This is a genomic window from Streptomyces sp. NPDC055013 (assembly GCF_053608645.1).
This window is the reverse complement of sequence record NZ_JBSGVW010000014.1, coordinates 57,126-114,796: the sequence shown is the minus strand read 5'-3', so window position 1 is coordinate 114,796 and position 57,671 is coordinate 57,126. Positions and strand designations below refer to the sequence as shown.

Genomic DNA, 57,671 nt, shown 5'->3' with positions numbered 1-57,671 from the left:
CCCGCCGAACCACAGCGGCGGCGGCGTCTCCGCGAGCCGCCGGTCCGTGCGCGAGGCCGCGATCGCCGTCCACACCAGCGGGGCCAGCGAGACGAGCGCGAAGACGGCCAGGACGACGTAGGTGAGCGGGCCGGCGTGCAGCTGCTTGCCCGCGCCCATCACGCGGGGGCGCCGGGGTGGCCGTACCTTCTGGGCCGGGACCTGAGGAGTGGTCAGTTCACTTGTTGTCATTGGGACTTCCTCAGCCGTCGGGTCACCAGCAGTTGGATCACGGCGACGATCAGCAGGATCAGGAACATCGACCAGGCGATCGCGGACGCCTTGCCGAGATTGCCGATGATCCAGCCCTGGTCGTACATGTACAGACCGAGCGTCTGGTACTGGTGCTCGGAGCCGCCCTTCGAACCGCTCACCCCGCCGAACAGCAGGGGCTCACCGAAGAGCTGGGTCGCGCCGATCGTGGAGACGACGACCGTGAACAGGATCGTCGGCCGCAGCTGCGGGATCGTCACATGGATGAACTGCTGCCAGCGGTTGGCGCCGTCGATGGCCGCCGACTCGTACAGGTCGGCCGGGATCGCCTGCATGGCGGCGAGATAGATCAGTGCGTTGTAGCCGGTCCAGCGCCAGATCACGATCGAGGAGACCGCGAACTGCGAACCCCAGTCGGACTCACGCCAGTTGACCGGATCGATGCCGACGAACTCCAGCAGCCAGTTGATCATGCCGCCGTCCCAGGAGTACAGCAGCACGAACACCAGCGTCGCCGCCGCCACCGAGGTGGCGTACGGAGTGAGCATCACGACCCGCCACACGGTCGAGCCGCGCAGTTTGTAGTTGAGCAGGTGCGCCAGGCCGATCGCCATCAGCAGCTGCGGGACCGTGGAGATCACGCCGATGGTGAAGGTGTTCCACAGGGCGTTCCAGAAGAAGTCCGAGGACAGCAGGTTCTGGTAGTTGTCCAGGCCCGCCCAGGACTGGCCGTCCAGGTTCGCCAGCTGCACGTTGTGGAGCGAGTACCAGGCCGTGTAGAGGAGCGGGATCAGCGAGAACGCCCCGAAGACGATGAAGAAGGGGGCGATGAACGCGTACGGCGACGCCTTCATGTCCCAGCGGTACAGCCGGCTCCGCCAGGAACTGCTCCCCGGCGGCGGCGTACCGCGACCGTGCGCGCGGCCGGCCGCGCCCGGCTGGTCACCGGGCGCGGCGTCGGCGCTCGACGCGGGATGCGCGAGGGCCTCTTTGGAGCTGGTCACTGGCCGAGCACGTCCTTGATCTCCGCGGTGGCGGCGTCCCAGCCCTCGTCGGCGGACTTGCCCTTCTGCTCGACCTGGAGGATGCCGATGTCGGTGATCGCGGTGCCGATCGGCTGGTCCTTGGCGCCCAGGTACTGGGTCGGGATGGTCTCGGCGGAGGCGGAGAAGATCTCGGTGATCGGGGCGTCCGAGAAGTACGCCTGCGTCGCGGTCGCCGGCTTCAGACCGGAGTACGCCGACGGGGTCGACGGGAAGCTGGCCTGCTTGGCGAAGACCTTCGCCTGCTGCTCGGGCGCGGTCAGCCACTTCGCCAGCTTGACGGCCTCCTTCTGGTTCTTGCTCGCCGTCGGCACGCCGACGAACGAACCGCCCCAGTTGGCCGCGGTCGGCGCCGCCGCCACGTCCCACTTGCCCTTGCCCGAGTCTCCGGACTTCTCCTGGATGTAACCGATCATCCAGGCCGGGCAGGCCACCGTGGCGAAGGTGCCGTTGGCGTAGCCCTGGTCCCACGGCTTGTCGAACTGCTTCAGCTTCGCCGACATGTCGCTGGTCGCCACCTCCATGGCGACGTTCCAGGCCTTCTTCACACCCGCGGACTTGTCCCAGACGACATTGCCGTCCTTGTCGTAGTACCGCTCGACCTCGCCGCCGAGGGCAGCGTTGTACACGGAGGAGGCGGAGTCCACGAACTTGGTGCCGCTGGGCGCCTTCTTCATGTACTCCTTGCCGAGGTCGACGTACTTGCCCCAGTCGCCCTTCCACTGCTCGGCGAGCTTGGCGCGGTCGGTCTCCAGACCGGCCTTCTCGAAGAGGTCCTTGCGGTAGCAGATCGCCATGGGCCCGATGTCCGTCCCGAGCCCGATCAGCTTGCCGTCCTTGGTGGTGGCCTGGGCGTTCTTCCAGTCCAGCCACTGGGACTTGTCGGCCTCCTTGCCGAGGTCGACGAACTTGTCGGCCTGCGTCTGCACGGCCTCGGTGATGTTGCCGACTTCGATCGCCTGGATGTCGTCGGTGCCGGAACCGGCCTGGAGGCGCGTCAGGGTCTTGGGCCAGTAGACGTCGGTACGGGTGGTGACGTTCTCCTTGATCGTGATGTCGGGGTTGAGCTTCATGTACTCGTCGTAGAGACCGGCCTGCTTGTAGCCGAAGACACCGAAGGTGCCGATGGTGAGCGTGGTCTTGCCACCTCCGCCGTTGCCTCCCCCTTCGCCCGAAGAGCCGTCGTCCGAGTCCTCGGCGCAGCCGGCGAGCAGCCCTGTCGTCAGCGCGGCTGCGACCGCGAGGGCCATCACCCGGCGGGACCCGCGGGTACTCGTGCGCATTGCGTCCTCCTGTTGCCTGACGTGCCGACCCCCCGGCCAACTGCACTGTTGGGCCCGTTCTTTGTTCTCGCTGCGGCTCGGGCGGGGAACGTGCGGGATGTGTATGAGTCAGGTACTGTGGGAGCGCTCCCACAAGTGATGTGTTGAAGGGTCGTCGGTCCGGGCGGGGGTGTCAAGGGAGTGGACGCGGAGTTCTGCGTTCAGTTATCGGGCCGTTAACTGGACCAAGTTGAGCCCGTCCGGGACCGGGGCCGCCGGCCCCCGGCAACGGTCACTCTCCCTGGCAGGACTGTTAAATTCCAGGCCGGCGCAAAGACAACGGCGGGAAGGCGGAGCCCATGGCAACCCACGGAGCGCGGGGCCGGAGCGGCGGTCGGCCCACCCTCGAAGAGGTGGCGGCACGCGCGGGGGTGGGCCGGGGCACCGTCTCCCGCGTGATCAACGGCTCCCCCCGGGTCAGCGACGCGACCCGCGCGGCGGTGGAAGCGGCGGTGGCGGAGCTCGGCTACGTCCCCAACACCGCGGCCCGCGCCCTGGCCGCGAACCGTACGGACGCGATCGCCCTGGTCGTGCCCGAACCGGAGACCCGCTTCTTCGCGGAACCGTACTTCTCGGACATGCTGAAGGGCGTCGGCGCCGAACTCGCCGACACCGAGATGCAGTTGCTGCTGATCTTCGCGGGCAGTGACAAGGAGCGGCGCCGCCTGGCCCAGTACCTGGCGGCGCACCGCGTCGACGGCGTCCTGCTGGTCTCGGTGCACGCGGACGACCCCCTGCCGGACCTGCTGGCCCAGCTGGAGATCCCGGCCGTGATCAGCGGCCCGCGCTCGGCCGCCGAGACGCTGACGTCGGTGGACTCGGACAACTACGGCGGCGCCCGCTCGGCCGTCGAGCACCTCATGGCCCACGGCCGTAGCCGAATCGCCCACATCACCGGCCGCCTCGACGTCTACGGCGCCCAGCGCCGCGTCGACGGCTACCGCGACGCCCTGCGTGACGCGGGGGTCGGTGTGGACGAGCAGCTGATCGAGCCGGGTGACTTCACGGAGGAGGGCGGCCGGCGCGCGATGGAGGCTCTCCTCGCGCGCTGCCCCGATCTGGACGCGGTCTTCGCGGGGTCGGACGTGACGGCGGCGGGCGCCCGCCAGGCCCTGCGCGAGGTGGGCCGCCGCATCCCCGACGATGTCGCCCTCGTCGGCTACGACGACTCCGCCATCGCCCGCCACATGGACCCGCCCCTCACCAGCGTCCGCCAGCCCATCGAGGAGATGGGCCGCCGCATGATCGACCTCCTCCTCACCGAGATCGCGGACCGCCGTCCGGCGGTGTCACGGGGGTTGGAGAGGAGACAGGTGGTGCTGGCCACGGAACTGGTGGAGCGGGCGTCGTCGTAGCGGGCGCCGCGGGGTGTGCGGTGATGTCACGGGCGTGGTGACGTCCGTGGCGTGGTGACCTCAGGACCTCGGGGGCGCAGCACCCGTCGCCATCTGATCTCGCCGTCCTGCTCCTCGTCCGTCGGGAGCAGCCCCGCGGCCCTGGCCACGGCGGCGGAGGCGAGGTGGTCGGGGTGGATGTGGGCCACGACCGTGCGGACGGGAGGGGCGCCGGCATGTGCGGGCCGCTGCCGCAGCCACGCCACCAGCCCTTGCGCCGCCTCGCGGGCGTACCCGCGCCCCTGCCACCGGGTGCCCACCACCCAGGCGATCTCCGCGGTCGTATCGCTGATCGTGGCCTGGACCGTGCCGATGAGGCGGGAGTCCGTGCGCAGCTGCAGGACCCAGTTGCACCAGGTGACGGACGGGTCCGGGGAGCCGGCGACCAGGCGTTCGTACCGGGTGCGCAGGGCTTCGGGTGACAGGGGCGAGCCGCCGGTGAAGGTGTGCAGGGCCGGGTCGGACAGGGCCGGGGCCAGTTCCGCCGCATGGTCGGCCCGGAGGGGGAGGAGTTCCATCCGGGGCGTGCGGATCGGTTCGGTCAGCACGGGGGTCCTCTCAACTCGCCTCAGCGTGCCGGGTCCTGTCGGTGCCGCAGAACGCGATCAGCCGGTGACCTCTGTGTCGAGGTCACCGGCTGACTGCTCAGGGTGAGTGACGGGACTCGAACCCGCGGCATCCTGGACCACAACCAGGTGCTCTACCAGCTGAGCTACACCCACCATGACCGGTGATGTCTTCCGTGGAATCCCCGACCGGCCGAGAAAAAGTGTACAGGGTCCGAAGGGGTGCTCGCGCACAGCTTTTCGCGGCGGCCCCGAGCGGCCCCCTCGCACCCCTTCCGGAGCCCTACTGAGCAGGCAATACGTGCTTCGCGGCGATCGACTTCGCGGTGTCCGAGTCGGGGCCGGGCTGCGGTACGAAGACGGCCTCGCGGTAATAACGGAGTTCGGCGATGGACTCGCGGATGTCGGCGAGGGCGCGGTGGTTGCCGTTCTTCTCGGGGCTGTTGAAGTAGGCACGCGGGTACCAGCGCCGGGCCAGCTCCTTGACCGACGAGACGTCGACGATCCGGTAGTGGAGGTAATCCTCCAGCGTCGGCATGTCGCGCAGCAGGAAGCCGCGGTCCGTGCCGACGGAGTTGCCGCACAGCGGGGCCTTTCCGGGCTCCTTCACGTGCTCGCGTACATACGTCAGGACCTGCTCCTCGGCGTCCGCCAGCGTCGTGCCGCCGGCGAGTTCGTCGAGCAGTCCGGACGCGGTGTGCATCTGACGCACCACCTCCGGCATCGTCTCCAGCGCCGTGTCCGGCGGGCGGATGACGATGTCCACGCCCTCGCCGAGGACGTTCAGCTCGGAGTCGGTGACGAGGGCGGCAACCTCGATGAGCGCGTCGTCGGACAGCGAGAGGCCGGTCATCTCGCAGTCGATCCACACCATGCGATCGTTCATGCGACCACCCTAAGGCTGACGTCCCTCTTTGGGTGCCCCGCGTCGCAGTGGGCGTGCATGAAGCCGGACGGGCCGAGATGCCCGTCCGGCTTCATGAGGTCACGCTCCGCTGCGCTGCCCCGGCAGGGCCGCCCGGCCTCCGATGTACAGCTCGCGCCCGTTCTCGGAGTGAGCGGGCGGGCCTACGGGGGCCGGGGTGCGGCGGGTCTGGGGCGGGACCGGGCCGCCCTCCGCGTACGGGCTGGGCGGGGGGCCCGAGGGCGCCGAGCCCGGGCCGACCGTGGGCTCCGCGTCCGTCGGCCGCTCACTCTGCGGGCGGCGCGCACGGTACGCCGCCCGGTACGCGGCCGGCGACGAGCCGAGCTGGCGGCGGAAGTGACCGCGCAGTGCCACCGGGGAGCGGAAGCCGCAGCGGCCCGCCACCTCGTCCACCGAGTAGTCCGATGTCTCCAGCAGCCGCTGCGCCTGCAGCACCCGCTGGGTGATCAGCCACTGCAGCGGCGCGCTCCCGGTCAGGGAGCGGAAGCGGCGGTCGAAGGTGCGGCGGCTCATGTACGCGCGTGCCGCCAGCGTCTCGACGTCGAACTGCTCGTGCAGGTGCTCCAGCGCCCAGGCGACGACCTCGGCCAGCGGGTCGGCGCCGATCTCCTCTGGTAAAGATCGATCGAGGTAGCGCTCCTGACCGCCGGTCCGGCGCGGCGGGACCACCAGGCGGCGGGCCAGAGCTCCGGCCGCCTCGTTGCCGTGGTCCGTCCGCACGATGTGGAGACAGAGGTCGATGCCGGCCGCCGTGCCCGCCGACGTCAGTACGTCGCCGTCGTCCACGAAGAGTTCTCGCGGATCCACGTGCACCGACGGATAGCGCTTGGCCAGCGTCGGTGCGTACATCCAGTGTGTCGTCGCGGGGCGGCCGTCCAGCAGACCGGCCGCTGCGAGGACGAAGGCGCCGGTGCACAGCCCGACTATGCGGGCGCCTTCCTCGTGCGCTCGGCGCAGGGCGTCGAGCGCATCCTCGGGCGGTGGCGAAGTGATCGAGCGCCAGGCCGGTACTACGACCGTGCCCGCCCTCGAGATCGCCTCCAGGCCATGTGGCGCGGTGAGTTCCAGGCCCCCTGTGGTCCGCAGTGGGCCTTCCTCGCCGCCGCACACAAGCAAGCGGTAGCGCGGCACGCCGGCGTCCTGGCGGTCTATCCCGAACACCGACAGCGGTATGGAACTCTCGAAGATGGGGCCGCCGCTGAACAGCAGCACCGCGACGATCTCCTTGCGGCGTCGCCCGGAAAGCTTCCGGGCCGCGGCTTCCGGCGCGGCAGTGGAGTCGTGGCTCATACTGCTAAGCCCCCCTCGGTGGTCGCGGCTCCTCGGTTGTGTCGCTCCTGCACGTTTCCCCTTGGTCCTGCACGAGTCCCCCGCCGTAGACAGTCAAGATCGAATCTACTGTGTCGCGTCACGCCTGAGTGGCCGGTTCGGCACTCGGTAGATTGTCGACTTGGCAACTTGGCGTGAAGCATTCGATCACGAAGCGTTGCACTCACGGGCCGTGCAGGGAAGTGCGCCTTGTCGCAGTGGCCAATCCACGTAGGGTGCGCAGGGCCCCTTGGGCCCTTTCCGTGCAGGTGGAACGGGGGTTGGGGGGTGTTCTGGGCGGGGGATGCATGCGCGCCAGAAGTTGGCTGAAAAGCAGCGTGCCTGTGCGCGGAAACCGGTCAACCGACCGGTGTATTTCCCCCGGTGTGACGTCCGCCTCTATGTGCCCCTGTTCCGGTCCGGTGGTGACGTCCGCGGCGCCGGGGCGTCGGGCCGAACTGTTCCCCGGCCTTCAGGCGTGCCGCGCCGCGTTCCGACTGGCGCAGCAGCAGGCGGCACACGGCCGTGACGGCGGCCAGGCCGAAGGCGGTGCCGGCGGCGCCGGCGAGCGAGGTGCCGTACCAGAGGAGCACCACGGGGACGAGGACGCAGCTGAAGGCCGCCCAGCGGACCACGTCGGTGACGCTGTCCTCGGTGGGTGTGCGGGGTACGGGCATGGGGTGCGTGCTCCCTGGGCTCCCTGGGCGGTGGCTCGTGGTGATCAACGCATGCCCGGGCGGTCGGTCACTGGTACGCGGCCGTCATGACCACCGACGCAGGTGAACCCTGTGCAAACCGCCTGTACACCGCAGCAACCATTGCGTTACGGGCGCACCCTCGTGCATGCTCCCTGGAACCCGCACCGACCGAGAGCGGGGATCTGGGCTAAGGAGGCGTGCCGCCGTACCCTTGGGGTATGGGGTTGGGAAGACCATTCCCGGACACAGCTCCGCCACACTGCTGCATCCGTCAACGAGCTCCGCTCGCGGGCCCACCCATAAAGGATCAATACGCCGAGACAGCCATGGCCGGTCACGAATTCTTCGAACCCGCGGACCGCAAGCGGCCCGTCGCCGACCCCACGGCGGCCGAGCCCCTGGCGGCGGAACAGCCACGCCATTCCTGCGACCCCGCTTTCAAGCACGGCGTCGTCGTCGGCTTCGACGGCTCCACGTCCAGTGAGCGCGCCCTCGCGTACGCCATCGGTATGGCTCATCGCTCCGGGTCGGCCCTGATCATCGTCCACGTCGCCAACCGGCTGCCCACCACGGTGTGGGCGGGCTGCGAGCCGCCGGTCTTCGTCGACGTGCCGGACCACCGCACCGAGGTGCTCGGCCTCGAACTCGCCTGCGCGGAGTACCTCGCCGAGGTGCCCTGGATCCTCGTCGAGCGCGGCGGGGACATCTGCCACGAGCTCGAAGAGGTCGGGCGGGAGTACGAGGCGGACGCGATCGTGGTCGGTTCCACGCACGGCATCGTCGGGCGGCTCTTCGGCTCCGTGGCGGGGCGGCTCGCCAAGCGGGCCAAGCGCCCCGTCGTTGTCATTCCGTAACTCGCCGTTGTCCCAGGTGAGATGAGCCGTTCGGGACGCCGCCCCCCTTCTTGCGATGCGTGAACTTACTCGCGCGTAGAGGTGTTTGTGCCTTTGTGAAGGGCATATAACGCTCACTGCACAACTGCACATGCATGAAGGGAGCCCGCCGTGGACAACGACGTCTCTGCGGGAAGCGGAATAACCACCGTGGTCGGCCGACTCGCCCTCGGTGTCACCCTGTTGGCCTTCGGGCTGGGGTACGCCGATGTGATCGACGGCGTGTCGGCTGCTGACGCCGTATCAATCGCCCAGTACGTGGGCGGCATTGCCCTCTTCGTCGCCGGCCTGATGGCCCTGCGCGACCGTGACTCCGCTAACGGGACCGCGTTCGTGACGCTCGGCGCCCTGTGGTTCACGTGGGCCGTCTCTGCCGACAACCAGGTGTCCGCCAACGCGGCCGGGTTGTTCCTGCTGCTGTTCGCCCTCGTGGCGCTGACGCTGACCCTCGCGGGGGGAGACCAGCTCGGTCAGGCCGCGTACGGGTTGTTCTTCGTGTCCCTGCTGCTCATGGCCATCGGGGGCTTCGCGGACAACGACGGGCTCACCAAGGTGGGCGGCTGGTTCGCCGTCGCCGCGGGTGCGGTGGCCTGGTACGCCGCGACCGCGGCTCTCGCGCACTGGCCGACCGCACTTCCGCGACGCGCTGCGGGCCGGGGGGTGACGGCCACCGGTTAGCTGCGCCGGCTGGGGGTTGGGCGGCCCCCGGCGTTGAAAACGGACCCCCCGTGAGCGGTGGCATCACGTGGGGGTCCGTCGCGTTGTGTGGCCTCTGCGGGTGCGTGGGGGCTTGTCGCGCAGTTCCCCGCGCCCCTGAAGACAGGGGCTGCGCCCCTGAGAAGGGGCTGACTACTCCACCGTTACCGACTTGGCGAGGTTGCGCGGCTTGTCGATGTCCCGGCCCAGGGTCAAGGCCGTGTGGTAGGCGAGGAGTTGGAGGGGGATGCCCATCAGGATGGGGTCCAGTTCGTCCTCGTTCTTGGGGACGACGATCGTCTGGTCGGCCTTTTCCTGGGGCTGGTGGGCCACCGCGAGGATCTTGCCGCTGCGGGCCTTGATCTCTTCCATGGCGGCGCGGTTCTTCTCCAGGAGGTCGTCGTCGGGGACGATCGCGACCGTGGGGAGGGCCGGCTCGATCAGGGCCAGCGGGCCGTGCTTGAGCTCGGAGGCCGGGTAGGCCTCGGCGTGGATGTACGAGACCTCCTTGAGCTTGAGGGAGGCCTCACGGGCGACCGGGTAGCCGCGGACGCGGCCGATGAAGAGCATCGAGCGGGCCTCGGCGTAACTCTGGGCCAGCTTCTCGATCTCGCCCTCCTGCTCCATGATCTCGGCGATCTGGGCGGGCAGCTTGCGCAGGCCCTCGATGATGCGCTTGCCGTCGCGGACCGAGAGGTCGCGGGTGCGGCCCAGGTGCAACGCCAGCAGGGCGAAGGCGACCGTCGTGTTCGTGAAGCACTTCGTCGAGACCACGCAGACCTCGGGGCCGGCGTGCACGTAGATGCCGCCGTCGGCCTCGCGGGCGATCGCGGAGCCGACCACGTTCACGATGCCCAGGACCCGCGCGCCCTTGCGCTTCAGCTCCTGGACGGCGGCGAGGACGTCGTAGGTCTCGCCGGACTGGGAGACCGCGATGTAGAGGGTGTCGGGGTCCACCACGGCGTTGCGGTAGCGGAACTCCGAGGCGGGCTCGGCGTCCGCGGGGATGCGGGCCAGCTCCTCGATCATCTGGCCGCCGATCATGCCCGCGTGGTACGAGGTGCCGCAGCCGAGGATCTTCACGCGGCGGATCTTGCGGGCCTCGCGGGCGTCCAGGTTGAGGCCGCCGAGGTGCACGGTGGAGAAGCGGTCGTCGATGCGGCCGCGCAGGACGCGGTCCACGGCCTCGGCCTGCTCGTGGATCTCCTTGTGCATGTACGTGTCGTGGCCGCCCATGTCGTACGACGCGGCCTCCCACTCGACGGTCGTGGGCTCGGCCGTCGTACGGGTGCCCTCCGTCGTGTACGTGCGGAAGTCGTCGGCCTTGAGGGTGGCCATCTCGCCGTCGTCCAGCGTCACTATCTGCCGGGTGTGGGCGACCAGGGCCGCGATGTCCGAGGCTACGAACATCTCCTTCTCGCCGATGCCGAGGACGACCGGGGAGCCGTTGCGGGCGACGACGATGCGGTCCGGGAAGTCGGCGTGCAGGACCGCGATGCCGTACGTGCCCTCGATGAGGCGCAGCGTCTCGCGGACCTTGTCCTCGAGCTTCTCCGCCTGCGAGCGGGCGATGAGGTGGACGAGGACCTCGGTGTCGGTCTCGGAGAGGAACTCGACGCCGTCCGCCTCCAGCTTGCGGCGCAGGTCGGAGGCGTTGTCGATGATGCCGTTGTGGACGACGGCGACCTTGCCCTCGGCGTCCAGGTGCGGGTGGGCGTTCACGTCGGAGGGGGCGCCGTGGGTGGCCCAGCGGGTGTGGGCGATGCCGGTCGTGCCCTTGAAACGCGCCGGGACCTTGGCTTCCAGGTCGCGCACCCGGCCCTTGGCCTTGACCATCTTCAGGGCGGGCGCCTTCGGGGAGGAGACGACCACGCCGGCCGAGTCGTAGCCGCGGTACTCCAGACGCTGCAGGCCCTCCAGCAGCAGGGGCGCCACGTCACGCTTCCCGATGTATCCGACGATTCCGCACATATATATAGGTATCCCTAGCCGTAGACGATGCGGCGCAGCTGGCGGAGCGTGAGCTCCGGTGGTGCCACCGCCCGGTATTTCAGGTCCGCCTCGATCCGTTCGAAGATCTCCGCGTTCACCAGGCCCTGGGCCTGCAGCTCGCGGTGGCGGCGACGGACGACCTCCTCGGTCGTCTCGTCGAAGTAGGCGAGCACGTCCTGGATCACCCGCAGTGCCTCGCCCCGGCTGAGGGGCGTGCTGCGGGTCAGGTGATCAACAAGGTCGTCGTGCACTCGGTAGATCCTGGGGTATGGGGGAGAGCTTCGCAAGAATCTTGCCCGATTTCGGGCAGGCGCCCGGTAATCGGCTGGCAATCTCCTGTTGGAACTCCTTGGAAGAACATTGAGGGTCTCATGGGAGCCTGTTCCGGAGCCGTCCATACCGCGGTCCGCATCTCGTTGCCTGAGGGGACGAGTTTCGGACGCCATGGACATTCCTCGCATGGGAGTACCCCAGCAGCTGGCCGAGCGCATGAGCATGGCCGAGCAGCACGAGTACCTGCGCGCCAAGTTCTCGCGGCGCACGATGATCAGAGGCGGCGCCGTCACACTGGGCGCCGTCGCGGGTGGCGCGTTCGTACCCGGCGCCACCGCTCAGGCCGCCGTGCCGACGCGGACGGCCCCGCGCACCGAGACCGTCGACGGTGCCCTCGTCGCCCCCTTCGGCCGCCACCTCGCCTACGGCAACGACGCGCGCACCGAGATGACCGTCTCGTGGCAGGTCCCGGTCGCCGTGAAGAAGCCGTTCGTCCGGATCGGCGCCCACCCCTGGGACCTCTCCCGCAAGATCGAGGCCGAGGTCCGCACCCTCCACACCCCGGCCGGCGTCGGGGCGAGTGCCGACCACACGCAGTACTACGTCCACGCCAGGCTCAGCCACCTGCGCCCGGGCCGGACGTACTACTACGGCGTCGGCCACCAGGGCTTCGACCCCGCCGAGTCGCACCTGCTCGGCACCCTGGGCACCTTCACCACCGCGCCCGGCCACAAGGAGCCGTTCACCTTCACGGCCTTCGGCGACCAGGGCGTCAGCTATCACGGCCTCGCCAACGACAGCCTGCTCCTCGGCCAGAACCCCGCCTTCCACCTGCACGCCGGTGACATCGCGTACGCCGACCCGGCCGGCCAGGGCAAGTCCGCCGACACCGGCTTCGACGCGCGGGTGTGGGACCAGTTCCTGGCCCAGACCGAGTCCGTCGCCAAGTCGGTGCCGTGGATGGTGAGTTACGGCAACCACGACATGGAGGCCTGGTACTCGCCCAACGGCTACGGCGGCGAGGAGGCCCGCTTCACGCTCCCCGACAACGGGCCGGACCGGAGGAACCTGCCGGGCGTCTACTCCTTCGTCCACGGCAACACCGCGATCATCTCGCTCGACCCGAACGACGTGTCGTACGAGATCCCCGCCAACCTCGGCATCTCCGGCGGCACGCAGACCAAGTGGTTCGAGGCGCAGCTGAAGAAGTTCCGGGCGGCCCACGACATCGACTTCGTCGTCGTGTTCTTCCACCACTGCGCGTACTGCACCTCCACCGCGCACGCCTCGGAGGGGGGCGTGCGCCAGGAGTGGGTGCCGCTGTTCGAGAAGTACCAGGTGGACCTGGTCATCAACGGCCACAACCACCAGTACGAGCGCACGGACGTGATCAAGGGCGACAAGGTCGCGAAGAAGCTGGAGATCGGCGGCACGGCGTACCCCGAGACCGAGGGCGTGGTGTACGTGACCGCGGGTGCGGCGGGCCGCAGCCTGTACGCGTTCAGCGCTCCGGACTCCTACGAGGGGCACGAGAACGAGGTCGACTCCGTGGCCTCGTTCGTCAACCGCGAGGACGGCAAGCAGAACGAGACGGTCGCCTGGTCGCGGGTGCGCTACCTCGACTACTCGTTCCTGCGCGTGGACGTCCAGCCCGCCTCGCGGGGCCGTTACGCCACCCTGAAGGTCCAGGGCATCGCCGAGACCGGTGACCGGATCGACCACTTCACGGTGGCCCGCCGGGCCAAGTAGGCCCACGCGGGGCCCGGCAAGTCCGCTACATCCGCTTGAGAACCGCCTGTTTGGCCAAGGTGAACTCCTCGTCCGTCAGCACCCCCGTGCGATGGAGCTCGCCGAGTTCGCGCAGGCGGCGCAGCAGGGCGTCGTGATCGTCCTCGGCGGCCGCGACCGGAGGGGAAGGCAGCTCCGGTCGCGCGTCCGCCCCGTCCGTGCCGGTGGCCCTGGCCGGATGCGGGAGGCGGGCCTGGACCGCCGCCGCGACCAATGCCATCAGCGGGTCCTTCTTGAAGCCCCACAGCTCCACCGCGTTCGGGTCGTACTTGGGCGGGGCCTTGGTGGGCGCGTTCCTGACGGTGAAGCGGAGGTGGCCGTTCTCCAGGCCCGCCGCCGGATGCCACTCCACGGCCGAGATGTCGGTGACCGTGAGGGAGCGGCTGCCGGCGGCGGCCTTGGCGTCCTCTGTCTTCCAGTTCCACTCCAGGCGGATGTTCTCGCCGTCGAAGGTCGCGGTGCCGTCCCCGGCGGAGACCGACAGGGGCACCGAGGGGCCCGGCAGCAGATACGCGTCGACGGGGTCGGCGGGGACCTGGTCGAGCAGCAGGGCGTTGCGCACCTCGTCCACGAAGTACTCGGCGACGCCGTAGCGATCGGACTCGACGATCAGCTGATACGGGTCGTTGGGCTCGGTGAGCCGGCCACCGGTGGCGTGCAGCAGCGGGTCGGCGCCGTCGCGCAGCCGCAGTCGCAGCCGCCCGGCCTTCTTGCCCTGCTCGAAGGAGACCCCCGCCAACGCCCCCAGGGGGAGGACCAGTTCACCCAGCGTCTTGCGGAACAGGCTGACGTTCTTGTCCCGTCCGGGAGTCAGCCGCAGTGCATCGCCGTCGAAGACCCACGTGCCGTCCTTCTGGATGATTTCCGCCATGGGGTGGATTGTTCCACCAGTCTCACGAGAGAGTGGTCCAGACCTCTTGGAGTCCCGGGGCCGACGGCTCAAGGGCTCAACCGCTCATGGAAGGGACGGCTTTGTGAGACAGCGCCACAGATCGTTTCGCCTTCTCGGTTGCCTGCTGCTGGTCGCGATGGGTGTCTCCGTGACGGGAGCCGCTCCCGCACCGGCGGCAACGACCACCCCGCTCGACCGGGTGGTCCCCGCGCCCGCCTCGGTCGCCCCGAGCGGATCCCCCTACCGGATCACCCGCGGTACACACATACGCGTCGACGACTCCCGCGAGGCCCGCCGTGTCGGCGAGTACCTCGCGGCCGTCCTGCGCCCCTCCACGGGCTACCGCATCCCCGTCACCGCCCACGGTGGCGGCGGCATCCAACTGCGCCTGGCGAAGGGTCCGTACGGCGCCGAGGGCTACCGCCTCGACAGCGGCCGCAAGGGCGTCACCATCACCGCGGCCAAGCCCGCCGGGCTCTTCCACGGCGTCCAGACCCTGCGCCAGCTGCTGCCGGCGGCCGTCGAGAAGGACTCCGTCCAGCGGGGCCCCTGGCTGGTCGCGGGCGGCACGATCAAGGACACCCCCCGCTACGGCTGGCGCGGCGCCATGCTCGACGTCTCCCGGCACTTCTTCACCGTCGACCAGGTCAAGCGCTACATCGACCAGCTCGCCCTCTACAAGATCAACAAGCTGCATCTGCACCTCAGCGACGACCAGGGCTGGCGCATCGCCATCGACTCCTGGCCGCGCCTGGCGACCTACGGCGGCTCGACCCAGGTCGGCGGCGGTCCCGGCGGCCACTACACCAAGGCCGACTACAAGGAGATCGTCCGGTACGCGTCCTCCCGCTATCTGGAGGTCGTCCCCGAGATCGACATGCCCGGCCACACCAACGCCGCCCTCGCCTCGTACGCCGAGCTGAACTGCGACGGCGTGGCGCCGCCGCTCTACACCGGCACCGAGGTCGGCTTCAGCTCGCTGTGCGTCGGCAAGGACATCACGTACGACTTCGTGGACGACGTGATCCGGGAGCTCGCCGCGCTCACGCCGGGCAAGTACCTCCACATCGGCGGGGACGAGGCGCACTCGACCAGCCACGAGGACTATGTGAAGTTCATGGACCGGGCACAGCCGCTCGTCGCCAAGTACGGCAAGACGGTGGTGGGCTGGCATCAGCTGACCGGGGCGACCCCCTCGCGGGGGGCGGTGGCGCAGTACTGGGGGCTGGACGGCACGAGTGCCGAGGAGAAGGCCCAGGTCGCCGAGGCCGCGCAGAACGGGACGGGGATCGTGCTGTCTCCGGCCGACCGGATCTACCTCGACATGAAGTACACGGCGGACACTCCGCTGGGGCTGGACTGGGCCGGTCTGGTCGAGGTGAAGCGGTCGTACGACTGGGATCCCGGCAACTACCTTGCCGGGGCGCCCGCTTCGGCGATCCGGGGTGTCGAGGCGCCGCTGTGGAGCGAGACGCTCACCAAGTCCGCGGACATCGAGTACATGGCCTTCCCGAGGCTGCCGGGCGTGGCCGAGCTGGGCTGGTCGCCGGCTTCCACGCATGACTGGGACGCGTACAAGGTACGGCTTGCTGCGCAGGCTGAGCGGTGGGAGGCGTTGGGGATCGGGTTCTATCGGTCGCCGCAGGTGCCTTGGCCTTCGGCGTGAGCGCGGTTCTTCGTCTGCCGGCCCTGTGGGGGCTGGTCGCGCAGTCTGCCGCGCCCCTTGAGGGCGTTGCCGCCAAGGCCCCTTAGATGCGCCGACGGGCACCCCGGGGGACCGTACCCCGGGGTGCCCGTCTGTCTGTGTGGGGCCGTGGACTACAGCCCTGCGAGGGGGTTCTTCAGGTTGCCGACCAGCTGGAGGGCGCCGGCCGGGTCTGCGAGGTCGACCATCTGCTTGTTGTTGCGCAGCTGGAGGCGGTTGAGGCAGGACAGGGCGAACTCGGGGGCGAACATGTCGTACTGCTTGAACTTGTCGGCGAGTTCGGGCACCGAGTGCTGGTAGTCGCGGGTGACCTCGGCGACCGTGCGCCAGAAGTCGTCCTCCTCCAGGATTCCCTCGGCCGCGAGGTTCGCGGCGAGGAAGCGGAAGAAGCAGTCGAAGACGTCCGTGAAGATGGACAGGAGCTTCTTGTCCTCAGGGACGTCCACCCGCAGCCGCTCGACCGTCGGCGGCAGCACCGCGTCCGGGTCCATGACCGCGATCTCCTCGGCGATGTCCTTGTAGATCGCGCGCTCGACGACGCCGTCCCGCAGGGCCAGGATCACGTTCTCGCCGTGCGGCATGAAGACGAGGTCGTAGGCGTAGAAGCTGTGCAGCAGCGGGGTGTAGTACGCCTTCAGGTAGCGGCGCAGCCACTCCACCGGCGTCAGCCCCGACTGCGCGATCAGCGCGCCCGCGAAGGACGCGCCCTCGTCGTCGACGTGGACGAGGGCGGCCATGGTGGCCAGCGACTCGCCCTCCTTCAGGGAGGCGACCGGGCTCTCGCGCCACAGGGCCGCCAGCATCTTGCGGTACGGCGAGTAGCGGTCCGTGGCCGCCTCGTACTCCAGGTGCCGGTAGCCGACGGCGGCGCGCTCGCGGATGATCGACAGGCCGGTGTCCCGCAGCACCGGGTCGTTGTCGATGAGCTGCGCGAGCCAGTCGTTGATGGCCGGGGTCGCCTCCATGTACGCCGCCGAGAGGCCGCGCATGAAGCCCATGTTGATGACGGACAGGGCCGTCTTCACGTAGTGCTTCTCGGGGCTGGACCGGTTGAAGAAGGTCCGGATCGACTGCTGGGCCAGGTACTCGTCGTCGCCCTCGCCGACGCAGACGAGGTGCCCGCGGGCGACCTCGGCGGCAAAGGTGACGGTGAGCTTGTTCCACCACTGCCAAGGGTGGACGGGGATGAGGAGATAGTCGGCGGGGTCGAGGTCCTGGTCGCGCAGGACGCCGTTGAAGCGCTCGACGGTCTCCTCGCCCAGCTCCTGCCGTACGAAGGACTCGTACTCGATGCCGACACCGGCTGTGAAGGCCGCCCGGTCGCGGTGCGCCGCCAGCCAGACCAGCCGGACGGGGCTCGCGGTCTCGGGGGCGTACGACAGGTACTCGTGGATGCCGAAGCCGAGCCGCCCGTTGTTGGCGACGAAGCAGGGATGGCCCTCGGTCATGCCGGTCTCGATGGCCTGGAAGCCGGACTTCACGAGCTCGGCGACCGGGACCTGCGGCTTGGTGAGCTTGTAGCAGGTGCCGGAGAGGGTGGAGGAGATCTCCTCCAGGTAGACCGGCAGGACCTCCTCGCTCAGGCCCAGGGACTTCTGCAGCTCGATGAAGAAGTCCAAAGCGGCGAGCGGGAGTTCCGCGCCGTCCCGGTGACGGGTGATCGAGTCGGCGTCGACCTGCCAGTGGTCGAGGGCCCGGATCACCGCCTTGAAGGTGTACCGCGTCAGACCGTCGTCGCTGCGGACGACGTACTCGCCGGCGCCGGTGGCCTCCGGCGTGATGAGCCGCTCGTGGGCGAACTCGGCAAGACCCTTGCGGATCAGGAGGCGGTTGGCCCGCGCCCAGCGGTGGGGGGACAGATGCGCTACGGCGTCGGACAGGGTCATACAGCTACTCCTCGTGCGGCCAGGAACTGCTCGCGCGTGCAGAAGCTCAGCAGCGCGCGCTTCTCCGGCTTGTCGATCTCACGTTCGGGCACGAAGCCGACGGCCTCGTTCAGCGCGTGCACGGCCTTGTTGCCCACGTCGGGCTCCACGACGACCCGGCGGGTGCGCGGGTCGGCGAACAGCTCCTCCATCACGGCGGTGATGACGGCCCTGGTGAAGCCGCTGATCGGGCGGTCGGTGGGGGCGACCAGGAAGTGCATGCCGACGTCGCCGGGCTCGGGGTCGTACAGGCCGACCAGTTCGACGTACCGGGGGTCGTAGCTCTCCATCAGGAAGGCCGGTTCGCCGTCGTGCAGGCCCAGATACGCGTGGTGGTGCTCGTGGGCCGCGATGCGCATGTACTCGCGCTCGACGTCCTGGAGTTTGGCGTCCTGCATCATCCAGAAGGCCGCCTTGGGGTCGGTGACCCAGCCGTGCAGCAGCTCGGCGTCCTTCAGGGGATCGAGGGCGCGGACGGTGAAGGTGCCGATGCTCATACGGAGAACTCCTGGAACGCGATGCTCTTCTCGACCGGGTAGTACTCGGTGCCGAGCAGCTCGCGGATGATGTACGCGTTCCGGTACGGGCCCATGCCCAGGTCCGGGCTCGTGATGCTGTGCGTGTGGACGCCGGCGTTCTGGAGGAAGACCCCGCGGCCGGTGACGTCGATCGCGTAGTTGCGGGCGACGTCGAAGTTGCCCTGCGAGTCGTAGACCAGGCGGTCCTTCACGGGCGCGAGGAACTCCGGCTCGGCGTACTTGTAGCCGGTGGCCAGCACCAGGCCCTGCGAGTCGAGGTCGAAGTCCTTGTGCTGCTCCACCTGGCGGAAGGACAGCGTGTACGTGCCGTTCTCGTACGTCGCGCCGTGCAGCGAGGAGTTGGTGAGCAGTCGGGTGGGGACCGGGCCGCCGAGGTTCTTCTGGTAGAGCAGGTCGAAGATCTCGTTGATCAGGTCGCCGTCGATGCCCTTGAACAGGCCCTTCTGCTCGGCGGTGAGGCGGTAGCGGGTCGCCTCCGGCAGCTCGCGGAAGTAGTCGACGTACTCCGGCGACGTCATCTCCAGCGTGAGCTTGGTGTACTCCAGCGGGAAGAAGCGCGGGGAGCGGGTGACCCAGTTCAGCCGGTAGCCGTGGACGTCGATCTCGCTGAGCAGGTCGTAGTAGATCTCCGCCGCGGACTGCCCGGAGCCGACCAGCGTGATCGACTCCTTCTTCTGCAGCTCCGCCTTGTTCTGCAGATAGCGGGAGTTGTGGATGAAGTCGCCGCCCAGGCCCTGGCAGGCCTCGGGTACGAAGGGCGGGGTGCCGGTGCCGAGGACCAGGTGACGGGCGCGGTAGGTGTCACCGGCGGTCGTCGTCACGACGTACAGGTCGTCCTCGTACGTCACCTCGGCGACCGTCGTGCCGAAGCGGATGCTGCTCAGCTTGTTCGCGGCCCAGCGGCAGTAGTCGTCGTACTCGATCCGCAGCGGGTAGAAGTTCTCGCGGATGTAGAACGAGTACAGCCGGCCCTTCTCCTTCAGGTAGTTCAGGAAGGAGTACGGCGAGGTCGGGTCGGCCAGCGTGACCAGGTCCGACATGAACGGGGTCTGGAGGTGGGCGCCGTCCAGGAACATGCCCGCGTGCCACTCGAAGTCCGGCTTCGACTCCAGGAAGACGCCGTCGAGCTCGTCGATCGGCTCGGTCAGGCAGGCGAGGCCGAGGTTGAACGGGCCGAGCCCGATCCCCACGAAGTCATGGGTTTTGGTCGGGTTTTCAGGACGCGCGGTCAAGGGACTCTCCCAGGTACTGCTCGGCGTGGCCGGCGATCAGGTCGAGGACGGCGGCGATGTCTTCGGTCGTCGTCTCGGGGTTGAGCAGGGTGAACTTCAGGTAGTGGCGGCCGCCCACCTTGGTGCCCGCGACCACCGCGTCGCCGGAGGCGAACAGGGCCTTGCGGGCGTACAGGTTGGCGCGGTCGATCTCGGCGGGGTCGGTGACGGCCGGCGGGATGTAGCGGTAGACCAGGGTGGACAGGGTCGGCTCGACCACGACGTCGAAGCGCGGGTCGGCGGCCAGCAGCTTCCAGCCCTCCACCGCCAGGTCGCAGACCTCGTCGAAGAGCTGCCCGATGCCGTCGGCGCCCATGGTGCGCAGGGTCATCCACAGCTTGAGGGCGTCGAAACGACGGGTCGTCTGCAGGGACTTGTCGACCTGGTTGGGGATGCGCTCGGTGACCATACGGCGCGGGTTGAGGTACTCCGCGTGGTACGTCGCGTGGCGCAGCGTCGAGGCGTCACGGACCAGCACGGCCGAGGAACTGACCGGCTGGAAGAAGGACTTGTGGTAGTCCACGGTGACCGAGTCGGCGCGCTCGATGCCGTCGATACGGCCCCGGTACTTCACGGAGGCGAGCAGACCGCAGCCGTAGGCGGCGTCGACGTGCATCCAGGTGCCGAACTGCTCGCACAGCTCGGCGATCTCGGGCAGCGGGTCGATCGAGCCGAAGTCGGTGGTGCCGGCGGTGGCGACGACGGCCATGGGGACCAGGCCGTCCTTCTTGCAGCGCTCCAGCTCATGGGCGAGCGCGACGGTCTGCATGCGCTTGTCGTGGTCGACGGGGATGGAGACCACCGCGTCCTGGCCGAGGCCCAGCAGCTTCGCCGACTTCTTCACGCTGAAGTGGCTGACCTCGGAGGCGAAGATGCGCAGTTTGGCCAGGCTGTCGGACTTGGCCTCCTCGCGGGCCAGCAGCAGCGCCTGGAGGTTGGACTGCGTGCCGCCGGAGGTGAAGACACCGTCGGCGTTCTCGCCGAGGCCTATTCGGTCGGTCGTCCAGTCGATGAGCTTGCGCTCGATGAGGGTGCCGCCGGCCGACTGGTCCCAGGTGTCCAGGGAGGAGTTGACGGCGGAGAGGATCGCCTCGCCGAGCACGGCCGGGATGACGACCGGGCAGTTGAGGTGGGCGAGGTAGCGGGGGTGGTGGAAGTAGATCGCGTCCCGGAGGTAGACGTCCTCCAGCTCGTCGAGGACCGCGGCGGGGTCGAGCAGCGGCTTGTCGAGGTCGATCGCGTCGATGGTCGGGGCGAGGGCGTCGACGGTGACACCGGTGAACGGACGGTCGGTGGCGGCGAGTTTGGCTGCCACCCGCTCTATACCTTCGGTCACGGAGCGGCGGTACTGCTCCGCGGTCGTGTCATTGAGCAGGTGCGAGCGCATGGGGAGGTCCTCCGGTGGGGACGGGCCGTGAAGTGCGGGGGTTGCAGTGGCGTACGAGGTGGGGGGTGCAACTTAGGTTAGCCTAACCTAAGTTCCTTTGAATCATGGCAGCGTCAAGGGTGACTGCGATCACTTACGCAGTGGAAGCCGCCCGATTGCCTTGCTTTCGGGGGCGGTTATCCCTGCTCGCGCAGTTGCTCCTCGCTCAGCCCCTGCCTCCAGTACCCCACGAAGGTCACCCGGCGCCGGTCCACCCCGCGCTCGCCGACGAAGTGGCGGCGCAGCGTCTTCACGCAGCCGGACTCGCCCGCGATCCAGACGTACGGGTGTGCGGCGGCGGGGAGTTGGGCGGCGCGGATGGTGTCGAGGGCCATGGGGGACCCCTCGGGGCGCGTGCCCTCCTGGACCAGCCAGGTGATCTCGGCGTCGGCCTCGGTCATCAGGTCCTGGATGTCCCCGGCGTCGTGCACCTCCAGCCACACCCGGGCGCGGGTGCCGGCGGGCAGGGTCTCGAGGATGGCGGAGACGGCGGGCACGGCGGTGTCGTCGCCCCAGATGACGACCAGGTCGGTGTCCTGCGGCGGCCGGAACCGGATCGCGCGGTTGTCGGCGATGGCGGGACCGAGCAGCAGGACGCGGTCACCGGCGGTGGCGAGGGAGGCCCACCCGGAGGCGGGCCCGGCCGGGGTGTGCAGGACGAAGTCGATGTCGATCTCGTCGGGGTTCCGGCGCAGGGCGCGCAGCGTGTACGACCGCATCACGGCCCGTACGTCGTCCGGGAGTTCACGCCAGCCCTGCCACCAGCCGTCACCGAGCTCCAGGGGGACCTGCGGCTCGCTCTGGCCCGGGTGCGGCAGGAACAGCGAAAGGCTCTGGTCGCACCCGTCGGAGTGGAAGGCGTGCAGATCGGTCCCGGCGAAGGTGACCCGCACCAGAGACGGACCGAGCCGCCTCGTCCGTACGACCTGGAGGGAGAAGAAACGGAACGGGGCGGCTACGGCGGTCGTCACAGTGACTCCTAGCTGACCTTCTTGGCCTTCTCGATGGCCTCCGCGAGGCTCGTGAGAAGCGGCGTGCACTTGTCGTAGGACAGGATCGGCTCGGGGGAGCGGGCGATGACCTGACCGGCCTTCACCGCGGGCAGCTTCTTCCAGGTGGCCTCGGTGATGTCGGCCGGCTGGATCGTCGAGGAGCGGTCGTCCATCATGATGATGTCGGCCGGGTACTTGTCGACGTTCTCCCAGCTGAGGCTCTCGAACCAGCCGCCCTCGTCCTTGGCGCTCTCCGGCGGCTCGACGAACTTCACGCCGAGGGCCTTGAAGTACTCGAGGTCGATGGAGAGGTTGGTGCCGGAGACGTAGAAGATGTCCTGGCTCGCGGAACCGGCCATCACCTTGATCTCGGGGCGGGCCTTGGCGGCCTTGCGCAGACGCTCCGCGGCGGCCTCGAAGTCCTTCTTGGACTGGGCGATCTTGTCGGCCTTCAGGTCCGCGCCGAGGGACTCCGCCAGCTCCCACATCTTCTGCAGCGGCTGGGTGATCTGGCGGTCGAAGACGGAGATCGCGGCGCTCGGGGCGAGCTTGGCGATCTTGTCCTTGGAGGCCTCCGGGACGTACCAGAGGGTGCCCGCGCTGTCGAAGGTCGTGGAGATGAGGACCTCGGGGGCGAACGCCGCGTACTCCTCGACGTTGAACTGGTCCCAGACGTTGCCGAAGACCGTCAGCTTGCTGACGTCCATGTCGCCGGCCTGGACGTCGGCCTTGCCGTCCTGCGTCTTGGTGGGGCCGAAGACGCCCTTGACCTCGATGCCGTAGTCGTGGAGGGCGGCCGCGACGCCGACGAAGGCCGCGATCTTCGTGGGGACCTTGTCGAGCTTCACGGTGGTGCCGCGGTCGTCCTTGAACGTCCAGGGGCCGGACTTGGCAGCGTTCGTGGCCTCGTCCGAGCCACCGTTTTTCGCGTCGTCGTCCCCGCAGGCCGCGAGCACGGCCCCGAGGCCGAGGGCGCCGCCCGCGGCGAGGATGCCGCGACGGGTGAGGTGGGTGGCTCTTGCGTTGGACATGGGTACGCTGCTTTCGAACAGGGCGGATCACCGGCCGGACAATTCGAAGGTAGGTTAGCCTAACCTGAGCTCGTGTCCAGGGGTGGGGTCCTTGTGATCGAAGTTGTGTGCACCCTGTGAAGCGGCTTCATGCGACCGACAAGGCCCAACGCCCTTGCATTCAAGGGTCGTTGGGCCTCGCTCAAGCGGTCGGCGGACTCAGCCCACGAGCCCCAGCTCCCGCGCGATCAGCATCCGCTGCACCTCGCTCGTGCCCTCCCCGATCTCCAGGATCTTGGAGTCCCGCCACATCCGGGCCACCGGGTACTCGTTCATGAAGCCGTAGCCGCCGTGGACCTGCGTCGCGTCGCGGGCGTTGTCGACCGCGATCGTGGACGAGTAGAGCTTCGCGAGCGCCGCCTCCTTCTTGAAGGGCTCCCCGGACACCAGGCGGGAGGCCGCGTCGCGCCAGGCGAGGCGGGCCGTATGGGCCTTCATCTCCATGTCGGCGATCTTGAACTGGATGGCCTGGTTGGCGCCGATGGGGCGGCCGAAGGCGTGACGTTCCTTCGCGTACTTCACCGACTCGTCCACACAGCCCTGCGCCAGGCCCGTCGCCAGTGCCGCGATGGCGATGCGGCCCTCGTCCAGGATGCGCAGGAACTGGGCGTACCCGCGGCCCTCCTCGCCGAGGAGGTTGGCCGCCGGGACGCGGACGTCCGCGAAGGACAGCTCACGGGTGTCGGAGGCGTTCCAGCCGACCTTGGAGTACGGCGCCGCGACCGTGAAGCCCGGGGTGCCGGACGGGACGATGATGGACGAGATGAGCGGCTTGCCGTCCGGCTTGCGGCCCGTCACCGCCGTGACCGTGACCAGGCCGGTGACGTCCGTACCGGAGTTGGTGATGAAGCACTTGGTGCCGTTGATCACCCACTCGTTCGTCGACTCGTCCAGGCGGGCCGTGGTGCGCGTCGCGCCCGCGTCCGAGCCGCCGTCGGGCTCGGTCAGGCCGAAGGCGCCGAGCATCTCGCCGGAGCACAGGCGGGGGAGCCACTCCCGCTTCTGGGCGTCGGTGCCGAACAGGTGGATCGGCATCGCGCCGAGAGAGACGCCCGCTTCGAGCGTGATGGCCACCGAGGAGTCCACGCGGGCCAGCTCCTCCAGCGCGATGCCCAGCGCCAGATAGTCGCCGCCCATACCGCCGTACTCCTCGGGGAACGGCAGGCCGAACAGGCCCATGCGGCCCATCTCCCGCACGATCTCGTACGGGAACTCATGGCGCTCGTAGAAGTCGCCGATCTTGGGCGCCACGACATCGTGGGCGAACGCCTCCACCGTGCGGCGGAGTTCCTCCAGTTCGGGGGAGAGACGGTGGTCCATGGCTGTTCACTGCTCCTTGTGGGACAGGGCTCGTACGGTGCGGGAAGGGCTGGGTCGGCCCAGTTGCTCGGCCATCCACGCGCTCGTGGCGACTAGGCGGTCGAGGTCGACTCCGGTGTCGATGCCGAGGCCCCGCAGCATCCACACCAGGTCTTCGGTGGCGAGGTTGCCGGTGGCGGACTTGGCGTAGGGGCAGCCGCCGAGGCCGCCGGCGGAGGCGTCGACGGTGGTGACGCCGTGTTCGAGGGCGGCGTAGGTGTTGGCCAGTGCCTGGCCGTAGGTGTCGTGGAAGTGGACGCCGATCACATTCGTGGGGACGCCCTCCTCGTTGAGCATGGAGAGGAGTTCCAGCACATGACCGGGCGTGGCGACGCCGATCGTGTCGCCCAGGCTGAGTTCGTCGCAGCCCATGTCCCGCAGCGCCCTGCACACGCGGACCACCTGGTGGATCGGGACCGTGCCCTCCCAGGGGTCGCCGAAGCACATGGAGACATAGCCGCGGACATGGACGCTCTCGGCCTTGGCGCGGGCCACGACCGGCTCGAACACCGCCAGCGACTCGTCGAGCGTCCGGTTGAGGTTGGCCTTGGCGAAGGACTCCGTGGCGCTGGCGAAGACGGCGACCCGGCGGGCGCCGAGGGCCAGGGCGCGGTCCAGGCCGCGGTTGTTGGGGACCAGGACGGGGAGCGCCACCGGGAGGTCGCTGACGAGCGGGAACAGCTGCTCCGCGTCGGCCAGTTGGGGCACCCACTTGGGGTGGACGAAGCTGGTGGCCTCGATCGTCGTCAGCCCCGCCTCGGCGAGGCGGCGCACGAACTCCGCCTTGACCTCGGTCGGCACGGTCGACTTCTCGTTCTGCAGGCCGTCGCGTGCTCCGACCTCGTGGATGCGGACGCGGGCGGGCAGCCCCGGCGCCGGCACGACCATGGGCAGTGTCATCGCTCCTCCTGCGCGGGGTCGCTCACCGGGGAGATGACCGCCAGGACCTGGTCCATGGCGACCGTGGTGCCGGGGGTGACGTCCAGTTCGGCGACCGTGCCGGCGTGCGGGGCGGAGATGACGTGCTCCATCTTCATCGCCTCGACGACCAGCAGGCTCTGCCCGGCGGCCACTTCGTCCCCGACGGCCACCTTCACGACGGTGACCGTCCCCGGCATCGGCGCGGTGAGGGAGTCGGCGCCGGCGTGCGCGGCTCCGGACAGGGACGCGGCGACCGGGTCGTGGTCCCGCACGTGCCAGGCGTCGCCGTCCCGGCCCAGCCAAGTCCCGTCTGGCAGGGCGGCGAGGTCGAAGGTGTGCCGGACGCCGTCCAGGGTCACCGACACGCGGCCGCCCTCGACGGTGGCGGAGCCGCGCGGGGCGTACTCCACCGGGTCCTGCACCCGCAGCGGGAAGCCGACGGGCTTCGGGGTCCCACCGAGCCGCCAGCCGCTCGGCACCGAGAACGGGTCCGTCCAGCCGCCGCCCGCGGGCCGCAGCGCCTCCAGTCGTACGGCCGCCGCCGCCTCGTAGACCTCGTCCGGTACGTCCGTGCCGACCAGGTCGTCCACCACGCGCTCGACGAGCCCGGTGTCCAACTCGCCCGCGACGACCGCCGGATGCGCGAGCAGCCGCCGCAGGAACCCGGCGTTCGTCTGCACGCCCAGCGTGACCGTCTCCGCGAGAGCCGCCCGGAGCTTGCGCAGCGCCGTGGCGCGGTCGGGGCCGTACGCGATCACCTTGGACAGCATCGGGTCGTACAGGCTGCCTACCTCGGTGCCCTCGCTGAGCCCGGAGTCCGTGCGGACGCCGTCGCCCTGGGGCTCGCGCAGCTTGAGGACCGTGCCGCCCGAGGGGAGGAACCCGCGTGCGGGGTCCTCGGCGCAGATCCGGGCCTCGACCGCGTGCCCGGTGAGCCGTACGTCCTCCTGTGCGAAGGCCAGCGGCTCGCCCGCCGCCACCCGAAGCTGCCACTCCACCAGGTCCAGGCCGGTGATGAGTTCGGTGACCGGGTGCTCGACCTGGAGGCGGGTGTTCATCTCCATGAAGTAGTACGAGGAGGGGTCGCCGCCCGGCACGATGAACTCCACCGTGCCCGCGCCCCGGTACCCGCACGAGCGCGCCGCCTGTACGGCGGCCTCGCCCATCGCCGCCCGGATCGTCTCGTCGAGCAGCACACTGGGCGCCTCCTCGATGATCTTCTGGTGCCGGCGCTGGAGGGAGCACTCGCGCTCCCCGAGGTGGACCACGTTCCCGTGGCCGTCGGCCAGGACCTGGATCTCGATGTGCCGGGGCCGGTCGATCCACCGCTCGACGAGGAGCGTGTCGTCGCCGAAGGAGGCGCGGGCCTCACGGCGGGCGGCGGCGATCTCGTCGCCCAGCACGGCCGCGTCCCGCACCAGCCGCATGCCCTTGCCGCCACCGCCGGCCGACGGCTTGAGCAGCACGGGCATGCCGATCTCGCGGGCGGCGTCGGCGAGTTGGGCGTCCGTGAGCCCGCTGCCGCTGGAGCCCGGGACGACCGGGACGCCGGCCGCCTTCACCGTCTCCTTGGCCCGGATCTTGTCGCCCATCAGCGAGATGGCGTCGGCGGACGGTCCGATGAAGACCAGCCCGGCGTCGGCGCAGGCGCGCGCGAAGCCGGCGTTCTCCGCGAGGAAGCCGTATCCCGGGTGGACGGCCTGGGCGCCGGTTCGGGCCGCCGCCTCCAGCAGGCACTCCACCGACAGATAGCTCTCGGCCGCCGGCGCCGGACCGATCCGCACCGCGGTGTCGGCCTCCCGGACATGGCGGGCGTCGGCGTCCGCGTCGGAGAAGACGGCCACCGAGCGCACGCCCAGCGAGCGGAGCGTACGGATCACGCGGACGGCGATCTCGCCCCGGTTGGCCACGAGGACCGTGTCGAACATGGTCTGCGTCATCTGCACAGTCCCCCTCACATCCGGAAGACGCCGAACTGGGGGTCACCCAGGGGCGCGTTGGCACAGGCGGTCAGGGCGAGGCCCAGCACCTGACGGGTCTCCAGCGGGTCGATCACGCCGTCGTCCCAGAGGCGGGCCGTCGCGTAGTAGGCGTTGCCCTGGCGCTCGTACTGATCCCGGATCGGGGCCTTGAACGCGTCCTCGTCCGCGGCCGGCCAGTCCTCGCCGCGTGCCTCCAACTGGTCCCGCTTGACGGTCGCGAGGACGGAAGAGGCCTGTTCGCCGCCCATGACGGAGATCTTGGCGCCCGGCCACATCCACAGGAAGCGGGGGGAGTAGGCGCGGCCGCACATCGAGTAGTTCCCGGCGCCGTACGACCCGCCGACCACGACCGTCAGCTTCGGCACGCGGGTGCAGGCCACCGCCGTGACCATTTTGGCGCCGTGCTTGGCGATGCCGCCGGCCTCGTAGTCCTTGCCGACCATGAAGCCGGAGATGTTCTGCAGGAACACCAGCGGGATGCCGCGCTGGTCGCACAGCTCGATGAAGTGGGCGCCCTTCTGGGCGGACTCTGAGAACAGGATGCCGTTGTTGGCGACGATGCCGACCGGGTGGCCGTGGATACGGGCGAAGCCGGTGACGAGGGTCTGGCCGAACTCGGATTTGAACTCCGAGAAACGGGAGCCGTCGACCACGCGCGCGATGACCTCGCGTACGTCGTAGGGGGTGCGGGAGTCGACGGGGACCGCGCCGTACAGGCCGTAGGGGTCGACCTTCGGTTCCGCGGCCGGCGTGACCTCCCAGGGGAGGTTGCCGCGCGCGGGGAGCGTCGCGACGATGTTCCGCACGATCCGCAGCGCGTGCGGGTCGTCCTCGGCGAGGTGGTCGGTCACGCCGGACACCCGGGAGTGGACCTCACCGCCGCCCAGCTCCTCCGCCGTGACGACCTCACCGGTGGCGGCCTTCACCAGCGGGGGGCCGCCGAGGAAGATCGTGCCCTGGTTGCGGACGATGACGGCCTCGTCGCTCATGGCGGGTACGTAGGCGCCGCCCGCGGTGCACGAGCCCAGCACGGCGGCGATCTGCGGGATGCCGGCGCCCGACATGCGGGCCTGGTTGTAGAAGATCCGCCCGAAGTGCTCCCGGTCCGGGAAGACCTCGTCCTGCATGGGGAGGAAGGCGCCGCCGGAGTCGACGAGGTAGAGACACGGCAGGCGGTTCTCCAGGGCCACCTCCTGCGCGCGCAGGTGCTTCTTCACGGTCATCGGGTAGTACGTCCCGCCCTTGACCGTGGCGTCGTTGGCGACGATCACGCACTCGCGCCCGCTGACCCGCCCGATCCCGGCGATGACGCCGGCGGCCGGGGCCTGTCCGTCGTACATGCCGTCGGCCGCGAGCGGAGCGAGCTCCAGGAAGGGCGAGCCGGGGTCGAGGAGGGCGTCGACGCGGTCGCGCGGCAACAGCTTCCCGCGCGCGGTGTGCCGGGCGCGCGCCTTCTCACCGCCTCCCAGCCGGGCGGCGGCGAGCTTGCCGCGCAGCTCCTCCACGAGTGCCCGGTGGGCCTCCTCGTTGGCTTGCCAGGCCTCCGACGCGGGATCTGCCGCGCTCGCAAGCTCCGGTGCCTCGTGCATCGTGCGGTCCCCTCACCCAGTGGTCGACCAGTTAATGAGCGTTAACGCATTTCCTTCAGGTTAACGACCGCTAACCTCCCTGTCTAGAATTGCTTCCATGGCCACCAGAACCGACGCCCCGACCCGCCGCGAACAGATCCTCAAGGAGGCCGCGCGGCTCTTCGCCGAGCGTGGATTCCACGGCGTCGGTGTCGACGAGATAGGCGCCGCCGTGGGCATCAGCGGCCCCGGTCTCTACCGGCACTTCGCCGGCAAGGACGCGATGCTCGCCGAGCTGCTGGTCGGCATCAGCGGTCAGCTGCTGACCGGCGCGAAGCGGCGCCTCGCGGAGGCCGACGGCGTGCCGCCGGAGGCGGTGCTCGACTCACTCATCGAGGGCCACATCGACTTCGCCCTCGACGACCGTCCCCTCATCACCCTGCACGACCGCGAGCTGGACCGCCTGCGCGACAGCGACCGCAAGCTCGTACGGCAGCTCCAGCGGCAGTACGTCGAGCTGTGGGTGGAGGTGGTGCGCAAGGTGTACCCGGACCTCACGGAGCCGACGGCCCGGTCGGCCGTGCACTCGGTGTTCGGGCTGCTGAACTCGACGCCGCACCTGGGGCGGCCGGGGTCGCTGCCGGGGCGGGGAGTCACGGCGGTGCTGCTGCACCGGATGGCACGGGGGGCGTTCGGGGCGGCCGGGGTGGAGTGAGCCGTACGGCTGGTCGGCGCCAGCCCTATGTCGGGGCGCTCAGGTGACGCAGTACGGCGAGGACGCGGCGGCTGTATCCGGTCGTGCCGGTCAGGCCGAACTTGTCGAAGATCGCGTTGGTGTGCTTCTCGACCGCGCTCTGTGAGACGTAGAGCTGCTGCGCGATGGCCGCGTTGGTGCAGCCCTGCGCCATCAGCGCCAGGACGTCGCGCTCCCTCCCGGGGTGTGAGCCCGTGCAGCGGGTCGGTGCGGGCGCTGCGGGCGAGGAGCCGCCGGACCACCTCCTTGAGCAGGTACCCGACGCCCTCGCTGTCCAGCTCGGCGGCGTGGAAGAGCGCGAGGCGGCGTCGCTCCAGGGCGGCGAGGGGCGGCGCGCCCGCCGAGGCGGAGGCAGGGCGCCGGGTCGTCGGCCTGCGCACCCGGCGCCCAGGACACAGACGAGCCCGGCCACCGCCGTCAGCCCGCCCAGCAGCAGCCCGGCGGCGAGGCGGAGCCAGCGCTCGGTGAATCCGATCACGACGGGTCAGGCTAGCCAAGGCGGCCGGGGCGGCGCCCTGCGGAAAACCGCACTCTTCCTGTGCGGGTTCCCACAGTCCGATATGAGGCCCTCCTCATACCGCCTTTAGGTCAAGACTTCGTAAAGTGGCCCGCATGATCATTGCTGCTGCGTCCGAAGCGCCCGTCGGTGGAGTCGCCGGCTGGGCCGCCGACCTGATGGAGAAGCTCGGCGGCCCCGGCGCCGGGCTGGCCATCGCCCTGGAGAACCTCTTCCCGCCGCTGCCGAGCGAGGTGATCCTGCCGCTGGCGGGGTTCACGGCGAGCCAGGGCCGGATGGACGTCGTCGGGGCCGTTGCCTGGACGACGGCCGGTTCGGTGGTGGGTGCGCTGGCCCTCTACCTGCTGGGCGCGCTCCTGGGCCGGGACCGGCTGATCGCCGTGGCGGCGCGGCTGCCGCTGGTGAAGGCCGCCGACGTGGAACGGACCGAGGCCTGGTTCCTCCGGCACGGCACCAAGGCCGTGTTCTTCGGCCGCTTCGTGCCCATCTTCCGCAGCCTGATCTCGATACCGGCCGGAGTCGAACGCATGCGGCTCCCCGTGTTCCTCGCCCTCACCACGGCCGGCAGCCTCATCTGGAACACCGCCTTCATCGCCGCCGGCTACGCCCTCGGCGCCCGCTGGCACGAGGTCACCGACCTGGTCGGCCTCTACTCCAAGGCGATCCTGGTGATCGTGGTCGTGGCGGCCCTGGCGTTCGTGGGCGTACGGCTGCTGCGGGCCGGACGCGGGCAGCGGCGGCGTCCGGTCGGGTCCGGTTCCGACAGGCGTCGCTAGGTGGTCCCGGAGTGACGAGCGTTACGGACCTTGACCCCTGGACGCCTGTGGATACCCGCCGGTACGGTTGAGTGAGCAAGCGCTTAGACATGGACGTGTGGAGGTGGCGGCGGTGCGCCGTACGGTGTTCAACGAGGATCACGAGGCGTTCCGGGAGACCATCCGCGCCTTCATCGAGGCCGAGGTCGTCCCGGTCTACGACGAGTGGTTCGCGGCGGGCCAGGCGCCCCGCGACTTCTACTACAAGCTCGCCGAGCTCGGCGTCTTCGGCATCCGCGTCGACGAGGAGTACGGCGGCGCCGGCATCGACTCGTACAAGTTCGAGGCCGTGATGTACGAGGAGACGTCCCGCGCGGGCGTCCAGTTCGGCGGCTCCGGCGTGCACGTGCTGCTGGGCCTGCCCTACATCAAGATGCTCGCCAGCGACGAGCAGAAGAAGCGGTTCCTGCCGAAGTTCGTCTCCGGTGAGGAGATGTGGGCGCTGGCGATGACCGAGCCGGGCACCGGCTCCGACCTCGCGGGCATGAAGACCACCGCCAAGCTGAGCGAGGACGGCACGCACTACGTCCTCAACGGCGCCAAGACCTTCATCACCGGCGGCGTGCACGCCGACCGCGTGATCGTCTGCGCCCGCACCGACGCGCCCAGCGCCGAGGACCGCCGCCACGGCATCTCCCTGTTCGCCGTCGACACCAAGTCCGAGGGCTACTCCGTCGGCCGCAAGCTCGACAAGCTCGGCCTGAAGACCTCCGACACCGCCGAGCTGGCGTTCGTCGACGTGAAGGTCCCCGTCGAGGACCTGCTCGGCGAGGAGAACAAGGGCTTCTACTACCTCGGCCACAACCTCGCCTCCGAGCGCTGGGGCATCGCCTTCGGCGCCTACGCGCAGGCCAAGGCGGCCGTGCGGTTCGCCAAGCAGTACGTGCAGGAGCGCACCGTCTTCGGCAAGACCGTCGCGTCCTTCCAGAACACCAAGTTCGAGCTGGCCGCCTGCCAGGCCGAGGTCGACGCCGCCGAGGCCGTCGCCGACCGCACGCTGGAGGCCCTGGACGCCGGCGAGCTGACGCCCGCCGAGGCCGCCTCCGCGAAGCTCTTCTGCACCGAGGTCGCGCACCGCGTGATCGACCGCTGCCTCCAGCTGCACGGCGGCTACGGCTTCATGAACGAGTACCCGATCGCCCGCCTGTACGCGGACAACCGCGTCAACCGGATCTACGGTGGCACCAGCGAGATCATGAAGTCGATCATCGCGAAGGACATGGGCCTGTAAGGTCCGCGCAATTACCTGCCAGTAGAAAAGGTGCCATGAACCAGGCACTACAGGGACTCCTCGATCTGCTCGACCTGGAGCAGATCGAGGAGGACATATTCCGCGGCCAGTCCCGGTCCGCCGTCGTCCCGCGCGTGTTCGGGGGACAGGTCGCGGCCCAGGCGCTGGTCGCCGCCGGGCGTACGGTCCCCGAGGACCGCCACGCGCACTCGCTCCACGCGTACTTCCTGCGCGCCGGGGACCCGGGCGCGCCCATCGTCTACAACGTCGACCGCATGCGCGACGGGCGTTCCTTCACCACCCGCCGGGTGGTCGCGGTGCAGCACGGCAAGCCGATCTTCGCCCTGTCGGCCTCCTTCCAGCTGCACGAGGAGGGGATGGACCACCAGGCCCCCATGCCCCCCGCGCCCGACCCGGCGACCCTGCCCACCTCCGAGGAGCGGCTGCGGGACTACGGCCACCTCGATCCGGCGGTCGTGGAGAAGTTCCTGGAGGCACGCGAGGCGGTCGACCTGCGCTATGTCGACGAGCCGCCGTACGGCAGGTTCGGCGAGCCCCGCGAACCGCACTCCCAGGTGTGGTTCCGCACCAACGGCAAGCTGGCCGACGACCCGCTCCTGCACGTCGTACTCGCCACCTACGTCTCCGACATGACCCTCCTCGACTCCGTGCTGCTCGCGCACGGGCGCGGCGGCTGGGCGGTCGGCGATGTCGTCGGCGCCTCGCTGGACCACGCGATGTGGTTCCACCGCCCCTTCCGCGCGGACGAGTGGCTGCTGTACGACCAGGAGTCACCGTCGGCGCACGGGGGACGCGGCCTCGGGCAGGCCCGCATCTACACCCAGGACGGGCAGTTGGCGGTGTCGGTGATCCAGGAGGGTGTGGTCCGCATCCCGCGGTGACCCGCCCGCGCCCTGCCCGGCAGCTGACGTCAGGCCAGACCGACGCGAGGGTCGACGGTCCAGTGGTTGCTTCGCAGGATCCGGTCGGCGAACGTCACCTCGCGTTCGCCGAGCAATCGGAAGCCGAGCGCGCGGCAGATGCCGTTCGAGGCTCCGTTTCCCGTGGCCGGGAAGGCGTGCACGACACCCCAGCGGTCCTCGTCCCGGGCCTGTTCGAGCAGAGCCCGGGCGGCGCGCTTTCCCAGCCCCCGGCCCTGGAACTCCGGCAGGACCATCCAGCCGATCTCGGAGACGGGCCCGTCGTCCGTGTCGTGCGACCAGAGGGTCACGTTCCCCGCGACCACGTCGGGCGCGTCCGGCGCCGGCACGATCATCCTGATCCAGGCGAGGTCCGCCGCCGCCTCCCGGGCGTCCCGCCGGACCTTGTCCCGCATGCCCTCACGCGGAAGCGGTCCGCCGAGGTCCGCCATCATGACGGGATCGCAGCGCATACGGACGTAGGCGTCGACGTCGACCTCGTCCGGTGTGACGTTGCGCAACAGCACAGGGCCCCCTGCCCATTCTAGCCGAGTCCCGCCTCCGCCAGCAGGAACGCCGTCATCGGGTCGTAGTGGCGCGGGCTCACCACGTGGTCGTCGAGCGGTACCACCACCTGGACCGTCCCCTCCGCCTCGGCGAGGAACAGCGCCGGGTCGTTGCAGTCCGCGTAGCCGACGGAGTCCACCCCGTGCTGTCCGGCGTAGCCCGCCCAGCCGTGGTCGGCGACGACCAGGTCCGGCAGTGGACGGCCCTCGCGCTCAAGTCCCCTGAGGATGGCCTTCATCGGCTCCCCGGAGTGGGTGTGCCAGAGGGTGGCGCCGTGTTCCAGGACCGCGACGTCCGCGAATTGCATGACGTAACCCTCGTCGGTCTGCAGGCCGTCCGGGATGACGACGATCTCGCAGCCCGCCGTGCGCAGGGCGTCCGCAGTCGCGCGGTGGACGTCCAGCAGGCCGCCCGGGTGGCCGGTCGCGAACAGGACCCGTTGACCGCCGTCCGCCGCCTTGCGCAGCCGGGCCGCCATACGCTCCAGCGCGGCCACCGTCAGCTCGGGGTCGATGGTGTCCTGGCCGTGGCGGTGCTCCGCGTCGTCGTTCACGCCGACGCGCTCCGCCATCACCGCGAGCACGTCCTGCTCGTCGGTCCAGCGGTCGCCGAGCTCCAGGCCGAGCCAGTAGTGGCGGTCGCCGTTCGCCAGCTTGCGGTAGTGGGAGAGGTTGTTCTCGCGGGGAGTGGCGACGTCGCCCGCGATACGGGTTCTGACGAGGTGGTCGACAAGCTCGGTGCGGCTGGGTGTCCCGGGTATCGGCATGGTTCCCATTGTGAGGCAGACAACTGCTGGAACGGCCGCGTCCGGGGCGCGTGCGACGCGGGTCACTTGCCGATCATGGCTCGATCCGGCGCAGGGCGAACCACAGTTCCATCCGTACGTCCGGGTCGTCCAGGTCCGTCTGGAGCAGCGCCGCGCACCGGGCGATCCGCTGCCGGACGGTGTTGCGGTGGACGGACAGGGCGACGGCCGTGCGGTCCCAGCTGCCGTGCAGGGAGAGCCAGGTGCGCAGGGTCTCCGTGAGCGGGTCGGTGAGCGGCGCGAGGAGGTCGCGGGCGTGGGCCTCCGCCTCGTCCGGGGCGAGCAGGTCGGTGAGGGCCGGGCGTTGGGTGCCGTGCCGGAACAGGGGCGCGCGCGTGGCCCTCGCCCTGGACAGGGCCCGCGCCGCCTGGGCGTCGGCCGCCGGCCAGTCCCGCGCGGTCGCCGGGGCGCTGACGCCCAGGGTCCAGCCCGGCTGCGGGGCCGGTTCGCGGTCCGCCGGGGCGAGGACGCGTACGACGTCCTGCGTCAGGTCGACCAGCGGAGAGCCCAGGGCCGCGCCCAGCGCGGAGGCGGCCATGGGGTCGCAGGGCTGGGTGTCGGGGCTGCCGTGGACCACCAGCCAACGCTCGGCGCCCAGCAGCGGAGCCACCGCCTCCGGCTCGGCCCCCAGCAGCAGCCGCACGAGCGCGGACGAGCGGGCCGCCCCCGAGCCGCTCTGGTGCTCCCCGGTGAGGAGGGAGAGGAGCACGGCGGCGACGGAGGCGATGGTGTGGTCGCCGGAGTCCCGGCGCGGGGCGGCGACCCCGAGGACGAAGCCCTGTCCGCTGCCGAGGGCGTAGGCGGAGAGGTGGGTGCCGGCGATGGTGTCGGAGGCCGAGGAGGGGGTGGCGGGTGCCCCGGCCCCCGGGCGCGGGGCTTCGACGCGGGCGGTCGGCCCTGCGGGGATACGACTGCCCGCTCGTGCGGTGCTCGGGGCGCCGGTCGGCCGGGTGGCCTGCGAGCCGGTGGTCGGCCGGGTGGCCTGCGGGCCGGTGGTCGGCCGGGTGGCCTGCGGGCCGGTGGTCGGTCGGGTGGCCTGCGGGCCGGTGGTCGGTCGGGCGGGGTCCGGGTCGGTGGTCGGGGGGTGAGGGTGTGTCGTTGCTCGGGCGGCTTGCGGGCTGCTGCCCGCTCGTGCGGCGCCCGGGGTGCCGGTCGGGCGGGTGGCCTGCGAGCCGGTGGTCGGGCGGGTGGTTTGCGGGCCGCTGGTCGGTCGCGTGGACTCCGGGCCGGTGACCGTGGACGTGGGCTGCGGGTACGTCGGCGCTCGCGTGGTCTGAGGGCCCGACGGCTGCGGTGCGGCCTCGGCGCCCGGCACCACCGGCCGTACCACCTCCGCCAACTCCGCCAACGCCCCCCGCACCGCACCCGTCGGAGCCGCCCGCCCCGCCTCCCCGATCACCACTCCCTCCGGCCCGTACAGCACCGCCCAGCCCCCCACCCGCTGGGCCAGCTGTCGCAGGACGGCGGGTACCGGGTCCGGGCGGGACGCCGCTGCCGCCAGGCTCTGCTGGGCCTCCGTCACACGGCGCAGTTCGGCGTGGCGGGCCTGGGCCATGAGCTGCCAGACCGCGCGGGCCACGCCCGAGAAGGTGGTCTGGGGCGGGACCTCGAGGAGCGGCAGGCCGTAGGCGTCGCACGCCGCCACCAGGGCGCGCGGCACCGTGTCGTGCACCGGGGCGAGCCCGAAGCCGAGGGCCGCGCCGCCGGCCGCGACGATCCTCGACACGTAGTCGTCGAAGTACGTGCCCGAACCCGCCGCCTCCGGGACGTGGACGCCGGCCGTCAGCAACAGCTCGCCACCCAGGAGGTAGGGAAAGGGATCGGCCATTTCCGAGGTGTGCGCCCAGTGGATCACCGTGTCCGCGTCGGCCGGTCCGGCGATCCGGCGCAGGGCCAGATCCTCTCTGGCCAGCAGCGCGGAGAGCGGCACCGGTGGGGTGGGCGGAACGGCCGGCTCCGGCATATGGACGTTTCCTTCAGTCGGGCAACCGCAGATGGATGAAACGTACACTTCGCAGTCGCTTTCCGGCCACCTAGTGTCGACCCCTGTCACCCGCCGGCGACTTCGAGTGTCCGAATTTCGAGTGTCCGATTGAGGGAGGTCTCTGTGGCCGTCGACTACGCAGTCATCGTCGTCTATCTGGCCGGCATGCTGGCCATGGGCTGGTGGGGCATGCGCCGTGCCAAGTCCAAGAGCGAGTTCCTGGTCGCGGGCCGCCGGCTCGGGCCGACGATGTACTCCGGCACCATGGCCGCGATCGTCCTCGGCGGTGCGTCCACCATCGGCGGTGTCGGGCTGGGCTACCAGTACGGCCTCTCCGGCGCCTGGATGGTGTTCACCATCGGCCTCGGGCTCCTCGCGCTCTCCGTGTTCTTCTCGGCCCGCATCGCCCGCCTGAAGGTCTACACCGTCTCCGAGATGCTCGACCTGCGCTACGGCGGCCGGGCCGGCGTCATCTCCGGTCTCGTCATGTGGGCGTACACCCTCATGCTCGCGGTCACGTCGACCATCGCGTACGCCACGATCTTCGACGTCCTGTTCGACATGAACCGCACCGTCGCGATCATCCTGGGCGGCTCGATCGTCGTCGCCTACTCGACGCTCGGCGGCATGTGGTCGATCACGCTCACCGACATGGTGCAGTTCGTGGTGAAGACCGTCGGCGTGCTCCTGCTGCTCCTGCCCATCGCCGTCGTCAAGGCCGGCGGGTTCAGCGAGATGAAGGCCCAGCTGCCCACCGAGTACTTCGACCCGCTGGGCATCGGCGGCGAGACGATCTTCACCTACGTCCTGATCTACACCTTCGGCATGCTGATCGGGCAGGACATCTGGCAGCGTGTGTTCACCGCCCGCAGCGACAAGACCGCCAAGTGGGGCGGCACCGTCGCGGGCACCTACTGCCTCGCCTACGCCCTCGCCGGCGCCGTCATCGGTACGGCGGCCAAGGTGCTGTACCCCAAGCTCGGCAGCCCGGACGACGCGTTCGCCACCATCGTCAAGGACGAACTCCCGGTCGGTGTGCGCGGGTTGGTGCTGGCCGCCGCCCTCGCCGCGGTGATGTCCACCTCCTCCGGCGCGCTCATCGCCTGCGCGACCGTCGCCAACAACGACATCTGGTCACGGCTGCGGGGGAGAATCACGACCGGTGAGCCGGACGAGGTGCAGGGCAACCGCGCCTTCATCCTCATCATGGGCCTCGCCGTGATCGGTACGGCCATCGCGCTCAACAACGTCGTCGAGGCGCTGACGGTGGCGTACAACCTGCTAGTCGGCGGACTCCTCGTCCCGATCCTCGGCGGACTGCTGTGGAAGCGGGGCACGGCACAGGGCGCGCTCGCCTCCGTCGCGGTCGGCGGTCTCGCCGTCGTCGCCCTGATGGCGACCTACGGCATTCTCGCCAACGAGCCCGTCTACTACGGCCTGCTGTCTTCCCTCGCCGTGTACATCGCCGTCTCCTTGATGACAAGGCCGACCGACGCGGCCGTACTCGACGCCTGGCGTGAGCGCCTTGCCGGGCGGGCTCCCGAACTCGTGTCCGAACCGGTGCCGGCTCACCAGTAGAGTCATAGGAACATATCCCGCATACGCGATGAAGCGTAGGAAAGAAGGCATTTCCTCATGAGCAGCAACGAGACGCCCCGCGGCCCCGTCGACTCCTCCCGCATCCCGCGGTACGCCGGTCCCGCGACCTTCGCCCGGCTCCCGCGCCTCGACGAGGTCGGCCGCGCCGACGTCGCCGTGGTCGGCGTGCCGTTCGACTCGGGCGTCTCGTACCGGCCGGGCGCCCGCTTCGGCGGCAACGCGATCCGCGAGGCGTCCCGGCTGCTGCGCCCGTACAACCCGGCGCAGGACGCCTCCCCCTTCGCCCTCGCGCAGGTGGCGGACGGCGGCGACATCGCCGTGAACCCGTTCAACATCAACGAGGCCGTGGAGACCGTCGAGGCGGCCGCCGACGACCTGCTCGGCACCGGCGCCCGCCTGATGACCCTGGGCGGCGACCACACCATCGCGCTGCCGCTGCTGCGCTCGGTCGCCAAGAAGCACGGCCCGGTCGCCCTGCTCCACTTCGACGCCCACCTCGACACCTGGGACACGTACTTCGGCGCCGAGTACACCCACGGCACGCCCTTCCGGCGCGCGGTGGAGGAGGGCATCCTCGACACCGAAGCGCTCTCCCACGTCGGCATCCGCGGCCCGCTGTACGGCAAGCAGGACCTGACCGACGACGAGAAGATGGGCTTCGGCATCGTCACCTCGGCGGACGTCTACCGCCGCGGCGCCGACGAGGTCGCCGACCAGCTGCGCCAGCGCATCGGCGACCGCCCCCTGTACATCTCCATCGACATCGACTGCCTCGACCCGGCCCACGCGCCCGGCACCGGCACCCCCGAGGCCGGCGGCATGACCTCGCGCGAGCTGCTGGAGATCCTGCGGGGCCTCGCGTCCTGCAACCTGGTCTCGGCGGACGTCGTCGAGGTGGCGCCCGCGTACGATCACGCCGAGATCACGTCGGTGGCCGCGTCCCACACGGCGTACGAGCTCACCACGATCATGTCCCGCCAGATCGCGGCGGCCCGGAAGGACTCGGAAGCGAAGTGACTCACGACCACGACCTGGTACTCCGCCCGACTCAGGCGCAGATCGACGCCGCCCTGAATCCTCCCGCCGGGCGCAACGGCGGGGACCTGGTCGTGGAGACGCTGGCGGCGCTCGGCACGACGACGGTCTTCGGCCTCCCCGGCCAGCACGCCCTCGGCATGTTCGACGCCCTGCGCCGCAGCGACCTGCGCTACATCGGCCTGCGCGTGGAGAACAACGCGGGCTTCGCGGCGGACGCCTACGGCCGGATGACCGGCGAGGCGGCCCCGCTGCTGCTGTCGACGGGCCCGGGGGCGCTGACCTCGCTGGCCGCGCTGCAGGAGGCGGCCGCGGCGTCGGCGCCCGTGCTGGCGATCAGCAGCCAGATCCCGACGGCGGGGCTGGGCGGCGGCCGGCACGGCTACCTGCACGAACTCCCGGATCAGGCAGCCTCGTTCAGGGGCGTGGTGAAGTCGGTCCACACGGTCCGCACCCCGTCCCAGATCCCCTCCGCCATCGAGGCGGCCTGGAAGTCGGCGCTGACGGCCCCGCACGGCCCGGTGTGGGTGGAGATCCCGCAGGACGTGCTGCTCGCCGAGACGTCGATCCCGGTGGTGACGGGCGGCGACGCCTTCCCCGAGGAGCTGCCGCCCCGCCCCGAACTGACGGCGGTGGCCGCCCACCTGCTCTCCCACGCCGAGCGCCCGGCGATCATCGCGGGCGGGGGAGTCGTACGGGCCGACGCCTCGGGCAAGCTGAGGCAGCTGGCGGAGACGCTCCAGGCGCCGGTCGTCGCGACCCCCGGCGGCAAGGGCGCGTTCCCCTGGACGCACCCGCTGTCCCTCCGGTCCTGGATCGAGGACCGGCACACGACGGACTTCCTTGAGGCCGCGGACGTACTCCTGGTCGTCGGCTCGGGCCTCGGTGAACTCTCCTCGAACTACCACACGTTCAAGCCGCGGGGCAGGGTCATCCAGATCGAGGCGGACCTCGGCAAGCTGGAGTCCAACCACCCGGCACTGGGCATCCACGCGGACGCGCGGCTCGCGTTGCAGGCGCTGCTGGAGACGGTGACGGAGCGCCCGGACCCCACCGCTCCCGAGCGGGTACGGGCCGTCCTCGCGAAGGTCGCCGACCGCATCGCCGCCCAGGAACTCACCCTGGAACAGGATGTGCTGGCGTCCGTGCGCAAGGCGCTCCCCGCCGACTCCCCGTCCTTCTGGGACATGACGATCCTCGCCTACTGGGCCTGGTCGGCCTTCGACGCCAAGGGCCCCAACCACATGCACACCGCCCAGGGCGCCGGCGGCCTCGGCTACGGCTTCCCGGCGGCACTCGGCGCGGCTGCCGCGGACCCGACGCGCCCGGTGCTCGCGGTGTCCGGCGACGGCGGAGCCCTGTACTCGATCGCCGAGCTGGCGACGGCGAAGCAGTACGACCTGCCGGTCACCTGGCTGATCGTCGACGACGGCGGCTACGGCATCCTGCGCGAGTACATGACGGACGCCTTCGGCGAGGCCACGGCGACGGAGCTGACCCGCCCCGACTACGTGGCCCTGGCCGAGTCCTTCGGCGTCCCCGGGGTCCGGACGACCCCGGAGACACTGGAGGCGGATCTGGCGAAGGCGCTTCAGACCCCTGGCCCGTCGGTGGTCGTACTCCCGGCGGTGCTACGGATGTTCGCGCCCACGCACCTCACGGCGTGACGGCGGGCTCAGCGGCCCGGTCGTGCGTGTCGTCGACGTGGTCGCGGTTGTGGCAGGCGTCGTCCACCGCGGGGCCGGTCAGCGGCAGGGCCCATGGGACGAGCGCGAGTGCCTCCTTGCAGAGGCCGGCGCCGGAGTGGCCGGCGATGGTGATCCGGCCCCGGTCGCCGTCGTCGGCGTGGGCCGGGGCGGCGAGTACGAGGGCTGCCATGGTGAGCGCGGCGAGCGCGCTGATCTTCTTCATGGCCGGGTCAACGGCATAGATCGGCGCAGGTCACTCCGCTGCACAGGTGGTGACCGGGCGCGCCGGGGGCCTACGGGACCCCTGGCGCGGCCACGGCGACCGAAACAGGGCCTGACGGCCTACCAGATCGACTCGACCCACTCCGGGTGGTCGATGAACGGGTTGCGGTTGCCCTGGTAGGAGTCGTAGATGACCTCGTTGCGGTGCTCCTCGAAGGCGTTCGGCGGGTCCTCGTCGTTCCACTGCTTCAGGACCGAGAGGCGGCCGTGGTACGGGACGCTGCCGTTGATGGAGTCGTTGGCCTCCAGGTCGGGCCAGCTGTCGTCACCCTCGTAGCGGACGGCCATGTAGAGGATCATGCGGGCCACGTCGCCCTTGACGGCGTCGCGCGGCTCGAAGGAGTTGGAGTCGGTGAGGCTGCCGCCGGAGTTGGTGAAGCTGCTGCCGCCGTTGTCGAAGTCCTTGTTGCCGCGGATGCTGTTGACCTGCACGTCCTCGGGACGCAGGTGGTGCAGGTCGGTGCCGGGGCCGGCCGAGGTGCCGAAGTCGCCGTGGGACTGTGCCCACACGTGCTCCCGGTTCCAGTTGCCGGTGTTGCCGCCGTTCAGGGACTTGCTGCGGGAGAGGCCGCTGTACAGCAGGATCACGTTGTTGCTGTTGTTCGGGTCCTGGTCGGTGACCTTCAGGGCGTTCCAGACGGCCGAGTACGAGATCCTCGTCTGGTCGCTGATGATCTCGTGCAGCGAGTCCTTCAGGGCCGAGCCGGTCTTGCCGATCGCGTCGGCGTAGTACGTGTCGTCGTACTCCGTCGTCGTCGCGGCGGCCGGGGCCGCGGTGAGCGCCGGGGTGGTGAGGCCGACCAGAACGGCGGTCGTGGCCAGCGCGACCGACTTCCAGCTGCGTATTCGTGTCGCCGACATGTGGGGGTCCCATCTACGCGGGTTGAATGGAGGCGGCAAACGGGAGAGTGACATGGACATGTGGTGGTGTCGAGGGCTTGCACGTGTCCATTGGGTGACGGGAAACGGCAAAACGGGGCTTGTCCACGCGAGTTGACACGACGGAACGGCCCCCGGCGGGTGAGCCGGGGGCCGTTGGGTGTGGAGCGGGTCGGGGTCAGCTGACGTCCGACGGGTCCAGACGGTAGATCGTCGACTGGCTGCTCTGCGCGGAGGTGTCCGCGGCGGAGCCGGAAGCGGACGTCGAGCCGTACTCGCTCTCCTTCACCGCCGTCCCGTTCTTCTGCACCCACTGAGTGACCTCGGAGCTGACGTCGCTGCCGCCGCCGGGGCCGCCGCCCATACCGCCGCCACCGAGCTGGATGTAGTGCAACTCGCCCTTCTTCACCAGCTCCTTGAGCTTTGCCAGGGTCATCGCCTTGTCGCTGCCGGACCAGCCCCACATGGAGATGACGGGCTCACCGCTGCTCACGATCAGCTGAGCCGCGCTCTGCGAACTCGACACCGCCAGCAGCCACTTGGCGCCGTCCTGGTGCTTCTCGAGGTAGGTGATGAGCTCGCTGCTCGCGCCGCCGCCCATACCGCCGCCACCGGCCGTGGCGCCGGGCCTGCCGCCCGTGCCGTCGCCGGTTCCGGTGCCGCCGTCGGCCGTACCCGCGTTGCCGCCGGTGCCGCCGGAGCCCCCCGGTGGCGTACCGCCCGTCCCGGCGTTGCCGCCCGAGGCCTGCCCGCCCTGACCACCGGGCAGCTGGCCGCCCCCGCCGCCCGGCATCCCGCCGTTCTGGCCCTGCTGCCCGCCGGCCTGGCTGCCTTGGCCCTGCTGTGTCCCCCCGGGCCCGCCGGTCCCGCCGCCCGGGAAGCCACCCCGGCCGCCGCCCCCGCCGCCGAAGCCGCTCCCCGTCGAGGGCCCGGCCGTCGGGTTCGTGCCGCCCATGCCGCCGCCCGAACCGGACGGCACCGACCAGGCGTACGCCGCCGGGCCCGCCACGGCGGCGACGACCGCCGCCACCACGGATGCCGCCAGCAGCCGTACCCGAGTCCCGGACGCGGACCGGAAGACGAGCAGTCCCACGATCGCCAGCAGCATGACGACGGCGATCGCCGGCCACAGCCAGGTGTTCCAGCCGGAGGCCCGCCGCAGGAGTACGACAGCCCAGACGGCCGTGACGCCCAGCCCTGCCGGCAGCACCCACGCCCACCGCTTGTCGGCGCGGAACGCGCGCAGCAGCATCACACCGCCGCCTCCGCACAGGGCCGCGATGCCGGGGGCGAGCGCGGTCGTGTAGTACGGGTGCATCGTGCCCTCGGCCATGGCGAAGGTCAGGTAGTGCAGGGCCGTCCAGCCGCCCCACAGCAGCAGCGCGGCCCGGGTGAGGTCGGTGCGCGGGGCGCGGCCGCACAGCACCAGTCCGCCGATGCAGGCGATGGCCGCGAAGGGGATCAGCCAGGAGATCTGGCCGCCGAGGATGTCGTTGAAGAGGCGGCCGAGCCCCGCGGTACCGGAGAAGCCGCCGCCTCCGCCACCGCCGCCTCCGCCGTTGCCCTCGCCGCCCAGGATCCGGCCCAGGCCGTTGTAGCCCATGATCAGGTCCCAGGCCGTGCCGTCCGACGAACCGCCGATGTAGGGGCGGTCGTCGGCCGGGACGAGCGAGACCGCCGCGGCCCACCAGAAGCTGGAGACGGCCAGAGCGACGCCCGCGACGAGGAGGTTGACGACGCGCTTCACGAACTTCGGCTTCGCCGCGTACAGGTAGACCGCGAAGACGGCGGGCAGCGCGATGTACCCCTGGAGCATCTTCGTGTTGAACGCGAGTCCGAAGCAGACCGCGGAGCCGACCAGCGGCGACAGCCTGCCGTCGTGGACGGCCCGCAGGGCGAGCGCCGCGCCGCCGGCCATCAGGAACACCAGCAGCGTGTCGGGGTTGTTGTCACGGTTGATGGCGACCGTGATCGGGGTCAGAGCCAGGACCAGCGCGGCCACCGTAGCCGCGCCGTGGCCCCACACCCGCTTCACCGAGGCGTGCACGATCCAGATCGTCGCCAGCGCGACCAGGACCATCGGCAGCATCATCTGCCAGGTGCCGTAGCCGAACACGCGGCACGACAGGCCCATGACCATCAAGGCGAACGGCGGCTTGTCGACGGTGAGGAAGTTGCCCGCGTCCAGCGAGCCGAAGAACCACGCCTTCCAGCTCTGCGTACCGCTCAGCACGGCAGCGCTGTAGAAGCTGTTGAGGCTCGAGCCGGACAGGTTCCAGGAGTACAGCACCGCCGCCAGGATCAGGATCGCGATCAGCGCCGGGAGTGACCAGCGCGGTGCCCTGCCCGGGGGCGGCACGTCGGGGGTCACGGTCGTGTGGGGGTGGGGATCGGTGGCTGATGTCACCCGCGCATCGTGTGCGGCGGGGGTGGGTGCGGGCTGTGCCGGACCTTGATCCTGCCTGTGAATGGGCAAGGCGCGGCGTCCCCTGCACGAGGGCCGGCCGGCGTCACTCCGTCGGTGTGGATCGGGCGTACGGCTTGCTCGCGCGCTCGTTGGTCAGCAGGACATGACTCATGGGACAACGAACGAGAAGCCAAGGGGCGTTTTTGCCCGTGCCGGAGCGACGAGAGCGGTCGTCGCGGCCGGGCTGAGCGCCGTCGTCGGCCTGGCGCCCGTCGCCGTCGCCGGCCCCGCCACCGCGGCGACCACGCACACCGTCAGCTGTACGTCCGCCCGGGCGGGCCTCGCCGCCGAGCTGCAGGAGGACATCACCGCCGCACTCGTGAGCCGCAAGGGCACCATCGCGATCGGCCTCCACGACCGTGTCACCGCCACCACCTGCACGCTCCGGCCCGCCGTCGCCTTCGACTCCGCCAGCGTCGTCAAGGTCACCGTCCTCGCCGCGTTGCTGTGGGACGCGAAGGCGCAGAACCGCTACCTCTCCGCCCGCAACGCCTCCCTCGCCAAAGCCGTGATCACCAAGTCGGACAACGCCGCGACCAGCACCCTGTGGAAGCAGCTCGGCATCAGGAAGATCAAGGCCTTCCTCACCGCCGCCGGCATGACCCGGACCAGGCCCGGCGCGCAGGGCCACTGGGGCCTGACCCGGATCAACGTCACCGACGAGCTGAAGCTGCTCAAGCTCCTCACCGCCAGGAACACGGTGCTCAGCGACAACGCCCGCGCCTACATCCTGAAGCTGATGGGCCAGGTAGTCCCCGCACAGCGCTGGGGAACCACGTACGGAGTGCCGTCCGGGTGCAGCGTGGCGGTCAAGAACGGCTGGCTGCCACGGGCCACGCACGGCTGGCGGGTGCACAGTGTCGGCACCTTCAAAGGCGCCGGCCACGACTATGTGATCACGGTGCTCACCCATGGAAACAGCACCATGAAGGACGGCATCACGACCATTCAGGGCGTCGCCAAGGCCATCCACAAGGCCATCCACAACAATCTGGCCGCGTCCGGCAGTTGACGCCTGCCCGTCTCCCCACCGTCACCGACCCGTCCTACGGTGACCCCCATGCGCCTGAGATCCGTACTCGCGACCGCCACCGCGGCCCTGGCGGCGGCCACCTGCCTCACCGCCGCCGGCCCCGCGAACGCCCACGCCACTTCGCCGGGCCGCCACGCCTGCTCGCCCTCCGTCTCCATCGACCGCTACTCCGACGCGCTCGACAAGACGACGTACGAGGGCACCTTCGTCGGCAACTTCTCCGCGCTCGCCGTGGACCGGGACGGCTCCCTCGCGGCCCTCTCCGACCGCTCCGCCCTCTTCAGCCTGAACGGCAGGACGCTTGCGCCGAAGAAGGTCGTGCCGCTCGCCGACGAGAGCGGCGCCGCCCTCGACTCCGAGGGCCTCGTCATCGACCGGGACGGCACCCGGCTGATCTCCTCCGAGACCGAGCCCGCCATCCGCCGCCACGCCCGCGACGGCCGGATCCTCGACCGCCTCCCCGTGCCGGACGCCCTGAAGGTCGCCCCGGCCGGCCGCGCGGTCTCCAACGGCACCTTCGAGGGCCTGACCCTCCTCCCCGGCGGCCGCACCCTGCTCGCGTCGATGGAGTACGCCCTGACCGGCGACAGCGCGGGCATCGTCCGCTTCCAGACCTGGAACCGGATCAAGGGCGGCCACTTCGAGCCGGGCCGCCAGTACGCCTATCGCACCGACACCGGCCTCGGCGTCCCCGAGGTCCAGGCGACCCCCGACGGCCGCCTCCTCGTCCTGGAGCGCGGCTTCACCGCCGGCGTCGGCAACACGGTCCGCCTCTACCTGGCCGACCCGCGCCGCGCCACGGACACCAGCGGTGTCGAGAAGCTCACCGGCCAGGACGGCGTACGCCTGATCAAGAAGACGCTCCTCGCCGACATCGTGAACTGCCCGTCACTGGGAGCGACCGCCAAGCAGCCCCAGCCGAACCCGCTCCTCGACAACATCGAGGGCATGGCGATCACGGGGTACTCGAAGGGACGCCTGGAGGTGCTGCTGGTCAGCGACGACAACCAGAACGCCGTGCAGACGACCCGCTTCTACCACCTGCGCGTACGTATCTGAGCCACTGCTCCCGGCTTTGTTGCGGCGGGATGAAATCGAGGCTCGTCGGCGTTGGTGCCTTCCGGTAGATCAGGACGAACGGAGGGCACCGGCGTGGCAGTGCAACGGGGATGGGCACGACGGCTGTGGGGCTATGCCTGGCGCTACCGCAAGGACGTGATCCTCGCCCTCGGCTCCTCCCTCGTCGGCATGGCCGTCATGGCGGTCGTCCCGCTGATCACGAAGGTGATCATCGACGACGTCATCGGCGGCCACACCCGCAGCATGGCCGTCTGGGCCGGCCTGCTCATAGCCGCGGCCTTCGTCGTCTACGTCCTCACCTACATCCGCCGCTACTACGGCGGCCGCCTCGCCCTCGACGTCCAGCACGACCTGCGGACGGACATGTTCGGGACGATCACCCGGCTCGACGGACGACGGCAGGACGAGCTGTCCACCGGACAGGTCGTCGGGCGGGCCACCAGCGACCTCCAGCTGATCCAGGGCCTGCTCTTCATGCTCCCGATGACCATCGGGAACTTCGCGCTCTTCCTGATCTCCCTGGTCGTCATGGCGTGGCTGTCGCTGCCGCTCACCCTGGTCGCGCTCGCCGTGGCGCCGGCCCTGTGGTGGATCGCCAGGCGCAGCCGGACCAAGCTGCACCCCTCCACCTGGTACGCCCAGGCCCAGGCCGCCGCCGTCGCCGGCGTGGTCGACGGGGCCGTCAGCGGCGTACGCGTCGTGAAGGGGTTCGGGCAGGAGGAGCAGGAGACCGGGAAGCTCAGGGAGGTCAGCCGGCGGCTCTTCGCGGGGCGGCTGCGCACCATCCGGTTCAACTCCAGGTACACCCCGGCACTGCAGGCCGTCCCCGCTCTCGGGCAGGTCGCCATGCTCGCCGTCGGCGGCTGGCTGGCGGTGCGCGGGCACATCACACTGGGGACGTTCGTGGCGTTCTCCACCTACCTCGCCCAGCTGGTCGGCCCGGTCCGGATGCTCGCCATGGTCCTCACGGTCGGGCAGCAGGCCCGCGCCGGCAGCGAGCGCGTGCTGGAACTGATCGACACCGAGCCGTCGATCAAGGACGGCACCAAGACACTGCCCGCCGACGCCCCGGCGACCGTCGAGTTCGACGACGTGTCCTTCGGCTACGACGACGGGCGGCCGGTGCTGGACGGGCTCTCCTTCGAGATCCGGCCCGGCGAGACCCTCGCCGTCGTCGGCTCCTCCGGCTCCGGCAAGTCCACCGTCTCGCTCCTCCTCCCGCGCTTCTACGACGTCACACGCGGCGCCGTCCTCGTCGGCGGCCACGACGTGCGCGAGCTGACCTCCGACTCGCTGCGGGCCGCTATCGGGCTGGTCCCCGAGGACTCCTTCCTCTTCTCGGACACCGTCCGCAACAACATCGCCTACGGCCGTCCCGACGCGACCGACGAGCAGATCGAGGCCGCCGCACGCGCCGCCCAGGCGGACCGCTTCATCGCCGAGCTGCCCGACGGCTACGAGACCACGGTCGGCGAGCACGGCCTCACCCTCTCCGGCGGCCAGCGCCAGCGCGTCGCGCTCGCCCGCGCGATCCTCACCGACCCCCGGCTCCTCGTCCTCGACGACGCGACCTCTGCGGTGGACGCCCGCGTCGAGCACGAGATCCACGAGGCGCTGGGGCACGTCATGGAGGGCCGCACCACCCTCCTCATCGCGCACCGCCGCTCCACCCTCGGCCTCGCCGACCGCATCGCCGTCCTCGACGCCGGCCGCCTCGCCGACATCGGCACCCACGAGGAACTCCAGCAGCGCTCCGCCCTGTACCGCCGCCTCCTCACCGACCCCGACGAACTCGGCGGCGTCTCACCCGGCCACGCCCAGCCCGTCTGCCCGCAGGAAGACACCTCCGTACGCGACGAGCTGGACGCCGAATTCGACGCCGAGCGCGGGGTGACCCCGAGGCTGTGGACCGGCGACCGCGAGCGGCGGGACCAGGCGCTCACGGAATCCCCGGCCACACCCGAACTCCTCGCCCAGGTGGAGGCACTGCCCCCGGCCGTCGACCGACCCGGCATCGACGAGGCCGACGCGGTCCGGCCGGAGGAGTCGTACGGCCTGAAACGGCTGCTGCGCGGCTTCGCCCCGCCCCTGCTGATCAGCCTCGGCCTCGTCGCCATGGACGCCGGCATGGGGCTGCTGCTCCCCGTCCTGATCCGGCACGGCATCGACTCGGGTGTCACTCAGGTCGCCCTCGGCGCGGTCTGGGCGGCATCCCTGCTCGCCCTGCTCGCCGTGACCGTCCAGTGGGTGGCGCAGATCGGCGAGACGCGGATGACCGGACGCACCGGCGAGCGCGTCCTGTACTCGCTGCGCCTGAAGATCTTCGCCCAGCTCCAGCGGCTCGGTCTCGACTACTACGAGCGCGAGCTGACCGGCCGGATCATGACCCGGATGACGACGGACGTCGACGCGCTGTCGACCTTCCTCCAGACGGGCCTGGTCACCGCCTTCGTCTCCGTGGTCACCTTCTTCGGCATCATGGTCGCCCTGCTGGTGATCGACATCGAGCTCGCCCTCGTCGTCTTCGCGACACTGCCGCCGCTGATCGTCGCGACGTACTACTTCCGCCGCGCGAGCGTGAAGGCGTACGAACTCGCCCGTGAGCGGGTGTCGGTGGTGAACGCCGACCTGCAGGAGTCGGTGTCCGGGCTGCGGATCGTGCAGGCCTTCCGGCGCGAGCGGGACGGCGGCGCACGGTTCGCCGAGCGCAGCGACAGCTACCGCCAGGCCCGGATCCGGGGCCAGTTCCTGATCTCGATCTACTTCCCCTTCGTGCAGTTCCTGTCGTCGGGGGCCGTGGCGGCGGTGCTGATCGTGGGCGGCGGCCGGATCGACGACGCGACGCTGACGACCGGCGCGCTGGTGGCGTATCTGCTCTACATCGACCTGTTCTTCGCGCCCGTCCAGCAGCTCTCCCAGGTCTTCGACGGCTACCAGCAGGCCACGGTCTCGCTCGGCCGCATCCAGGAACTGCTGCGGGAGCCGACCTCCACGAAGGCGGCCGCGGAGCCGCTGGAGGTGCTGTCGCTGCGGGGCGAGGTCCGCTTCGAGGACGTGCACTTCAAGTACGGCGACGACGAGGCGGCGCTCAGCGACGTCGACCTGCGGATTCCGGCCGGGCAGACGGTCGCGTTCGTCGGCGAGACCGGCGCGGGCAAGTCGACGCTCGTGAAGCTGGTGGCCCGCTTCTACGACCCGACCGGCGGCCGGGTCACGGTCGACGGCACGGACCTCCGCTCCCTGGACATCACGTCGTACCGCCACCGGCTCGGCGTCGTCCCGCAGGAGGCGTACCTGTTCCAGGGCACCGTCCGCGATGCCATCGCCTACGGCCGCCCCGACGCGACGGACGCCGAGGTCGAGGCCGCGGCCCGCGCGGTCGGCGCCCACGAGATGATCGCCACCCTCGACGGCGGCTACCTCCACGAGGTCGCCGAACGCGGCCGCAACCTCTCCGCGGGGCAGCGCCAGCTGATCGCACTCGCCCGCGCCGAGCTGGTCGACCCCGACATCCTGCTCCTCGACGAGGCGACGGCGGCGCTGGACCTGGCCACGGAGGCCCAGGTCAACCACGCCACGGACCGCCTCGCGGGCCGCCGTACGACCCTTGTGGTGGCCCACCGCCTGACGACCGCCGCCCGCGCGGACCGGGTCGTGGTGATGGACCACGGGCGCGTCGCCGAGGACGGAACGCACGAGGAGCTGCTGGCGCGCGGCGGGCAGTATGCCGAGCTGTGGCGCACCTTCCTCGGCCAGGCGGAGCCGGAGGAGCCGGTCGGGGCGGCGCGGTAGGCGCCGCGGGGCGTGTGGCCCTGACGGCCGTGCAACCATCCGGCATACGACGTGCGTCCGTACACCAGTACGCTCATTGCCGGTGTACGGGGAGGACAACCAAGTGGACAGAGGTGCGATACGCCGACGACTGGCCGTCGGCCTGGCGTTGCTGACCGCGTCCGGACTGCTCGCGGTCGCGATGCCGGCCGAGGCGCAGGCTGCCGCCTCGCGCTGCGAGGGGCGCAAGGTCAGGACGTACCCGTTCGCCACCGGCACCCTGTACGTCTACAAGCGCGGCGGCCACATCTGCGCGATCACCGTGCCCAAGGACCCCGGGCGCCGGCAGAAGATGATGGTCAGTGTGCAGGCCTACCGGGCCAGGCCGGTCGTCGACGAGGGCCAGTACAGCCGCCGGGCCGGCCCGGTCACCGTCCACGCCGGGCACCGCTGCGTGTGGGTGAAGGGGAAGGTGGGACGGGGGTCTGTGAGCAAGGGCTGGATTCTGTGCTGACCGGTCGGGCCGCAACCGCCCTCCGCGGCCACGCCGGGCGCTCCTCCCTGTCCGAACGCCTCCTTCTGCCCTGCCTCCCCTGATGTCTCCATCTCCCCTGTTGTCCCGCTGAGTTGACCGATAGCTTGCGCCGGACATCTGTTTCTCAGGGGAGGGTGCATGGCCCGCAAGACCCTCAGATGGCTGCTGACGCTCGCGCTGTTCATAGGCACGCTCGGCACGGCTTCGACAGGGGCGGCCACCGCCGCCGAGCCGGACATCAAGCAACGTCTGCTGTCCATACCGGGCATGAGCTTCGTCGACGAGAAGCCGTACCCCGGCTACCGCTTCCTCGTCCTCGCGTACACGCAGCCCGTCGACCACCGCAACCCGTCCGCGGGCACCTTCCAGCAGCGCCTCACCGTGCTGCACCGGGACGTCTCCCGCCCGACCGTGTTCTACACCAGCGGCTACGAGGTCTCCACGACACCGAGCCGCCGCGAGCCGACGCGGATCGTCGACGGCAACCAGGTCTCCATGGAGTACCGCTTCTTCACACCGTCCCGGCCCGAACCGGCCGACTGGACCAAGCTGGACATCCGGCAGGCCGCGGCCGACCAGCACCGCATCTTCACGGCGCTGAAGCCGGTCTACGACAAGAAGTGGCTCTCCACCGGCGTTTCGAAGGGCGGCATGACCGCCACGTACTACGAGCGCTTCCACCCCCGCGACATGGACGGCGTCGTCGCCTACGTCGCCCCCAACGACGTCGTGGACAACGAGGACTCGGCGTACGACCGCCACTTCGCCCACGTCGGCACCAAGGCATGCCGGGACCGGCTGAACGCCGTGCAGCGGGAGGCGCTGGTGCGCCGGGAGCCGCTGAAACAGCGGTACGCGGCGTACGCGGCCGAGAACGGCTACAGCTTCGACACGCTCGGTGGCCTGGACAAGGCGTACGAGGCGGTCGTCCTGGACTACGTCTGGGGCTTCTGGCAGTACAGCCGGCTCTCCGACTGCGACACGATCCCGGCGAACGCGGCAAGCGCCACCGACGAGGCGATCTGGAACTCCATCGACAAGGTCGGGGGTTTCTCCTTCTACACGGACCAGGGCCTGGAACCGTACACGCCGTACTACTACCAGGCGGCCACGCAGCTGGGCGCACCGGCGATCGGGTTCCCGCACATAGAGCGCAAGCTGATCCGCTACGGCTACCTCCCGCCACGCGAATTCGTCCCACGTGAGATCCCGACGCGATTCCAGCCAAAGGCCATGCGTGACGTGGACACCTGGGTCCGCCACAACGCCCGGCACATGCTCTTCGTCTACGGCGAGAACGACCCCTGGAGCGCGGAACGCTTCCGCGTCGGCAAGGGCGCCCGTGACGCATACGTCTTCACGGCACCGGGAGCCAACCACGGGGCCCTCGTGGCAGGCCTCCTGCCCACCGAGCGCGAGCTGGCCACGGCCCGCATCCTGAAGTGGGCGGGCGTCGCGTCACCCACGGCCGAGCCGAGGCCGCTGGCGGCGTACGACGCGAAGCTCGACGCGCGGGGCGTGGAAGGGGAGTCCGTGCTGCGTCCGTGATGTGCCTCGGCCGGTGACCGACGGCGGGTGCGGGGTGCCCGCCGTCGGGGCTGTCCTCAGTTCGTCGGGCACACGGGGGCTGCGTCATCGTCGGGGAGGTAGACGGCGCGTTCCTCGGAGGTGAGATCGCGGTTGACGGTCCGGCAGATCTGTTTGATGGCGTCGGCCGGTTCTAGAGAAGTGATGACGTCCCACAACTGAGCTGTCCCGGCGTCGCCTGCGGTGGCAAGGCTGCGGCTGTCAGGACTGAATGCCAGCGAGTTCGCGCCGTAGAAGGTGCCGGTGAGTGTCGTGCGGGTCTTGCTGGTTGCCGGGTCCCAAAGTCGCACGGTTCCCTCAGCACCGGCGGTGGCGAGGGTGCGGCCGTCGGGGCTGAACGCCACCGCTCGGACAGACGCGGTGTGCTTTGTCAATGCAGTGCGCATTTTGCCGGTGGCCGCATCCCACAGGCGCGCTGTTCCATCGTGGCCGGCGGTGGCGAGCGTGCGCCCATCAGGACTGAAGGCCAGCGCCAGCACGGCGTCGTCGTGTTCCTTGAGCGTGCGGCTTCTGCCGGTGGTCATGTCCCAGAGCCGTGCCGTGGAGTCCGCGCTGCCTGTGGCGAGGACGCGGCCATTGGGACTGAAAGCCACCGCGTACACCGCATCGCTGTGCCCGACGAGCGGGGGGAGAGCCTCACCGGTGTCCGCGTCCCACAGCCGGACGGTTCCGTCGTTCTCGCCGGTCGCCAGCGTGTGGCTCTTGGGGCCGAAGGCCACTGACCACACCGAACTGTGGAGTTCGGCGAGAGTGGCGCGGTACGTGCCCGTAGCCGGATCCCAAAGTCGCACGGTTCCGTCATCGCTGCCGGTGGCGAGGGTGCGGCCGTCGGGGCTGAAGCCCACCGCATTCACCTCGTTGTCGTGGCCCTTGAGCGTGTTGCGCGTCTTGCCGGTGGTCGCGTCCCACAGCCGTACCGACTTGTCTGCGCTGCCGGTGGCGAGGGTGCGGCCGTCGGGGCTGAAGGCCACCGACCAGATGAGGTCGGTGTGCCCCGTGAATGTGTTCCGGTCCTTGCCGGCGGACGAGTCCCAAAGCCGTACTGTCTTGTCACGGCCGGCGGTGGCGAGCGTCCGGCTGTCTGGGCTGAAGGCCAGCCCGAGAACCGTGTTGGCATGGCCGGTGACGAGGGCTCGAGGCGAACCAGTGGCTGCGTCCCACAGCCGTACGAAGCGGTCGGTGCTGGTGGCGAAGGTCTTGCTGTCCGGGCTGAAAGCGATCAGAAGAGCGGCTTCGAACAGGGTGGTGCGCACCTTGCCGGTGGCCGCGTCCCTCAGGTGAACGTCGTAGTTGTCGGCGGTCGCGAGGGTGTTGCCGTTAGGGCTGAAGGCCACCGAGGCCACCGGTTCCGTGTGTTCCTTGAGCGTGGTGCGGGTTTTGCCGGTGTGTGGGTTCCACAGCCGTACTGTCTTGTCGTCGCTGCCGGTGGCGAGGGTGTCGCCGTTGGGGCTGAAGGCCAGGGTCCGCACCTGTTTGGTGTGTCCTTTGAGGGTGGTGCGGGTTTTGCCGGTGTGTGGGTTCCACAGCCGTACTGTCTTGTCGTCGCTGCCGGTGGCGAGGGTGTCGCCGTCGGGGCTGAAGGCCAGGGTCCGCACCTGGTCGGTGTGTCCTTTGAGGGTGGCGTGGGTCTTGCCGGTGCGTGGGTCCCACAGCCGCACTGTCCTGTCGTCGCTGGCGGTGGCGACGGTGTCGCCCTCGCGGTTGAACGCCACCGCATTCACCTCGTTGTCGTGGCCTTTCAGCGTGGCGCGGGTTTTGCCGGTCGCCGGATCCCACAGCCGTGCCGTTCCGTCGGCGCCCGCGCTGGCGAGTATCCGGTCGCGAGGGCCGAACGCCACTGCCCGCACTTCGTCCGTGTGTCCGGACAGGCGGCGATGCTTCGGCAGGCCCGCTGCGCTGCGCAGGCTCTCGATCGCCTCGGAGGTATGGCTGGTGCGGTACGCCTGGACAGCCAACAGCGACGCAAGTTCGGGGTTCGTGACGATGAGTTCGTCCGACTGGTCGGCGAGCTGTCGAGACACTGTGGCTTGCCGCGCGGCCACTACCGTCCGCCACTGCCAGATGGCACCCCCGCCAGCAATGAGCGCAAGCACCAGCAGCCCCCCAAGCACCGCGTTGAGCCGCCTGCTGCGCCGAATCGCAGCCCTCTGCCGCTGCTTGCTCGCCGTCAGGAACTCCGCGATGTCGGCGGGCAGCCGGCGTTGCCCCGACCACTCCAGGCCCTCCGCCAGCGCCGTCCCGCCCAGCAGGTCTCCCGGATCCCTGTCCGCGGACCAGTGGGACTGGCGTTCACGCGTGAGGTCGAGCCATTCCTGGAAGCGGTGGTCCTGATCGACCCAGTTGCGCAGTGCGCCCCAGTTGCGGATGAGTGCCTCGTGGATCAGCTCGGCGACCGGCTCCCCGGGAGGAGCACCGGGGCGCTGCTGTCGGGTCTGCAGCGTCTGGGTGGTGATGATGCGACGGCGCGTGAGCGTGGCGATGACGGCGTCCACGGCCGCCTGCTCGTCGGTGGGGACGCGACTCGGGTCGGCCGCCAGGTCGCGCAATTCGTCGAGAGGCACCTGCGTCCGCACCGCTGTGACGTTGCGGCTTGGATCGGCGGGGTGCACCAGTGACGTCAACGTCCGCCGGGCGATGATCTGTTGCTCGGCGGTCAGCTCCTCCAGGGCGCTGTCGCACCAGGTGGTGAGACTGCCGCTGACCGCGCCGATCCGCCGGTACGCCTCATGCGTGAGGTAACCGTCCTTTCGGCGGAGCCACAGCTGGCTGAGCGTCATCTCCAGCAGGGGAAGCACGGTGACCGGGGCCTGGCGGGTGACGGCCGCCTCATGGGTGATGTCCAGGACGTCACTGATGATCTGCTCGGGCAGTCCCGGCTGGAAGCGGAGTCCCACGTCCAATGCGGGAAGGACGATGATGTCGTGAAGGTCTTGCTGGCTCAGCTTGCCCGGCACATTCAGGAGTCCCGGCATCGCCGCTTCCAGCAGCCTGGGTGCTAGGGATGCCAGTTGGGGATAGAAGTCGTCGCGCATGATCAGAATCACGGTGATCTTCGTGTACGCGTCGGCAGCCGTCGTCACCTCGTCGACAACGCCGAGCAGCTCGCGCAGCCGGCCGTTGGACTGCTGGATCAGTAGCTCCTCGAACTGGTCGATGACCAGCAGGATCCGCTGATAGGAGGGCTCGGCGCCCAGCCGGTGGTTGACCGCGGCCGTGAGGCCGTCCGTGCTCGCCCCTGGCAACCCGGCCCGTTCGATCTCCGCCGGCATGTCCCGTCGGGGCCGCGCGAGGATGGGCAGCCACCGGTCGCTGCCGGGCAACTCCCCGTCCGCGAGTGCCCGCAGCACCCCCGCTTGGATCAGCGACGACTTGCCCGACCCCGACGGCCCGAGCAGCAGTGTCAGCCGCCGTTGCTGGGCCAGGTTCATCAGGACCTGGCGCACCGCGTCCGACCGGCCCTGGAACCACCGCGCCTGCTCCGCGGTGAACGGCTCCAGCCCTCGGTAGGGACACACGTCCCGCTCGGCCAGCTCCGGCAGGATCTCCCGCAGCACCTGTGACGGAGTGACGTACGCGATGCCCTGCCCGCGCTCGAACTTGTCAGGGGCGGTGATCTCGGTGAGCATGCCGATGACCAGACCGGTCACGTCGTCAAGCACGGGACCACCGCTGAAGCCGGTGGTGAGATCGTTGGCGTCAGTCAGCTGTAGGTGCGCGCCCCTGCCGTCCGAGCCCGGCAACAGGTCGCCGGCCACGCCGTAGCCGAAGTGTCCTTCGGGCGGGGCCTGGGCGGGGAATCCGAACGAGCGGACCTGGTGGCCCCGGCATCCCTCCGCCGAGCCCAACGGCAGCGCCGGTATGCCGGCCGACGCGCCGCTCAGCCGGATGAAGGACACGTCCTCGTCCTCTGCGGCACGCCACAGCCCGCCCGGGACGTGCCCCTGCACCCGGTCCGCACCCTTGCCATGGGGGAAGGCCAGCGTGACCTCGCTCCCGGGGCCGCCTCCGGCCGCTGCGACGACGTGGGCACAAGTGACCACGACACCCTCGGCGACCAGAAAGCCTGCCCCCGCCACGCTTCCGTCAGGTCCCAGGACCTGTGCCACGGCAGCGGGCAGATGCGAGGCTGTGCCGTCGTCGGACCACTTGTCGGAGTCGTCCACCGGATCAGCCCGGGCTCTTCCACGACACGGTCACCCTCAGATGACAGGCTGCCTGACTCTTGGTGATCACGGCCCCTGCCTCGAACGCGAGGTCGACCCCGAACTCGACCGTGATTTCGTCGGGCCGAGCCTTGCGCAGCTGATCGAGTGCCGCGCGAGCTGCCTCCGTCACCGGCTCCAGGGCCTCTTGCAGAGTTCGGGGCACATCTTGAATGGCATCACCGATGCGGCCGGCCTTCACCGGCCCTTCCAACGAGGCCGGTGCCTCGATCAGAATGCGGCCCCCACCCTCCAGCGGAATCCGAGTCAGAGCTGCCAATACGCCTCCTCCGGCGGTAGTCCCGGCCAGGATCACCACATCCGGCAGGGGACCGCACCACGGAGTAGGCCGTATGCCTCACACCGGCCGCGCGCAGCCCACCGGTTTCTCGCCGCCCAGCTGGACGTACAGGGCCGTGGACAGGGGGCACTTCGCCCGCTTGTCCACGGCCTTGGTCACCTCGTACTGCGGCTTCTGCCGACCCTTGCCGTCGCATGCCGTCTCGCGTACCTGTCCGTCGCCGGAGCTGTAGACGCAGTCGCCGACGATCGTGCGGGGGCCGCCTCCGCTGCCCGGGTCGCCGGGGTGGGGCGGGGCCAGGTTGCGCATGCAGGCGTAGCCCTGCGGGATCGCGCCGTCGCCGTCCTCGTCGGACGTCCGGCTCTGCTCGCTGATGTGCAGGACGAAGTCCGTGGTCCCCGGGCACAGCGGCCCGTCGCCGACCTTGCCGTCGTGCCGCGCCACGACCCGCGCCGCCGCCCGCTCGCCCGTGCAGGACACCTCGGTGAAGCTCGTCGTCCCGAAGGAACTGCACTCGTCGACGCCGAGGAACACCGCGCCGTAGCCGGCGGGCCGCGTCGGTGGTGTCACCAACTGCTCGCCGGCTCCGGCCCCGGAGCCCTCGCTCCGGCTCCTGCTCGCGCTCTCGCCCTCGCCGAGCCGCCCGTTCTGCTCCGTCGCCCCCGACGGACTCTGGCACCCCGTCAACAACGCGCCGAGCAGCGCAAGCAACGCACAGGCCACCCCTGCAGCACTTCTCCCACGCATCGCACTCCCCCCGGTACCCCCGACCAGCGTGACCCGCGGGAGCAGGCGCACGCCAGACGTGTGGGGTCCTTT

The 57,671-nt window shown here is 70.3% G+C and carries 46 protein-coding genes, 1 tRNA gene and 1 pseudogene (1 of these 48 only partly in view); 17 read left to right on the top strand and 31 right to left on the bottom strand.

All coding sequences use genetic code 11. The annotated features are described in order from the left end of the window. The 3 genes in view from ACWGDB_RS19970 to ACWGDB_RS19960 are tightly spaced (each overlapping or abutting the next) and all read right to left on the bottom strand, a layout consistent with a single transcriptional unit that may run on beyond the window. Positions 1-231 carry the 5' end (the start) of a carbohydrate ABC transporter permease gene (locus ACWGDB_RS19970; protein ID WP_453823595.1) on the bottom strand. Its footprint begins 672 nt before the window's first position, so only the first 231 of its 903 coding nucleotides appear in the window; it begins with the start codon at positions 229-231; the stop codon falls past the left edge of the window. Then, entirely contained in the window at positions 228-1,256 is a 1,029-nt protein-coding gene (locus tag ACWGDB_RS19965; RefSeq protein ID WP_453823594.1) for a carbohydrate ABC transporter permease, read from the bottom strand. The genes ACWGDB_RS19970 and ACWGDB_RS19965 overlap by 4 nt, the downstream gene beginning before the upstream one ends. Next, entirely contained in the window at positions 1,253-2,578 is a 1,326-nt protein-coding gene (locus ACWGDB_RS19960) for an ABC transporter substrate-binding protein (RefSeq protein WP_369271236.1), read from the bottom strand. The genes ACWGDB_RS19965 and ACWGDB_RS19960 overlap by 4 nt, the downstream gene beginning before the upstream one ends. Positions 2,579-2,916: 338 nt before the next feature. Between ACWGDB_RS19960 and ACWGDB_RS19955 the strand changes: the two genes are divergently transcribed. Further along, on the top strand, positions 2,917-3,972 hold the full coding sequence (locus tag ACWGDB_RS19955; RefSeq protein WP_453823593.1) for a LacI family DNA-binding transcriptional regulator: 1,056 nt from the start codon (positions 2,917-2,919) through the stop codon (positions 3,970-3,972). A gap of 26 nt (positions 3,973-3,998) precedes the next feature. Here ACWGDB_RS19955 and ACWGDB_RS19950 read toward each other — a convergent pair whose 3' ends face one another. The 5 genes from ACWGDB_RS19950 to ACWGDB_RS19930 form a co-directional block, all read right to left on the bottom strand. Further along, complete coding sequence (locus ACWGDB_RS19950) at positions 3,999-4,529, bottom strand: GNAT family N-acetyltransferase (protein WP_453823661.1); 531 nt, start codon at positions 4,527-4,529, stop codon at positions 3,999-4,001. Positions 4,530-4,660: 131 nt separating this feature from the next. Then, positions 4,661-4,733, bottom strand: a tRNA-His gene (locus tag ACWGDB_RS19945). Positions 4,734-4,860: 127 nt separating this feature from the next. Further along, on the bottom strand, positions 4,861-5,463 hold the full coding sequence (orn, locus tag ACWGDB_RS19940; protein WP_453823592.1) for an oligoribonuclease: 603 nt from the start codon (positions 5,461-5,463) through the stop codon (positions 4,861-4,863). Positions 5,464-5,562: 99 nt separating this feature from the next. Continuing rightward, positions 5,563-6,792 carry a helix-turn-helix domain-containing protein gene (locus ACWGDB_RS19935; protein ID WP_453823591.1) on the bottom strand — a complete coding sequence of 410 codons (1,230 nt, stop codon included), beginning with the start codon at positions 6,790-6,792 and terminating at the stop codon, positions 5,563-5,565. Between the two features lie 377 nt (positions 6,793-7,169). Next, complete coding sequence (locus ACWGDB_RS19930) at positions 7,170-7,487, bottom strand: hypothetical protein (RefSeq protein WP_383609079.1); 318 nt, start codon at positions 7,485-7,487, stop codon at positions 7,170-7,172. Between the two features lie 347 nt (positions 7,488-7,834). Between ACWGDB_RS19930 and ACWGDB_RS19925 the strand changes: the two genes are divergently transcribed. Beyond that, positions 7,835-8,362 carry a universal stress protein gene (locus tag ACWGDB_RS19925; protein WP_383609082.1) on the top strand — a complete coding sequence of 176 codons (528 nt, stop codon included), beginning with the start codon at positions 7,835-7,837 and terminating at the stop codon, positions 8,360-8,362. A 150-nt stretch (positions 8,363-8,512) separates the two neighbouring features. Further along, positions 8,513-9,079, top strand: a complete 567-nt coding sequence (locus tag ACWGDB_RS19920) for a GPR1/FUN34/YaaH family transporter (protein ID WP_453823590.1) — start codon at positions 8,513-8,515, stop codon at positions 9,077-9,079. Between the two features lie 171 nt (positions 9,080-9,250). Here ACWGDB_RS19920 and glmS read toward each other — a convergent pair whose 3' ends face one another. Further along, on the bottom strand, positions 9,251-11,068 hold the full coding sequence (glmS, locus tag ACWGDB_RS19915; RefSeq protein WP_453823589.1) for a glutamine--fructose-6-phosphate transaminase (isomerizing): 1,818 nt from the start codon (positions 11,066-11,068) through the stop codon (positions 9,251-9,253). Positions 11,069-11,082: 14 nt separating this feature from the next. After that, positions 11,083-11,340, bottom strand: coding sequence for a hypothetical protein (locus ACWGDB_RS19910; RefSeq protein ID WP_328427477.1), 258 nt, complete (start codon positions 11,338-11,340; stop codon positions 11,083-11,085). Positions 11,341-11,548: 208 nt separating this feature from the next. Here ACWGDB_RS19910 and ACWGDB_RS19905 point away from each other — a divergent pair, with 208 nt between their 5' ends. Continuing rightward, a complete protein-coding gene (locus ACWGDB_RS19905) occupies positions 11,549-13,111 on the top strand; it encodes a purple acid phosphatase family protein (protein WP_453823588.1) in 1,563 nt (520 codons plus the stop codon). Between the two features lie 25 nt (positions 13,112-13,136). On the opposite strand, the gene ACWGDB_RS19900 is transcribed toward ACWGDB_RS19905, so the two are convergent. Then, the gene (locus ACWGDB_RS19900; RefSeq protein WP_453823587.1) at positions 13,137-14,021 is read right to left on the bottom strand and encodes a DUF4429 domain-containing protein; all 885 of its coding nucleotides are present in this window, start codon (positions 14,019-14,021) and stop codon (positions 13,137-13,139) included. A gap of 103 nt (positions 14,022-14,124) precedes the next feature. Here ACWGDB_RS19900 and ACWGDB_RS19895 point away from each other — a divergent pair, with 103 nt between their 5' ends. Then, positions 14,125-15,708 (top strand): beta-N-acetylhexosaminidase, encoded by a 1,584-nt coding sequence (locus tag ACWGDB_RS19895; protein WP_453823586.1) that lies wholly within the window; start codon positions 14,125-14,127, stop codon positions 15,706-15,708. Between the two features lie 152 nt (positions 15,709-15,860). On the opposite strand, the gene ACWGDB_RS19890 is transcribed toward ACWGDB_RS19895, so the two are convergent. The 10 genes from ACWGDB_RS19890 to ACWGDB_RS19845 form a co-directional block, all read right to left on the bottom strand. Next, complete coding sequence (locus ACWGDB_RS19890; RefSeq protein ID WP_453823585.1) at positions 15,861-17,633, bottom strand: IucA/IucC family protein; 1,773 nt, start codon at positions 17,631-17,633, stop codon at positions 15,861-15,863. Next, on the bottom strand, positions 17,630-18,169 hold the full coding sequence (locus tag ACWGDB_RS19885; protein WP_453823584.1) for a GNAT family N-acetyltransferase: 540 nt from the start codon (positions 18,167-18,169) through the stop codon (positions 17,630-17,632). The genes ACWGDB_RS19890 and ACWGDB_RS19885 overlap by 4 nt, the downstream gene beginning before the upstream one ends. Then, positions 18,166-19,443, bottom strand: coding sequence for a lysine N(6)-hydroxylase/L-ornithine N(5)-oxygenase family protein (locus ACWGDB_RS19880; RefSeq protein WP_453823583.1), 1,278 nt, complete (start codon positions 19,441-19,443; stop codon positions 18,166-18,168). The genes ACWGDB_RS19885 and ACWGDB_RS19880 overlap by 4 nt, the downstream gene beginning before the upstream one ends. Further along, the gene (gene desA, locus ACWGDB_RS19875; RefSeq protein ID WP_453823582.1) at positions 19,427-20,869 is read right to left on the bottom strand and encodes a lysine decarboxylase DesA; all 1,443 of its coding nucleotides are present in this window, start codon (positions 20,867-20,869) and stop codon (positions 19,427-19,429) included. Before desA ends, ACWGDB_RS19880 begins: the two co-directional genes overlap by 17 nt. A 176-nt stretch (positions 20,870-21,045) precedes the next feature. Continuing rightward, positions 21,046-21,879, bottom strand: coding sequence for a siderophore-interacting protein (locus ACWGDB_RS19870; protein ID WP_453823581.1), 834 nt, complete (start codon positions 21,877-21,879; stop codon positions 21,046-21,048). 8 nt (positions 21,880-21,887) lie between these two features. Then, positions 21,888-22,931 (bottom strand): ABC transporter substrate-binding protein, encoded by a 1,044-nt coding sequence (locus ACWGDB_RS19865; protein ID WP_453823580.1) that lies wholly within the window; start codon positions 22,929-22,931, stop codon positions 21,888-21,890. A 198-nt stretch (positions 22,932-23,129) separates the two neighbouring features. Then, on the bottom strand, positions 23,130-24,290 hold the full coding sequence (locus tag ACWGDB_RS19860; RefSeq protein WP_363037690.1) for an acyl-CoA dehydrogenase family protein: 1,161 nt from the start codon (positions 24,288-24,290) through the stop codon (positions 23,130-23,132). A 6-nt stretch (positions 24,291-24,296) separates the two neighbouring features. Beyond that, on the bottom strand, positions 24,297-25,229 hold the full coding sequence (locus tag ACWGDB_RS19855) for a hydroxymethylglutaryl-CoA lyase (RefSeq protein WP_453823579.1): 933 nt from the start codon (positions 25,227-25,229) through the stop codon (positions 24,297-24,299). After that, positions 25,226-27,178, bottom strand: coding sequence for an acetyl-CoA carboxylase biotin carboxylase subunit (locus tag ACWGDB_RS19850; RefSeq protein WP_453823660.1), 1,953 nt, complete (start codon positions 27,176-27,178; stop codon positions 25,226-25,228). Before ACWGDB_RS19850 ends, ACWGDB_RS19855 begins: the two co-directional genes overlap by 4 nt. Positions 27,179-27,204: 26 nt before the next feature. After that, entirely contained in the window at positions 27,205-28,821 is a 1,617-nt protein-coding gene (locus tag ACWGDB_RS19845) for a carboxyl transferase domain-containing protein (protein WP_453823578.1), read from the bottom strand. A 97-nt stretch (positions 28,822-28,918) separates the two neighbouring features. On the opposite strand from ACWGDB_RS19845, the gene ACWGDB_RS19840 reads away from it, so the two are divergent. Beyond that, entirely contained in the window at positions 28,919-29,515 is a 597-nt protein-coding gene (locus tag ACWGDB_RS19840; protein ID WP_451171109.1) for an SACE_7040 family transcriptional regulator, read from the top strand. A 25-nt stretch (positions 29,516-29,540) separates the two neighbouring features. Here ACWGDB_RS19840 and ACWGDB_RS19835 read toward each other — a convergent pair. After that, positions 29,541-29,844 (bottom strand): annotated as a pseudogene (locus ACWGDB_RS19835) (response regulator transcription factor); the annotation flags it as partial. A 322-nt stretch (positions 29,845-30,166) separates the two neighbouring features. Between ACWGDB_RS19835 and ACWGDB_RS19830 the strand changes: the two are divergent. From ACWGDB_RS19830 to tesB, 3 genes are all read left to right on the top strand, one after another. Then, complete coding sequence (locus tag ACWGDB_RS19830) at positions 30,167-30,847, top strand: DedA family protein (RefSeq protein ID WP_383609130.1); 681 nt, start codon at positions 30,167-30,169, stop codon at positions 30,845-30,847. Between the two features lie 112 nt (positions 30,848-30,959). Further along, positions 30,960-32,117, top strand: coding sequence for an acyl-CoA dehydrogenase family protein (locus ACWGDB_RS19825; RefSeq protein WP_427844910.1), 1,158 nt, complete (start codon positions 30,960-30,962; stop codon positions 32,115-32,117). Positions 32,118-32,152: 35 nt separating this feature from the next. Next, a complete protein-coding gene (tesB, locus tag ACWGDB_RS19820) occupies positions 32,153-33,019 on the top strand; it encodes an acyl-CoA thioesterase II (RefSeq protein ID WP_383609136.1) in 867 nt (288 codons plus the stop codon). A gap of 29 nt (positions 33,020-33,048) precedes the next feature. Here the strand turns inward: tesB and ACWGDB_RS19815 are convergent, their stop codons facing one another. The 3 genes from ACWGDB_RS19815 to ACWGDB_RS19805 all read right to left on the bottom strand — a co-directional run bounded on the left by ACWGDB_RS19815 (position 33,049) and on the right by ACWGDB_RS19805 (position 36,372). Next, complete coding sequence (locus tag ACWGDB_RS19815; protein WP_453823577.1) at positions 33,049-33,564, bottom strand: GNAT family N-acetyltransferase; 516 nt, start codon at positions 33,562-33,564, stop codon at positions 33,049-33,051. A 17-nt stretch (positions 33,565-33,581) separates the two neighbouring features. Further along, a complete protein-coding gene (locus tag ACWGDB_RS19810; RefSeq protein WP_453823576.1) occupies positions 33,582-34,370 on the bottom strand; it encodes a phosphatase in 789 nt (262 codons plus the stop codon). Positions 34,371-34,443: 73 nt separating this feature from the next. Then, positions 34,444-36,372, bottom strand: coding sequence for a PucR family transcriptional regulator ligand-binding domain-containing protein (locus tag ACWGDB_RS19805; protein WP_453823575.1), 1,929 nt, complete (start codon positions 36,370-36,372; stop codon positions 34,444-34,446). Between the two features lie 144 nt (positions 36,373-36,516). Here ACWGDB_RS19805 and ACWGDB_RS19800 point away from each other — a divergent pair, with 144 nt between their 5' ends. Genes ACWGDB_RS19800 through ACWGDB_RS19790 form a run of 3 tightly spaced genes read left to right on the top strand, consistent with a single transcriptional unit; the run spans position 36,517 to position 40,694 of the window. After that, positions 36,517-37,971: a sodium:solute symporter gene (locus tag ACWGDB_RS19800; protein ID WP_453823574.1), complete on the top strand. Its 1,455-nt coding sequence runs from the start codon at positions 36,517-36,519 to the stop codon at positions 37,969-37,971. Between the two features lie 57 nt (positions 37,972-38,028). Next, positions 38,029-39,009, top strand: a complete 981-nt coding sequence (gene speB / locus ACWGDB_RS19795; protein ID WP_031114210.1) for an agmatinase — start codon at positions 38,029-38,031, stop codon at positions 39,007-39,009. Next, positions 39,006-40,694 (top strand): thiamine pyrophosphate-binding protein, encoded by a 1,689-nt coding sequence (locus ACWGDB_RS19790; RefSeq protein WP_453823573.1) that lies wholly within the window; start codon positions 39,006-39,008, stop codon positions 40,692-40,694. The genes speB and ACWGDB_RS19790 overlap by 4 nt, the downstream gene beginning before the upstream one ends. Here ACWGDB_RS19790 and ACWGDB_RS19785 read toward each other — a convergent pair. From ACWGDB_RS19785 to ACWGDB_RS19775, 3 genes are all read right to left on the bottom strand, one after another. Continuing rightward, a complete protein-coding gene (locus ACWGDB_RS19785) occupies positions 40,684-40,938 on the bottom strand; it encodes a hypothetical protein (protein WP_427844918.1) in 255 nt (84 codons plus the stop codon). The genes ACWGDB_RS19790 and ACWGDB_RS19785 overlap by 11 nt on opposite strands. 119 nt (positions 40,939-41,057) lie before the next feature. Then, a complete protein-coding gene (locus tag ACWGDB_RS19780) occupies positions 41,058-41,858 on the bottom strand; it encodes an endonuclease I family protein (RefSeq protein ID WP_453823572.1) in 801 nt (266 codons plus the stop codon). Positions 41,859-42,054: 196 nt separating this feature from the next. After that, entirely contained in the window at positions 42,055-44,283 is a 2,229-nt protein-coding gene (locus ACWGDB_RS19775; protein ID WP_453823571.1) for an ArnT family glycosyltransferase, read from the bottom strand. A 163-nt stretch (positions 44,284-44,446) separates the two neighbouring features. Between ACWGDB_RS19775 and ACWGDB_RS19770 the strand changes: the two genes are divergently transcribed. The 5 genes from ACWGDB_RS19770 to ACWGDB_RS19750 all read left to right on the top strand — a co-directional run bounded on the left by ACWGDB_RS19770 (position 44,447) and on the right by ACWGDB_RS19750 (position 52,310). Further along, positions 44,447-45,355, top strand: coding sequence for a serine hydrolase (locus ACWGDB_RS19770; protein WP_453823570.1), 909 nt, complete (start codon positions 44,447-44,449; stop codon positions 45,353-45,355). A gap of 48 nt (positions 45,356-45,403) precedes the next feature. Beyond that, positions 45,404-46,435 (top strand): esterase-like activity of phytase family protein, encoded by a 1,032-nt coding sequence (locus ACWGDB_RS19765; RefSeq protein WP_453823569.1) that lies wholly within the window; start codon positions 45,404-45,406, stop codon positions 46,433-46,435. A 93-nt stretch (positions 46,436-46,528) separates the two neighbouring features. After that, positions 46,529-50,248: an ABC transporter ATP-binding protein gene (locus tag ACWGDB_RS19760; RefSeq protein WP_453823568.1), complete on the top strand. Its 3,720-nt coding sequence runs from the start codon at positions 46,529-46,531 to the stop codon at positions 50,246-50,248. Positions 50,249-50,351: 103 nt separating this feature from the next. After that, a complete protein-coding gene (locus ACWGDB_RS19755) occupies positions 50,352-50,741 on the top strand; it encodes a hypothetical protein (RefSeq protein WP_453823567.1) in 390 nt (129 codons plus the stop codon). Between the two features lie 159 nt (positions 50,742-50,900). Then, positions 50,901-52,310, top strand: coding sequence for an aminopeptidase (locus tag ACWGDB_RS19750; protein WP_453823566.1), 1,410 nt, complete (start codon positions 50,901-50,903; stop codon positions 52,308-52,310). Between the two features lie 56 nt (positions 52,311-52,366). On the opposite strand, the gene ACWGDB_RS19745 is transcribed toward ACWGDB_RS19750, so the two are convergent. From ACWGDB_RS19745 to ACWGDB_RS19735, 3 genes are read right to left on the bottom strand one after another with little or no spacing between them, the layout of a single operon-like run. After that, positions 52,367-56,512, bottom strand: a complete 4,146-nt coding sequence (locus ACWGDB_RS19745) for an nSTAND1 domain-containing NTPase (RefSeq protein ID WP_453823565.1) — start codon at positions 56,510-56,512, stop codon at positions 52,367-52,369. A 4-nt stretch (positions 56,513-56,516) separates the two neighbouring features. After that, on the bottom strand, positions 56,517-56,870 hold the full coding sequence (locus ACWGDB_RS19740; protein WP_453823564.1) for a CU044_2847 family protein: 354 nt from the start codon (positions 56,868-56,870) through the stop codon (positions 56,517-56,519). 39 nt (positions 56,871-56,909) lie between these two features. Further along, positions 56,910-57,599 (bottom strand): hypothetical protein, encoded by a 690-nt coding sequence (locus ACWGDB_RS19735; RefSeq protein ID WP_453823563.1) that lies wholly within the window; start codon positions 57,597-57,599, stop codon positions 56,910-56,912. Between the last annotated feature and the right edge of the window lie 72 nt (positions 57,600-57,671).

Bases quoted from the DNA above. Each gene is read 5' to 3' on its own strand.
- ACWGDB_RS19960 (WP_369271236.1), bottom strand. From the start codon at position 2,578: ATGCGCACGAGTACCCGCGGGTCCCGCCGGGTGATGGCCCTCGCGGTC.
- ACWGDB_RS19955 (WP_453823593.1), top strand. From the start codon at position 2,917: ATGGCAACCCACGGAGCGCGGGGCCGGAGCGGCGGTCGGCCCACCCTC.
- ACWGDB_RS19950 (WP_453823661.1), bottom strand. From the start codon at position 4,529: ATGGAACTCCTCCCCCTCCGGGCCGACCATGCGGCGGAACTGGCCCCG.
- orn (WP_453823592.1), bottom strand. From the start codon at position 5,463: ATGAACGATCGCATGGTGTGGATCGACTGCGAGATGACCGGCCTCTCG.
- ACWGDB_RS19935 (WP_453823591.1), bottom strand. From the start codon at position 6,792: ATGAGCCACGACTCCACTGCCGCGCCGGAAGCCGCGGCCCGGAAGCTT.
- ACWGDB_RS19930 (WP_383609079.1), bottom strand. From the start codon at position 7,487: ATGCCCGTACCCCGCACACCCACCGAGGACAGCGTCACCGACGTGGTC.
- ACWGDB_RS19925 (WP_383609082.1), top strand. From the start codon at position 7,835: ATGGCCGGTCACGAATTCTTCGAACCCGCGGACCGCAAGCGGCCCGTC.
- glmS (WP_453823589.1), bottom strand. From the start codon at position 11,068: ATGTGCGGAATCGTCGGATACATCGGGAAGCGTGACGTGGCGCCCCTG.
- ACWGDB_RS19905 (WP_453823588.1), top strand. From the start codon at position 11,549: ATGGGAGTACCCCAGCAGCTGGCCGAGCGCATGAGCATGGCCGAGCAG.
- ACWGDB_RS19900 (WP_453823587.1), bottom strand. From the start codon at position 14,021: ATGGCGGAAATCATCCAGAAGGACGGCACGTGGGTCTTCGACGGCGAT.
- ACWGDB_RS19890 (WP_453823585.1), bottom strand. From the start codon at position 17,633: ATGACCCTGTCCGACGCCGTAGCGCATCTGTCCCCCCACCGCTGGGCG.
- ACWGDB_RS19885 (WP_453823584.1), bottom strand. From the start codon at position 18,169: ATGAGCATCGGCACCTTCACCGTCCGCGCCCTCGATCCCCTGAAGGAC.
- desA (WP_453823582.1), bottom strand. From the start codon at position 20,869: ATGCGCTCGCACCTGCTCAATGACACGACCGCGGAGCAGTACCGCCGC.
- ACWGDB_RS19865 (WP_453823580.1), bottom strand. From the start codon at position 22,931: ATGTCCAACGCAAGAGCCACCCACCTCACCCGTCGCGGCATCCTCGCC.
- ACWGDB_RS19860 (WP_363037690.1), bottom strand. From the start codon at position 24,290: ATGGACCACCGTCTCTCCCCCGAACTGGAGGAACTCCGCCGCACGGTG.
- ACWGDB_RS19855 (WP_453823579.1), bottom strand. From the start codon at position 25,229: ATGACACTGCCCATGGTCGTGCCGGCGCCGGGGCTGCCCGCCCGCGTC.
- ACWGDB_RS19850 (WP_453823660.1), bottom strand. From the start codon at position 27,178: ATGTTCGACACGGTCCTCGTGGCCAACCGGGGCGAGATCGCCGTCCGC.
- ACWGDB_RS19845 (WP_453823578.1), bottom strand. From the start codon at position 28,821: ATGCACGAGGCACCGGAGCTTGCGAGCGCGGCAGATCCCGCGTCGGAG.
- ACWGDB_RS19840 (WP_451171109.1), top strand. From the start codon at position 28,919: ATGGCCACCAGAACCGACGCCCCGACCCGCCGCGAACAGATCCTCAAG.
- ACWGDB_RS19830 (WP_383609130.1), top strand. From the start codon at position 30,167: ATGATCATTGCTGCTGCGTCCGAAGCGCCCGTCGGTGGAGTCGCCGGC.
- tesB (WP_383609136.1), top strand. From the start codon at position 32,153: ATGAACCAGGCACTACAGGGACTCCTCGATCTGCTCGACCTGGAGCAG.
- ACWGDB_RS19810 (WP_453823576.1), bottom strand. From the start codon at position 34,370: ATGCCGATACCCGGGACACCCAGCCGCACCGAGCTTGTCGACCACCTC.
- ACWGDB_RS19805 (WP_453823575.1), bottom strand. From the start codon at position 36,372: ATGCCGGAGCCGGCCGTTCCGCCCACCCCACCGGTGCCGCTCTCCGCG.
- speB (WP_031114210.1), top strand. From the start codon at position 38,029: ATGAGCAGCAACGAGACGCCCCGCGGCCCCGTCGACTCCTCCCGCATC.
- ACWGDB_RS19785 (WP_427844918.1), bottom strand. From the start codon at position 40,938: ATGAAGAAGATCAGCGCGCTCGCCGCGCTCACCATGGCAGCCCTCGTA.
- ACWGDB_RS19780 (WP_453823572.1), bottom strand. From the start codon at position 41,858: ATGTCGGCGACACGAATACGCAGCTGGAAGTCGGTCGCGCTGGCCACG.
- ACWGDB_RS19770 (WP_453823570.1), top strand. From the start codon at position 44,447: ATGACTCATGGGACAACGAACGAGAAGCCAAGGGGCGTTTTTGCCCGT.
- ACWGDB_RS19765 (WP_453823569.1), top strand. From the start codon at position 45,404: ATGCGCCTGAGATCCGTACTCGCGACCGCCACCGCGGCCCTGGCGGCG.
- ACWGDB_RS19750 (WP_453823566.1), top strand. From the start codon at position 50,901: ATGGCCCGCAAGACCCTCAGATGGCTGCTGACGCTCGCGCTGTTCATA.
- ACWGDB_RS19735 (WP_453823563.1), bottom strand. From the start codon at position 57,599: ATGCGTGGGAGAAGTGCTGCAGGGGTGGCCTGTGCGTTGCTTGCGCTG.